The following is a 54540-nucleotide window of genomic DNA, read 5'->3' as shown; positions in this document are numbered from 1 at the left end:
ATCATCCAGACCTTTTGCTCCGTTGTCCGAAAACGAGGCCCCTGAGTAAATGCCACCGACAACCCAGCGCCTTTTGCTTTTTCCCTTTGAGAAATACATCTCACGGCCTAAAACACCATCGCGCAAAGTGGCTACCGAGATAAATAGCCCAGCGTCCCCTTTCCTAAAGCCGCAGAACACAAACTCAAGCGGTTCGTATAAATCACTCATGCTGATCACTCCGAAGAACAGACAAGACCTTCTCAGCTCGCTCCTGGAGGTCTATGAGTTCGGCAGCATCATTACCGCTCAATGACATGTCCCCGCCATAGAGGCGATACTCAACGCTGTCCATCGCCTGGCGAAGCAATCCTAGAAGAGCATTCACGTTTGCCGGTGTTGATAGGGCGACGGCTTCACCTTTCAGCTCACGTCCATTAAATTCCGACCACTCGGCTATGCCTGTCAGTTCGCAACAATTTGAGCAGGACATACTGGCAACATTCTGGGGATCGTCTGGACAGTGTTCATTGATGACAAAGTTCATCTCGTCACTGCCGCACTTTCCACAAATGATGTGTACTTTTTTGCCCATGCTGCTGCCCTTAGTGGAGAGTCTGCTCTTCCACAACAATCATCCCGTCAACCAAGCTGATTGTGGCGGGACCGCAGTTACCCAGCACCTCAGCTTTGACTCCGTTGTTCAACGCGACATAAAGCCGTCTCGCCCCGTTGGTGACGCGGATGCCTTTCTGGTCGAGTTGTTCAAGCATTTCTTCGTAGGTAATTTTTTCGTCCATCAGTTCTCCTCAGCAAGGATCTCGTCGATGAGGTTCTTTGCTATCAATCTGGCATCCAAAGGGACAGCCAGGCTGTCAATTCTGCCTCTTTCATGGGCAACAATGAGTTGCGCCTTCCAAGCTATCCCGGAAAGAGAAGCATCAGGTTCTTTACCTGAGCTTCTCATACATCTTGCGTTTCGGTACGCCGCCAGCCACTCAGGTCTGGTTGAGTTATAACGCCCAAGGCCAGCTTTTCGTTGGAAGCACATTCATCGCGCACCTTTACAGATTCATTTTATGATACTGTAAACAATAAAAAGACACCTTGCAAGACTTTCACATGTGAAAGTTTTCTGGTTTACATCTGCTCGCTTGGATCAAACCCCAAAGCCTTGCACACGTCATCCAGGTCATCGAGCGTGAAGAATCCCAGCGTCAGTTCCCCGGAGCGCTTCGCGGGGTTATAGCGAACTTTGATAGGCCTACCCGTAGCATCGCTCATCAGGGTCTCCAGGCGCTTAATGTCTGCATCCCTGTCCACTTCTTTGCCCTTCGCTATCGCCTCAAATTTATGAACCGGTGTCCTGGTATGCAGGAGATCCCTCAGGAGCTTTTCTCTCTTGCTGAAAGGTAACTTAGCCACGGCCCTCACATGCCCCAGGGTGATCTTGCGTGGATTTCTGAGCCAGAGTGTTAGCTCTTCCTCCGATAGCGTACCGGCGCGTTTCAGGTGTGTAACCGTATAGACCTTCTCAATACCCAGATCCTCTCTGATCTGACTGTTTGAACGCCCCTCTCCGCTTAGGAACGCGACCACATAGGCCTTTTCTGCATCAGTCATGCCTGGATGCTGGTGGTAGTAGTCAATGGCTTCTCTTGCATCGAGCAGTAGGGGTAGGTTGTTCATTCAGGACACCTTTTAGTCACATGACTATATCGAGGCTTATTCTACCCCCTATTTTAGTCACATGACTACTTACTGACATTTCGGCCCCCATCGCCGCCGATTTTTCTTGATTATAGGTTTGAATCTATATAGGATTGCACCTATATTAAGTAAGGAGAAATCATGTGGGTCATCGAGACAACCGACACCTTTGATGAGTGGTTCGATGCTCTGGATGATACCGATAGAGCAAACGTGCTGGCTTCGATGATGGTGCTGCGAGATAGAGGCCCCATGCTGTCGAGGCCATACGCGGATACTGTTAACGGTTCATCCTACAGCAACATGAAAGAGCTTCGGGTCCAAAGCAAAGGAGATCCTATCAGAGCGTTCTTTGCGTTCGATCCAAAGCGTAAGGGGATTCTTCTCTGCGCCGGTAACAAGACCGGGGACGAGAAAAGGTTTTATGAAGTAATGATCCCAATTGCAGACCGTGAGTTTGCGGCGCACTTGGATAAATTGAAGAAGGAGTGACGTTATGGCAAGAACTCTTGACCAAATGCTGGCAACAGAAAAGCCTGAGGTTGTTGCCAAAGCACAGAAAGCGGCCACTGAGATGTTACTGAACATCCACTTGGCAGAGCTTCGTGATCGCATGAACCTTACCCAGGGGGAAATTGCTGCATCTCTGGGTGTGAGACAGCCGACAGTCTCCGAGATGGAAAAACCTGGACGAGATCTCAAGCTGTCGTCCATTAAGCGGTACGTTGAGGCCTCCGGTGGCAAGCTACGCCTCGATGTTGAACTTCCGGACGGCACCCACTACGGCTTTGCCGTTTAACTCGATACGCCCCGTTATGGGGCGTATTACTTCTCTTGCTCTTCTTCCAGCCGTTTTCGGTATATCTCTCCTGCACGTTCCCTGCCATCGTCGGTCAGCCTAAAGGCCAGCTTTAGAGAAGCATTCCGGTACTTGTTCAACAGGCCGTTCTCCACCAGCGTGTGGCATGACGTTCGGAAGTTCGTTCCATGAATACCGCTCTGGCGAGCTGAATTGATCATCTCCAGTATTTTTACACCTGGTACAGGCTCGGCTTTTCCACCGGCCTCAATTGCGTATAGAATGAACAAAACGTCTTTTTGAGTTGACGACAATCTCATCCCTTCCCCTTATTCATGTCTGATATGAATAAGGCTCCCACGAAGGAGCCTTATGTAAACCTTATTCATGTGTCACATGATTAAGATCTAGTTCACGGAGTCTTTCAACCCCTTACCAGCTTTGAACCCAGGAATGTTGGCCGCCGCGATCTGGATGTTCTCTCCAGTCTGGGGATTCCGCCCGGTTCGCGCTGCGCGTTCCTTAACGTGGAAAGTACCAAACCCAGTGAGCGCTACTGTCCCACCCGCTTTAAGCTCCTCTGTCACTGAGTTGATCAGCGCATTTACCGCAGCTTCGGCCTTTGCTTTGCTAATGTCAGCGTCTTCGGCCACTTTCATAATCAGTTCACTTTTGTTCATCGTTATTCCTGTTTGTTTTCTTGGTTACTGTTTACACCTGCATACTCTGGGGTGTGGTTAGTGCTTTCTTCGCCACTCCCAAGGGGGAGTTCTCTCCGATTCCGGTAATGCCCAGAGACCTCGCTTATCGGCTTTGGCTTCGGCCTCCAGCTTGAACAGCTCCGGTGTTTTGGCGTACTGCCGGTACACCCACGCACTCCCAGAACGGACCATTTCGGCATTGACCCATTTGCCATCGACATAAAGGTTGGCGACCAGACGGCCATAACGGTCTTTGTCGATTTGCTCGACTTTAATCATTCGACCAAACACCAGATCGGACAACGCCTGTTTCGCCTTTGAGCCGTAGGGTTGTTTCTTCTCTGGGGTGTCGATTTCCGCCAGCCTTACCCGGTACTGGATTTTGCCGCTCCGGCAATCTTTCCCGGAGTCACAGCTTTGTTCAGTCAGGACCTTGACCGTATCACCGTCAGACACCCCCACAACCTTCGCAGTAAAGGTTTCTGCCCATACCTGAGGGGCCACCACCAGCATGGCTACCAGGAACGCTGAAACCCCCGTATTTTTCACAAAACCTAACCTCATAATCACTCCATCCAAATTACTTTTTTTTCCCAGCCGGTAGAGCCTTGGCCCAACAGAGCCTTGTTTCATCCACCTTGCTGTCTACGATTCGACAGGCATCCCAGTTAAGAGATGACCAGTGAGCAATGGCAGAGGCCAACCAGTACCACGGTGCCGTAAACACCGGCTGGCCCCCTTCCTTCGTTTTAAATACCTGGTATCGCATGTTGATCCTCCTGTTTGGGTGAGGCTTAGGCCTCGTAATAGAAATTTTTTGTGTCCGGATAGGGTTTAAAGCAATGAGCCGTGGCTCTCCCCAGGGAAAGCACTGAAGCCTCAGCTTCCGGCGCTTCCTCAGTGTCTTCACGAAATTCCCCGCCAAGTTGCTTCACCCATTCGGCAGCGAGCTGCACACCTTCATCAAAGGGAACTTTGTTCTTTTGAAGCACATCCAGATAGGAAAGCAGCAAGCAGTGAGGCGTAATGACGGCGGTGTTCCAATCGGTTGCGAGCCGTGTTTCGTCCATATCTGCATACCAGGCATCAACCTGATGTTTCAATCCGATCTCGGCCATCATGCCGTGCTTACCGGCGACCTTTCTGCCTTCCTCTACCACATCAACCGGGGCGTCCCAGTAGAGGACTCCCCCGTCCGCTTCTTGGGTCGCACAGGTTGCACCTTGCGGCCAATGCCTCCGTTCCATAACGAGCTCGCAGAGCGTTTGGTTGCCTACAGGAGCCTTGTAGTCCTCATCGAGATTCACCACGATGGTTTCCGGCTCCTGTTCAACCGGTGGCAGGTATCTGGCGACCAGAGGCATTGTCAAAATCACAGCCCCATCCATGTGAAAGGATGTTGGAGCCTTCACTATTCGGTCCATTACCCAGCACCAAGCATGAAGCAACCGATCCTCTACCTTGTCGTCAGCCTCAATCTCTTGAACGAACTGGTTGAAACGAACCTGACTATCCAGAAACAGGCCTGTGCTCTGACACTTATCGCTGATCGTATGAATGAGCTCCGCCTGCTCCAGAAGCATTTCTCGGGTGACTTCCTCCACATCACCAAATGCGTCAAACAACTTTGTCATGTAGTCACGAATTTGCATGTTCTTCCCCCTCGGCATCGAATTGCTTTGCAAGCTCAGGATCACCGGCCCAGCGAAGGGCGTCTCCCATATGCGTGAAAGCGCGTTTATTGTTATCCTGCTTATTCACCCTGACCGGCGTCTTTTGGTCACGAGGCTGTAGTAGCCAGTACCCGGCCTCTTCCCTGATTAGTTCTGCGGCCACCAGAAAGCCGTTCTTCGTTGCAATGATCATCATCAGCTCCCGTGGTTAAGCCAGTAGGCATAGATAGTGATGGCAAGGCCTCCCGCGAGCACAATGACTGCGGCGGTACGCTGGACCCACTTCGATGCACCAAACCGCGCCAGGTGTCTCCCCAGGAACTGGAAAGGTGCTGTCTTTCCGATAGCGCGAATCACCCAGGAGATTGCCAACAGAAGGATGGCTGTGGCCGGGTATATACCAACCCCTAAGAGATTCATCTCTCCGACCGCGAGCTGATAGATGAATGCCAACAGCATGGCTACCGCAGTCAATACAGCTACAACCTTGGTCCCGTTTCGCCAGTCCCACGCTCGACGTGCGTCACTGGTAAAACTCACCATCGAGACAAGGAACGGCATAAATGGCAGGTTCATGCTGGTGGGTTTATCCATGAATGCGTCAAGACCCACAAACATGGCCGTCATCACCACATAGAACAACAGGGCGGGGACAAGCATGTCGCGTAAAGACCGAACCTGGTTGGCGTTCGCGTTTTGAGTATTCGTCGTCATTGTGTTTGCCCCTTCAACATTCCCCATAGCTGACGGTGAAGATCAGCGATTACCTTGTACGTCCCCTTCACTGCTGGTTGCTCAAGGGTCTTGAGCATCCACAAAGCAATAAACAGGCTGGAAAGCAGTGCCACCACCAACTGGATGTTGTGGCTACTCAAATAGACGGCATAGCCGTTTAGGCAGGCACTCAATAGCAACCAGACCCTGGCCGTCATCAGCCCCCAGCGGTGATAGGTCACGAGCAGGTAGGCTGTTACGACAGAACAGAGTGTCATGGCACCAGAAGTGGCTAGGTAAACGACCCATGTACTGGCCTCGCCAGTGACGTAAGTGCCACCAACGGAGAAGGACAAGCCAAAGATCCAAATTGCTGCATTCCGGAGTAGGGCATCAACAATGATGTAACTAGCAGCGAGATTGATAATTCCGCGTTTTAGCATTACCCCCTCCCGTTATTCTGATACCTGCCCAGCTCAGCTCTGAGCCTATTAATTTCTTCCGTGGCTTCGGCCAACTGCTCCCGATACTTCTTGAACTGCTGATATGAATGCCAGGACTGTCCTTTCGATACTGACTTCGTGATGGCGGCGACCTCATCCGGCGTCAACCGGGTGAGCTGCTCTTCCGGATAGATCAGGATGGTGTTGCTGTCCCAGTCAAAGCCTGCGTGAATAGCTTTCACCCCCACTGTAGGGGTTCCACCAATCCCACCTGGCTGGTGGATGACAAGCCTCAAAGGCGCTGAGGCCTTGTGTGGATGAAGGCTATCGAGAGCCTCTTTTGCTTCTTGTAACTCCATAGATTCACCTCATAGTGAAATCAGGCCCCGGAGAGCCTGACTTTCACATGTGAAAGTTAATTTGCCTTCTGCTGTCTGGCAGAAACCCTCAAGGCCAGCGCCTTTTGCATGTCGGGCTGCTGGAAACGCACCTTGGTCCGATCAGGCCAACTGTCCATTTCATTGCACCGCAGGGTGTCTATGGCCGCATCACGGTAAACCTGATAGAAGTCGGTTCCACCTATGGAGTTAATTGCCATCATGGCGGCAAACATCGGGTTACTGTTCATGACGCTTGTAAGAGTCTCGGGGGTCATTGGGGTGTCGCATGACTTGTTGAGGGCAACCAGCAGGTCATTACCAACCAGGGCACAGGCAGCGCATACCTGTTTGGTATCATCCAAGGCCTTCGCGTATTCGTTGTTTGGCTGAGGGACGCTTGAGCAAGCCGACAGGACAAGCAGCCCCGCCAGAAGGCATCCCAATTTAGTTGTAATCTTGATCATCAGTTCTCACTCCACTTTCACATGTGAAAGTTTTTATTGGTTCGCGGAGTCGTCTTGTTGCGACTCAATCATCATTTTTCGCATCACGGCCATGATGGCTTGCGCCGGTTGAGCGCCGCCGAGAAGCTGGCTCTTGCCGGTATGGTTGTCCACTACAAAAGTGGCTGGTGTCCCGTTGACGCCATAGCTCTTGGCTTTCTGGATGTCAGCTTCAACCTTGTCTTCGTACTTTCCTGAGCCGAGGCACTCCCGGAACGCATCCAGATCAGCACCAACACCAGTGACAACAGAGGCCAGGTCAGCAACACCGCCACCATTCCCCTGGGTATGGTGGAAAATGTCGTTAACGAAGACCCAGAAGCCACGGTTGCCCTTCTGCTCAGCAATACATTCAGCGGCCAGAGCTTCCTTGTGAGCTGCCGGGTTATGGAAATCGAGAGGCATGTGCTTCCACTGCCAATTCACATTGCCTTTGCTGGCATCCACAATTTGTTTGGGTGTGTCGTGGAATCGCTTGCAGAATGGGCACTCCATATCGGAGAACTCCACCAGCGTGAACCGAGCACCAAGGTCCCCGTAGATGTGTTTGCCTTCTTCGACCTTCTCAGGTGCTGCCTCGAACTGGGCATACTTCTGATCGATGTCGGCTTGTTGTTTCTGCGCGACAAACTTGTTGATGCTTTCGGCCACAGCAGCTTCAAACTCTGCCTTGCTTTTGAAGGTGACGCCTTCGGCATCCTTCACCTGGTTGACCGTAGACTTCACGTTGGCGATCTCTTGCGCCAGATCCTTCTCTTTCACGAACTGGTAGATCCCGAACCCGGTTCCTACGAGCCCCAAAAGAATGGCGGCAACAACCCCGAGACGTAGTGATTTGGTACTTTGTTCTGTCATATCAAACTGCTCCTATCAGTAAACTTTCACAGCGCTGAGTTCTTGCACGAAGGAACTGGCTTCGAGCTTCGCTCGTTGGGTCAGTCGCCGGATGATGTCTTCGGTTGGTGTGTAGTCCACCAAGTTGCTCTGGTGGATGACGTCTCGCGCCACGGAGTTCAAACTACCCAGGCCATCAATCAGCCCAATGTCTTTGGCCTGCTCCCCGTTCCAGAGCAATCCAGAAAACACCTCTGGGTCGTCTTTCAGTCGATCACCCCGCCCAGCCTTCACTCGTTCGATGAACTGCTGGTGGGTTTTCGATAGAACGCCCTCCCAGAATTTCTTCATGTCAGAGGTAAGAGGGGAGAATGGGTCGAGAAGCGCTTTGTGCTCTCCGGAAGTGATAGCCCGGCGCTCGATGCCGAGCTTGTCCATCAAGCCGGTGAATCCAAACCCCGAGCTGATGACGCCGATAGAACCGACAAGGCTGGCGCGGTCAGCATAGATTTCATCCGCAGCAGAGGCGATGTAGTAACCGCCAGAGGCACCGATGTCATCAATGATGGCGTAGACCTTTTTCTCCGGATGAAGGGCTCGCTGCGCCTTCACTTCGTCATAAATCCGTCCTGCTTGAACCGGGCTACCGCCAGGGCTGTTTATGCGAAGCACGATAGCTTGTGAGTTCGGGTTGTCGAATGCAGCTTGGATGGACGGGATAAGGTGATCAGCATCGGCCAGAGTGCCAGCAGCAATTTCACCACGGATGTTGATATACGCGGTGTGAGGGGCTCCTGCCTTGGCGCTTTGCCACGGCATCCCACCCGGATTAGATGCCAAAATGATGAAGCCGATCATGAGAAGCACGAAACCAGATGCGCGAAGCACACGCAACATGGTCCGCCAGCGCCGGTCTTTCACCTGCTCTTTATGCAGGGTGAACATGTACTTCTCAATGAGTTCTTTCTCCCAGGGGATCTCTTTGTTTTCTGCCATTAGTTTTTCCTTTTGCATGTTTCGATTATCAGTCCCCAGAACTCTTCATCAGCGCTATCAGCCCGGTCTTTGACTTTCTGGTAAACAAGGTTGGTGTTGAGCTGATGCTCACGACAGAACTGAGCAATGTTGCTGTAGGTCCTGTCCAGATAGGTGAAGGGTTTCCCTTTACCTTTTTTCTTGGCGAGGATGAGCTTCCACTCATCATTGGAGAGTTTGTCTGCGGCCTTCCCGGTGTCCGCAATGCGCCTACGCACCGTTACCGGATCAAGTCCATGTGCTCTGGCTATGCTGGCAACGCAGTTGAACTTCCGACCGTCAATCATGACAGTAGGCAAATCACCAGCGGCAGCCTCCTTGAATCGGAAACCTCTGTAACCTGGTTTGAAGATCCCAGGAGCAAGTTGCTCACGGAACTCGATTGCTTGTTCTGACCTGACAAACTTGCTGTCGATTTTGCCGAGCATGTACTTAGCCCGAGCGATTACCTGGTAAAGCGTCTTCTCCAGGAGCATGGCGTCAGCAGCTCGACTCGGAAGACCTATGTCGTCTTCTTGCTCGATACCCAACATTTCTGCATGGCTGGAGCCTTCTGCATGTCGGAAACAGCCGTCGTACTCAAAAAGAAAGGAGGCCAAACCTCCTCTCAGCTTTGCTTTGAACCGGGTGTTGGCCGCGTTCTCTGGCGCTGGTGCCAGCTCGGACACTTCAAGCCCTAAATTTGCGGCCAACTTCCGCAGGTCTTCCTCTCCAATTCGGCATCCAGGCTGCATAACCTGCGCCAGAGCAGATTCATCAGCACATCCGCGTTCTTTCAGCTCAGCCAAGAGGTAGGGAACTCGTACTACCCCCATAAGCTCAAGCTCCCTGAATCGCGTGGACCACCAGCTCACAGAGTTTCCCGTACACAGGAGCAAGGCAGAGTGAAGCCATCACCATGCCAAAGGCTTTCGATGGAGCCTCTTTGGCGAACTTGGTCAACCACGGCATCATGCCGCACAGAGCAGCAACCATAGCGCCAGCCACCCCCAGGGAAGGGAATGCCATCACTTGGGCCAGAATGAAGAAACACTGGGCGTATGCCGCATGGGTCATCGCCTTCTTATCTGCTGCCGTGAACTCCACGGCATCTACGCTTTTGACTTTTTCCATCACATTGTCCTCATGCAACATCAGGTTTTCCGAAAAATTTCTCATACACTTCGAGGTCGAAGGCCAGCATGGTCTTTGCCGCCTTTTCACTAAGCTGGTGGAGGCTAAGCATCTGAACCTTGTCAGTGCCGGTCACTTGCAGATCCACCGCGAACCACGTCCCACCTTTGGTCACGGCCAGAACTTGCACCGCCCAGGGCTTATCCAGTCGTTCGGGCGGAGTGATCATGTTCGACACTTTGGCGACCGTCGCGGTTGAACCTACCCAGTGCTTGTCGAACGCAATGACGTTCAACGCTTCAAACGCATCCTTCGCAGCTTTAAACCGGCTCCGGACAGCATCTTGTTGCTTCCAAGCCATGAACTGGAGAAGGGTCATTCCACCAGCCATAAGGGTGAGAAAACTCAAGCCATTGGCGGCAGCTACGACCGTCGCTACCAAGGACCCCAACATGACGAAGCGGTTATGTTTAAGCTGGGCCACTATTCACCTCCTATACCAACCAGCGTACAGGACTTTTCAAAAATGCAACCCCGCCTAGCTGCCCAATTCGGGCAACCCTGATTCAATCCAGAACTTTCACATGTGAAACTTTCCGCCACAGGAACAGGAGGTTTTTACCTGACCAGAACGGATGGATTGATAGCGGTGCCACAGCTTGACCACTTCTTTTTCGCTGAGAAGGTTTGTCTTGATGTAACGGACTCTATCCCCGTCCGCTGTCTCAACAACGGTTCGGACATAGCCGTACTTGGCAACGGGTGCCTTGTACTTGTGTGACAGAATTACCCGGTAAACCGAGAGCTGGATAATGTCCGACTCATAGATGTGGTTTACCTGGCGCAGCTTGGTGTCCAAGGGAATGAGAACCCCATTCTTGGTTTGGTACACCTGATCAACCCTGCCGTGCATGGGCACCGGCTGTGTGGTTGATATGTCCTGTTCGGACAAAAACAGAGTGGCCGAGCGCAGCTCATAAGGCATGTTCTCTGATTTCCACCACGCCCAGGTGTCTCCAATGCCGCGTTTGCGCCATTGGTCCACTTTCGCAATGACGAAAGGGGCGATGATCAGGACGAATATCCAGAGAACTGGCTTCATGACTACCTCCGGCCCCTAAACCACTCTGGATGATTGGATACATCCATGCTCTTAACCTGTGATGAGAAGACCAGTAGCTCTTGGGTCGTCAGGACGGTCTCAGGAGCCCGAGCGATGAAAGGTCTCAGCAATTCAGAACCCGCATAGATATTGATGACCATATGCAATCGCTCTGTTGCTCCAGAAACTCTCCGCCAGCTCCGGTAGGTTTCTGTTGATTTGGCATAGCCAACCAAGGCAGGAGCCAGCGTGTCGGACTCCTTCGTATTCAACTTCCCTTTTGCTGCCTTCGATACGAACTCAGCGATCACCGAAGCCAGCATGTCGGAGGTAAGGTGAAGCGGCAGCTTTATCGTGTCGAAGTCAGCCTGCTTGATGGTGAACAGGCGGATGTGATCGTTGCGGTAGTCACGCACATAGATGACATGACTCTCAAATGGGTTGGAGTGGTTAAAGGCATCCATACCCCAGCCTGCGGCCTCAAGATGTGCGTTTGATACTGACTTGTCGTAATCAAATTCCACGCTATTACTCTCCGTCTTGTCGTTCAGGAACTTTCACATGTGAAAGTTTTCCGTCGGTCATGATGTCCAGGACGGCTTTGCCCAGTCTCATCCCTTTATGGTTTTGAACCGGGTCTCCCTTGTAGAAAAGTCCTGGCTCGTTATCGGGATGGAATACCCCGTGAGGAATGTTGTCGTGATCGCCCAGCCACATGCGTAGCCTCAGATCCACCAGCCACCCATCATCCAGGACAACCCAGAAATGCGGTGTCACGATGTCCTTGGTCTGTTCGTTTCGCACAAAGCCATACATGCAGTCATGAGGTACACCCGCTTCATTGAGTAGGTGGCTTACTGCCCATGTCATACCGTCACATTCCATCTGGCAGTCATCCAAGGTCATAAGGACGGCTTCCAGTTCCCGGTGCCACTCCGTCATTTGCTTGGCCGCAGGTTTTACCACCAGCTCGTTTTTGTTTTCTGCCAAGATGATGTCTTCCTCGTCAATATTGCATTCGTCTATCGCTTCCGAACGGATGGATACCGCTTCATCCCAGTCATCGCTCGATCCGAAAATGCTCCAACCCTCAAGACCGTAATTCACCCATACGATGAACCGCTTTATCGTTTTCATGTGCGGCCCCCTTTAACCGTGCAACGTTCCCACATACTCACCCCTTCAAACCGTAACCCCACCAAAAAGCCACTTCTTGATGATTTCCAATCAGCAGCGGCAGGTTGCCCCTGAACTAACCTCACCGAAAAACCACCTTTAGATTGCTTTCTGGTGCTTATCAAGTTCTCCTGAGTGATTAGTCGTTCTGAAAACTTTACTTTTCACAGTATCATTTTATAATACTGTAAATCATAAAAACAACCCAGTAAAGAAAAAAGAGCGACTTATGTTGAGACGAGAAAACCAAGGAGATTTGTTCGATGACCAGGTGGTGTTGCCATCACTGGAGTCGGTTCTTACCGGCATATCTTCCAGTCAGCGTTGTGACGATAGAACAACGTACTTCTCCGCTCCGGATGTGGACCTGAGTTTGTACGATCACATCATTGTTTGCCTGTCTGGAGGCAAAGACTCGATTGCTGCGTACTTGCGGCTGGTGGACATGGGTGTTGATAAGTCAAAGGTGGAGTTCTGGCACCATGATGTTGATGGTCAGGAAGGCAGTTCGTTGATGGATTGGGCCTTCATGCGTGATTACTGTCGTCAGCTCGGGGAAGAACTGGGTATCCCAATGTACTTCTCGTGGCTTGAGGGCGGCTTTGAGGGCGAAATGCTCAAAGACAATGCCTATAGCCACCCCCATCGTGTAGAGACGCCTGAGGGGCTTCTGGTGCTGCCTAGAGACCATAAGCGCTCTAAGCCTGGTACGCGCCTTCGTTTCCCTCAGCAATCGCCATCACTCCAAACAAGGTGGTGCTCATCAGCCTTGAAGATCGATGTTGGCCGCAGAGCTCTTAATAACCAGGAGCGCTTCAAGGGGAAGAAGATCCTTTTCATCACTGGTGAGCGCCGGGAGGAAAGTGCAAACAGATCCAAGTACAACCAGCTTGAGGCTCATGCCTGTGACAGAAGATATGGGAAGACTGCACGGTTAGTTGATGCCTGGAGGCCCGTTCTTCATTGGACTGAGGAGGAGGTATGGGAAGTAATCGAGCGTCACCGCATCCTGGCCCCAGTCCCTTATCGCCTTGGCTGGAGCCGGTCGTCGTGTATGACCTGCATCTACAACTCACAGCGTATCTGGTCCACGATCCGTCACTACTGGCCTGAACGAGCTGGGAAAATTGCTCAGTATGAACAAACCTTTGGTGTGACGGTATCAAGAAAAAAAATCGACGTAATAGATTTAGGTTCTGCTGTTGCGCCGATACAGATTAGTGATGTTGAGGCATTGGAGCAGGTATCCAGAGAAGATTACACGCTCCCGATTTTTGTGCCGGAGGGGCAGAAGTGGGTTCTCCCTGGTGGCGCATTTGGCCGAGAGGCCTGTGGTTCTGATTGATTTGTGCAGAGGTGGCAATGTTGGATTTTGTTTTTTTGGTGTTTTTGGGGTTGGGCATATCTACGGTGCTGGTGCGTCGGTCTTCCCGTAAGGGGATGGATCTTGAGCTGACATGGCTCCAGTCGTTGAAGGTCGTGCTGGTTCGTGGAGCTGTTGCATTGGGCCTGGGTTTTGGCATTGGCAGGCTTGTATTGATGGGGATGCAGTATGGTTTCCTGAGTGAGTCTGTCCTGAGGGAACATGCACTTGTCTCCGTAGCGGTGGTTCTGATCTGTGGGCTTGGTTCGTTCGTTGCGTTTCAGTGGATCATCGGGAGGATCTCTGGAAGATCGATCAGCGTCGTTTCTGTGATCAAAGCTGTGATGTACGAGTCTGGTTACTTTGTGCTGTCGATGCTTATCTTGTTGGTGATACTCGTCCTGTTCGGCCTTGCATACGAGACTTTTTTCTAAAAAAACAGTGTTGATTATTTTTTGTTCAGTGATCAAAAGGATAAATATAAAGATCTTTAGATCTTTGTATAAAGGATTAAAAACGGTTAAAGACAGGTTAGGCGTTCTAAATCACCACTCAACACATTGATATTACTGGTGTTTTCATATTTATTCCGTGCAACAAACCCATAGGTTGCCGTGCAGCGTTCCCATAGGTTGCCGTGCAACGTCCCCACATACCCTTGGATCTTATCCACTGTTATCCACACGGAACCCCTCTTTTTTCCACAAAATCCTTACAAAACAGAGCTTTCGTGCAGCGTTCCCACATATCAGATCTGGTGTTCGTGCAGTATTCCCACATGTCTAAGGTCATACGTGCAGTCGCCCCATATACAATTTTCTGAACGTGCAACGTACCCACATGTCAATTTTGGTCGTTTTTTGCACCGTGCAGCGTACCCACATATGATCGTGCAGCGTTCCCATATACCAAAACCCCGTTTATGCACAGGAAATGTGGATAACTTTTGGCCTCTTTTTGTGTGCGCGTGATCACTTTATGGACTATTAGAGTCATTTTGACTGCTTTTTTAGGTTTGTCCTGATCTGTCAATCTTTGTTCTGCTTCGTCAATCGTGCAGAGTTCCCATATATCGAGAGGTTCAGGACCTGCTTTCGTGCAACGTACCCACATATCAAATCTCATAACGTGCAGGTCCCCCACATCCTCACCCTTTAACTATCAATACCTTACGGGAACCACTCTACGGGAACCACTGGAGCAGCATGGCACTTATCCTTCGTCGTGGCTTACGCTTGCACGATACTGAGACTCAGCTTGCGACTACCGTGCAGCGATCCCATATATAGAGCCCCAGCCCACGCTGCATCTGGGGTCACGTTCGCTCTATCCGTGCAGCTCCCCCATATGCGGAGGCATTCCGTTTCCGGTCCTGCCTGGTGGGCGTACCTTGTGCGCTTTCTTCTGGCATAAAAAAAGGCGCTGACGCGCCTATCTTTCTTTTCCCTGGGGGGTGGGAGATTCTGGTGGCTATCTCCCCTTACGTTGGGGTTCATCAATGATGTCGTGGTCGATCATGCCGTGCTTGATGGCCCGTAGCTCTGTCTGCTGCTTACGCTTGTTGGACGCCATCACCTGCTTCACGAAGTTCTCATGAGGCCTTATGACGTACCGCACGTCGATGACTCTGCGGCCATCCTTGATCTGGTTCGCGTCGTAGTCGCTTATGACCTCTTGTTTGATGAGGGCCTCCAGAGCGAGCTTCATGGCTCTGACGTTCTCCGGCATCCGTGGGCTCAATTCACGAGGGCTCTGGGTCAGGAAGCTGATAAGCGATGGCGTGTACGGCGAATCTGGTGATGCTTGAGTCCAGTAGTGGCTCATTCGCTTGTAGATGTACCGTGCAAGAGGGGAGCGGATTTGCATTCCGATTTTGTAGTTGTACTGACGAAACGACAGATTCATGATCGATTCGTTTACCAGCGGGTTGAACTGCACATAGCACCTGGCGTTCCCGCCTTTCTTGCGAAACTCACCTCTGGTGGTCAGTCCCACCATCGGGAAGAAGCTGGAGCTGATGAAGGCTTCACCGTCATCACTGATACATTCGAGTGTTGCGCCACGACAAACCTGGATTGCTTCCTTGATTTCGTTCAGGTTGTACCCGTGACCCATCTTCGAGAGCTCTTTCTGGAGTTCGTACAGAGTGAACATGACTCCAGCCTTGCCCTCGATGATATGGCCTTTCCCGTTCACTGCGAGCTTGCGTAGAGCATCCTCAAGGATTTCCTCTCGCTGTCCCGCGTAGATCAGCACGGTTCTTCCGTCATCCTTCTCGATGATGGCTGGCTTCACCTTCACCGTGAAATGCTGGCCTCTGATGGTGCATTGTCGTGTCACTACAGCGTTGGATAAATCTTCATGCTCACGCTTTTGGTCCCAAATGTACTTCGGCAGCGCATCGTAGATCTCGATGGTGTTGGAGTAGTCGTCTTTCTTGGCCGGAGATTCAATGATCTCAAACAGGCTCATTTGCGGTGAGTCTTTGATTACGTCGAGTTTCTCCAGGTCTTTGTCTTTGGTTCTCTTGCTCATGATTGTTCCGTCGATACTTTCTAGCTGGTGGTCCATGCCGCCAGCATTGTCAATGCTCCCGCTGCTACCGTCGCTGAAAACACTAGCTGGTAGATGCGACGCTTAGCCCCCGCAGTGCCGCTCATAAAACGCAGGGCTGCCGCTTCATATCGGAAATGAGCGAACTCACCCCGAAGGGTGCTATCTGTCCCCTGTGGCGATTGTGGGCGCTTTGACAGGGCAGGGCGAGGATGGCTGGCGACTTTCTTGATCATCGCTTCACATTTCCCCAGTTTCGCCAATTCAGTGGCCGCTACAGATGCTGTCATGTTGTCACACCTCGTCGCTATGTGTCTTGTTTAGCTGGCGCTCGTACTCGTTTAGCGCCCGGCGAATTTTTGCTAAGGCAGTGGCGCGTTGTCTTAACACGGCATACCTGGTTTCAACTTGCTGGATCAACTCTTGTGCCCAGACAGGCTCTTTCTTGAAGTGCGACATGCTGTAGGCATGACCGCGACCCTTCTTGATATGTGTCGATAGAACCCTTTTCTTTTGTCCGGGAACTTGTTCGACAAATCTGTTGCGATACCACTCTGCAACGAGTGATACGCCTAGAATGCGAACCCGTGTACCGACACGCCCTTGTTCGTCCTCTGACGCTTCTTCACGCGCTGATTTGTGCGCGTTCCAGTACATGTCCGCTTCCTGCTGCGCCTCGACAGCAAGAACCGCTAAGGCGTGATCCAGTTTGCTCCGTACCTCTGCAACAAACTCTCGTCCCTCTGCCTCTAGCAGATCCTCTGTTATCTCGGATCGTTCTTCTTCGAGCTTCGGATCTAGCAGATCTAGCCATCGCTCTGTTGGTAGACTCACCTCAATACCCTCCCAATTCCTATCCAATTCCTATCCACATAACTATCTATCTGGAATTTAAAGCTGATTATTCCAATACTGGAATCTAGTTCTGTCACTAGGCTAACCCATCTTTGGAATTTGTCAAATTTCCCTCTATCTATCTGGAATCTTGATGCTCTTATTCTTTCACAGCCTCTTTACATATGAATCTATATTTAAAGATTCCAGATATATTGGATATGGCATCAAAGATTCCAAATGCCTCTTTACCACCGTCTCTCGATGCTGGAGGGCAAGCGGTTCTCGATGCGAGGGTAAGGTCTGTTTATCTGAGCCTATCCGTGCAGCGTTCCCATAGGTTCCCTTACTCAACGATCAAAAAGCCACCGAAAAGCAACCTATATGCCCCTTTTGGGCAATTACACAGGCCATCTGTCCCCGCTTTTAGCCTTATTCTCTATCCAACACGCGGCAAGCAATCGAAAAGCAATCTAAAAGCAATCTTTGGAGGATTTCATGAGTCAATTTGTTCTGGGTTTGGATATTGGTTACTCCAACCTGAAAATGGCAATGGGGTATAAAGGTGAGGAAGCTCGCACAGTCGTCATGCCGGTGGGGGCAGGTCCATTGGAACTGATGCCACAACAGTTAACTGGCGGTGCAGGGACCTGCATTCAGGTTGTGATTGATGGAGAGAAATGGGTTGCAGGCGTCGAGCCTGACCGATTGCAAGGATGGGAGCGTGAGCTTCACGGCGACTATCCTTCGACCAATCCATACAAGGCTCTTTTCTACGCTGCACTCCTGATGTCCGAGCAGAAGGAGATCGATGTGCTGGTGACTGGCCTGCCTGTTAGTCAGTACATGGACGTAGAGCGCAGAGAGGCGTTGAAATCTCGGCTTGAGGGTGAACACCAGATCACGCCAAAACGATCGGTAGCGGTTAAGTCTGTCGTGGTTGTACCTCAACCTGCCGGTGCTTACATGGATGTTGTAAGTTCAACCAAAGATGAAGACCTCCTGGAGATTATCCAGGGAGGAAAAACCGTTGTAATTGACCCTGGGTTCTTTTCTGTAGACTGGGTAGCTCTTGAAGAGGGAGAGGTCCGCTATCACTCATCTGGCACCAGCCTCAAGGCGATGTCGGTGTTGCTACAGGAAACGGACCGGCTAATTCAGGAAGACCACGGCGGTGCCCCTGGCATCGAAAAGATCGAGAAAGCTATTCGTGCCGGTAAGGCCGAAATCTTCCTCTACGGTGAAAAGGTATCGATCAAAGACTACTTCAAGAAAGCCTCAACCAAAGTCGCTCAAAACGCCTTGATCCCTATGCGGAAGTCAATGCGTGAGGACGGGATGGATGCTGACGTAGTTCTGCTGGCTGGCGGCGGTGCCGAGGCTTACCAAGATGCGGCCAAGGAGCTTTTCCCTAAGAGCAGGATCGTACTGCCCAACGAATCCGTGGCATCCAATGCCAGGGGCTTCTGGTTCTGCGGCTGATAGATAGGAGGTCGTTGTGGCTGGTAGCAAATGGGATGGAAAAATATCTAATCTGAACATATCGGAGCAAGCCTTTCCGGAGCTCTATCGTGAACTGTCCCAGATGCAGCATAAGGCGCGTAGTGATCGGCTCCGCGCCCTTGCTCTATTGGGTCTTTATTCTCTTCGATTTTCTGGCAACATTGGGTCTTTTGAGCAACAGAGTTCAGAGAGTCAACCTGCACAGCATCAAAATTCGCCAGTGCAGACTGACGCAAAACTGAACTCTCAACGTGATTCACTTAAAGGAAAACTGATGGGCTCCGTATGACATGAAAGACCACGAGGAGTTCTCTACGCTATCAGCGGCTGAACGTAGAGAGTTAATAATCGCAGAGTTAAAGCGTAAAAGCCGCATTCGCACCCTGTTGCGAGGACTCCCGTTAGATGAAGTTCGGGAGATCATTGACAGAATGAAGGGCGTTCTCAATGAACTGGAGGAAGAGTACAAAAAGCGAGAAGAAGAAGAAAAAGAAAAGCGAGCTCAGGCTGAGCGAATAATGAGCGACATGGAATCCTGCGGTGTGGACATCGGCTTGCTCAACGAAATGTTCACGAGCAGATCAGAACCTGATAATGCTAAATATTCAAAAGACGGAGTTTCGTGGAGTGGGCAAGGACGTCGCCCGGATGCTTTCAAGGGGTTGGGAGCTGTCGAGCTGGAGCGCTACCGTATCCCACAGAAGAAGTAAAAAAATGAGCGCCGCAAAGTTTGGGCGCTCATCTTCTGGTCCGAAATGTCATAGTCTACTCAAGCACACTCTTTCTCCCCACCACCATGCCTTCCTTGTTCTTTGCAGAACGGACATTCAACGCAGGTTCTTTGATTAACAGAGGTGAAGTACGTACACTTGCAGTTGTCGCACACCTCCAGCATTGCGTCCCCACTTCTCAGCTCCGAAGCAAGACACCAGGCATCAGTAATATCAAACGGAGCCCACCGAGCACCTTTCATTCCGGGCACTTCTTTGCGGATTGCGTGATACATTCTAAATGCCTTGTTCAAGGCTTTGATGTTCACAGACCGCAACACGGCTTCTCCACCAATGTTGAAGTAGAGCTGCATTAGAAGAGAGGCCTGTATCTTGGATGTGTGACTATGAATCAGTGTCGCACCACCCCGGAAAGTTCTGGATTTTCGTTCCAGAGTATATCCGTCCCTCTCCAGATCCTGGTAAAGCCGTCTGACCTGTTTGTAGGTCAGACCAGTCTCGATCATGATGATTTTTGTGATGTACCCAGCAAGGGCCATGTGTCGAGCTGTAACCCAGCGACCCAATGTACCAGAGTTGCCAATGTTCATCTCCACCTCCCACGTCCCTGTAGAGACTGTTGCAGTTTTTTCAATACCGGGTGTGTTAACTCTTCCCGGCTGTCATCGAGAATTTCTTCAATGATGCTCGGAGCAAAACGAAGCGTAAAATGCGTAACCGTTGTTCCAGACATGTGGCGCAACTGGCTGTCTGTTGCCTTAGCCACCAGCTCCGCAAGCTCTCTCGAAACCCCGAAAACTTCCTTTGCCATCTCCGGGTCTCTCGATGCGACGCGGTTAAATAGCAACCAGTAGGCAGCATCAAATTCATCAACACTATGGTTGATAAAAACTACAGGGTCGTAGTCGCCAGAGAGTCGCGTGATGATGTTCTGCTCTGCTGTTTCGAGTTTGAAAGAGATCAACACGCCAGAGGCCAGAGCTTCCAATTGGGAAGGTGTTGCCAGTGACAGCTTTTGAACGGTGTCCATGCCCAAAGAAAATTGTGAGGCCGCATCATCTGGACGTTCTTTTGCCAGAGTGGATAGCAGGTTCCACAATGTCAGATCGAACTCGTAGACGTTTCTATCAGCTTCTTCTTGATCGAGGTTGACGGCTCTTGCATCCCACGCACCAATAATATCCAGTTCCAACATTCCGCCCCCCTCACAAATCACGAAGGTTGCGATAGATAGCCAAGACTCGGCTACCATAGTTTCTGGCTCGGATTTCGTCTTCCCAGGCGTGATAGCGGCCAACGCCAAGCTCCAAGTCATTTGGAGATGACTGAATGGCTTCTGATAGCACCTCTGCCCCAACCATGACGTTGGTCTCTGGGTCGAGAAGATCTGCTGGAGAAGAAACTCTATGACCATTCCACCGGATGCTCACTTGCATAAACCCGACATCAATGGCACGACCGTACTGCTGCTGAAACTCAGCGAGCTTAGCCTTTGCCTGATCTTCCGACTTAGCATAGAAAGGAAGCCCAGGAACGCGAAGCGTCCAAGGCCAAGGACTTATAGAGCCATTACCTCTCCCTGATGCAGATTCGGCCAATGCGACCGAATACACTAGAAGAGGGTCGAGGTTATATGCTTTCGCTGCTTTGTCGAAGATGGTTCCGCTCAGGTCAATAGCATTCGCTGTTGATGAAAGGAGAGCCGCAGACAGAACTAGCGCCTTGGCTTTGTTCTTCATCAGCTTGCCTCCTTATGTCTGAGGGGTATTTCGTGTTCTTCGTCGTACCGCTCCGGCCAAATCTCAGACGGCTTCACACCCAAAGCTGTAGCTATCTCATGTTCCCAGCGTGGACTGGGCTTATAGAGTGCCGTAGACACCACCTGCCGAGATGTTTTGTGTTTTCTGCCCAATGCGGCCAGAGAAAGCCCCTGGATCTTGAGTTTGTACTTGATCCACTCACGTTTCTTCTCTGGGTCGCTTGGGATGTCTATCAATTGGCATTTATCCATTGTTTGCCACCCTTTAAACTGCGTTGTTAGCCATACAAAAAGTGCGTTATTCGATGAACGCTTTTAGAGTTCTTCTATTGTCACAAACTGACACATTTTGCGCCTTTACAAGCCCAAATAATGATGCTGTCAACAATAAAAAACCTTTAAAAACATACACTTAACTTTGTACCGACGGAACAAAGTTACAATACTTTTAGTAATCAATGGGATACGGATATTTTTGCGATAGTAATGGAAAGTGCGCCAAAAGAATGGCGGAAATAGCGCACGGGGAGTGCGGTATTTTGTGATATTAAATAGCGTTTAGGTATAAGTGATTTTAGGGATACAGCGAGGGCTGAAATTGCGAATACAGCAGGAGCTGAGGAGGGCAGGGAAGGCAAAGGCGCATCCCGACCACACAAGGATGATGGTGTTTACAGAAAGAGATATTTGAGAAAGAGAACTCTGCGGTGTTGCAGATGGGGACCAAAGCGTTAGCAATGGCCTATTCCATAGTGTATGCGATTTGTTTGACATGTTCAACTATGTAATGCTTTGTCAATAAACGCCTTGTTCCGTAAGGGCAAACTTTCACATGTGAAAGTTTGAGGGCAAATTCTAATCGAAGAAGTTGCCAATGGAATGGTTGTTTAGCAAAAAATAGTCAAACTTTCACAGTTGCATTTTTTGATGCCGTGGTAAACTGGAGGTAAAGAGTAAGGGGGTTGATATGAAACATGTGGTCAATATTCTTCTGCTGGGAATGGTGCTTCTGGGAATAGCCATGATGGCTGACACACCTTGGGGACTTGGTGTGGCGCTGGCTCCCTTCGGCGTTTGGGGTGCTCGTTTCCTATTTCTGGTTCACAAAAGCCTTTGGGCTGCTGTTATCTTTTGGGGAGGGATCGCTTACTTCCAGTGGCAAGTTGCTTTGGTTGTCGGGGCTCTGTTTGGACTAACGTGCTTTATCCGCGTTGCGCGGTCAGCATATAAAGAGGCACCACCTACCCGGCGCAGAAAAAAACAAACTGGTGGGTTTCAAGATTCCTATGATTTTGACCAGCGCTTCCATATTGGAGCTGGAGACGAATAAGGGGGCCTGCTGGCCCCCTTATTATTTGGTTGGTCTTTTAGAACCTTTGATTTGCTATGTTGTACCCCCTGACGGCAGTCAAATAGCTACCTGAACGGTCTCCAGCTTCCGTCGAGTTCTGCAATACGTTTACCAGCTTGTCCGTAAACTCTTCGTTTTGCTGAGAAAGAACAGGCTGACCTCCTTGCATCATCGGTGAGCCATCCGGGTTACGTTCTGCATACTCCATTTTCAGATTCTGAACAGCCTGGTTCATGCGACCTTCGTTTGTGTCAAACGATTCGGCATAAACAGCGGCTTGGGATTCAGTCAGCCCATAACGGCTTTGAGCGATAGACTGCATCGTTTCTTTGAACTCATCACCGTACTGGTTCATAAACTGCTGCGCGGCTCCACCACCAGCTTCTGCGGCAGAGGATAGCGCTGCTGCATAGAACGCGCCGCGTTCCTCAATGCTCATCCCTTTAGCGGCTTCCGATAGATCAGATTTACCAGTTAACCACTCCTTCGCTGCATCATAGCCGCTTGCAGCAGCTCCCATGACGTTGCGGCCAAGTTTAGCCATACCGACCATCGCATCACCGGCCCAGCCAAACTCCTCTTGCACGGCCTGGTCGCCGCGTTGAGTGGCCGCGATGAATTGGTCGCGTTGTTCAGGTGTCATCGTTCTCATTTGATCCATCGCTCTTGAGAACGCATCAGCGCCAGCTTGACCACCAGCAATGAGAGCTCCACCTGCTTGTTCAGCTCTGCGGCCCATCCAATCACTGGAGTTGTCCCACGCTCCCCACGCCGAAGCGCTCCAAGACATTTCCGGAAGCGAGTTCATAAGGTTATCTTGGGCTTTTTTCAGTTCAGGAGCAGATACATTTCGCTCTGTTTGCTGTGCTTGGTTATGAAGAGCTGACGTACCGGCTGCATGTTCATTTTGAACAAGGGGGCTATTCGTTGGTAACTGCCCAGCTTCTGATGCCGGATTAGTTCCAGCCATCCCAGCCACATTCTCCCGGAATCCGGTTGGGATGTTAGGTCCACTGCCTACAGCCCCTTGAACCTGACCTGGTAGGCCTTGAACATTCGGGCCTTCAATGCCGTTATTTCCGTAAGCATCACCACTAAATGCTCCGTTGCGACCGGACGCGGTATTGATCGCCTGTAGTGCGGCTTGATACCCGCCAAGCTCCTTACCCTGTTCGTAATTTTTGGAGTTGGTCATTGCTGTCATTCGCGCTGCTGCCTGGGCCACTTGAGGAGACATTCCGTAGGCTTGGTATCTTTGCTGTAGTGAAGCCGCCTCGTCTTTAACCGATTGCGGCGCGGCATTTCGGAAATAGTCATTCAGTTGGTTCATGGCCGCAGGGGTTTGTGCTACTGCACCACCGAGAGTTTTAAAGTCGGTATTAGTCATGGAGCCCATTTGGTTTTGGAGCTGACTCATTGTTGTGAAGGTGTCCGATGCAGACACCAGTTCAGAAGCGGACTTGGATAGGTTCTGGGATAAGCTATCGCCCCAGGTTTGCTTGAATGACTCGCTTCCAGAACGGCTGAAACCCTGCGCTAATTGATTTGTCAACGCCTGGCTATCGGTTTGCGAATAGCTCACACCCTTCATGAACTGGGACACATCACTCGCTGACCAGCTTGAAGAGTCTTGAGTTGATGACTCTGTTGCTCCCTTCGCTTGCGCTTTGATGTCCAGGACATCACTGCCGCCGCCTGATTCGCCATTACCACCAGCAGGAACTAGGGCTGTACTGTTTGATTTCACACCAGCAGCGGCCTTCATTGCTGCCCTGGCCTTGCCAACCATAGGCATAAGCATGGACGCAGCTTCGTCAACATCGAGTGTGCCCATAGCCTGCATGGCAAAAGCACCTTTGACAGCATCAGAGTGGCTATCATCCACCTGGAACTTATCCATGAAGTTCTTGGCTTGCTGGTTGATCAATTGGCTTTGAGCTGTGTTTTGCGACGAAACGTTGCGCCCGACATTGGAGAGTCTTGAATAGGCTTGATCCTGACTTACTCCATCAGAAAAACCTCGACCAAGAGTGCTTTGGAAAGCCTCCGATTTCTGACTTTGTAATGCCTGTGCGGAGCTCACGCCTGATGCCAAGGTGGAGCCAAGCGAGAAGGTACTGATCATGCTTTCTGCGCCGTTTGCAATCGCACCACTGAACTGGTTGTGATTGTACGCTGGCTGACTTTGCATAACCGGACCTTGCTTGAGTAGATCTGGCGTTTGCATCTTTTCGTCAACGTGGTCAGAACCACTTATTCTCGATGCCAAGCTGGTGAAGGCGTAGGTGCTACCTGTGACGATAAACAGGGAAATCACCGGAGTGGCCGCAGCCAACATGCCGCCGGTTGCAATCCAGTGTTGCAGAACATCTCCAGTTGAGGAAAGAGCGTACATGGAGTTGAGACCACCAGCACTGAGGCTAGACATCTCATTTGACGCGGCGGTATGAACAAACAGGTTTATAATTGAGAGGACTGGCATCCATAGCTGAATCCAGAGGATGGTTTGTACATATTTCCCGGCTAACTGGAGGCCGAAGCTGCCCATCACGATAATAAAAGCAATGATCGGGGTTATAGCATAAATAAAGCCTTCAAAGAACGTCAGCATTGGTCGGACGACGGTCATGAACATCGACTGCTCTGCGGCCCACTGTGTGTTCCGTTGCTGAATAGCCTGGTTGACCATCAATGCAGAGCCATAATCCTGGAGGTCCTGATAACGTCCTGCTGCGGCTTCATAATAGAGGGGCTCCAGAACGGCGGCTTTCAGATAGTCGATTGATGACGTAGTTGTGGCACCCATCGCTTGAAGCGAATCGGTCAGCTTCGTTAGAGCGTTGTCTCCAGTTGACGTGTCAATACCCAGTAGGCTGTTAAGAGCATCAACAACAACCGGGCTGCTTAGGTTGGCGGTTGCAGTGCTAATAGCCACCCATCCGTCAGTACATGTGTAGTCAGCGCCGTCAGGGTTTGCTGTAGACAAATACAACCTAGTTCCGTAGAGCTGTGAGTTGAATCGCAAAGCTGAGTCAGTTGAACGGTTCATCAACTCATCAAGGGACATTAGGTTGAGATCGACTTTGGTTAACGTGCATTCCCGAATGTAATTGTTCCAGGAACGCCTCACGTCAACATAGCCGCCTCCATTTGCTGAGTTAAGCGCAGTAAAAACTCCTGTGTCATAGGCTCGCCGTCTGACGTCATTCAACAGTTTCAGTGTTTCGGAAAAGTGGCTTTCCGTGACATTGGGTACGATTACCCCATATCCAGTTTCAAACAAATTGGTGATGGTGTATCCCACGTTGGATATGACACCTCCAGCAAAGCCTACCCCAATAGGGACATTGGCGACGACTCGAACCTGCCCTGTATAAGCGTCCTCGATAGTCACAGTTGTGGTTGGGCCGAAGAAACAGGCATATAGAATCCAACCTACCAGCACTTGCTGGAGGTTGATTTGCTTTGCGCCCTGAAAGACGGACTGAATACAGATCATCAAGACCCCAAGAAGCAGGCCAATACTGACCATCTTCTCGAAATCCCCGGTGCCGGTGATCATTGATACTGCAATCAGGATTTGCTCCAGAAAAGCAGAGTCACCGATAGAGTGGATTGAAAAAGATCCCATTCCAATAGCTCCTTAGTTCGTGCTAGGAGGATTGGACAAAGTTGCCAGCATGTATTTTTGCTTGCGGATGTTGTCCAGTAGGTTGTTGTATTTCTCAATTTGGCTTGCCAGATCGCCGTATTGAGAGGACAGGATTGTGTATTCAGCACGGATTTGCTGTTGCGATTGCGCGAGAAGCTCTAGTGCCTCTTTCTTGTAGGGTGATTTGCTGTTAGCCATCGCAATGCGAGCTGCGCGGAAGAACTCTTCCGAGAAGCTATACATCATGGTCAGGGCTATCGCTCCTGATGACTCTGTTGCGAACAGGTTAGCGCCGTCCTGTGAAAGGACAGACAAGTTACGAACAATGGTGCCAATCCCTCCGGGGAGGTTAGAAACAAAGGCCTTTTCTGGGTCGGTTAAGGTTCCAGAGTTCGTTGCGTATTTGTAGATCACACCAGGTGTAGAGCTTGTTCCTAACAGCATATCGGTGATCTGGTTCTTGATACCTTTGAGCACGACAGTTTTATTGCTGGAGCCAGCACTCAGGCAGTTGGTCGTATCAGAATCACAGGAATAGATCTCAACAGAACCGCCTGAAATCAGGTCTGACAAGGTGATCTTGTTACCTGGTAGGGTCGTCAGAGGGGTTGTTTTCGCACCAGTGCCGGTTGAGTTCGGGTCGTTTACCAGATCACCAATGATGACTGTGCCGGTTAAAGACATGATCGCTTCAAGAAGGGTGTTATCCCCGTACTGGAACCAGGTGTTGGCGTTGTTGCTCTTGAGTTGCTTCCAGACGATGTTGCCAATCATCTTGTTGTATTCGTCAGGTTTGTTGGCTTTCAGTTCTTCCAGAGGACTCTTGCCGCTGGTTTCCTGCTTGGACCCGAAGAAGTCTTCATACAGGCCGGAAGTTGTCGCGGTTATAGAAGCATCAGTTTTGTGTTTAAGGTCCATGCCGCTGGTTAGGTCGTTCACGAAACCTTGAGCGAGCTGGCAGGAGTTGCCCAGATGTTGGTTGAGCGCTTGCACTTTCTTCTGGAAGTTCTCTATCCACTTCGCTCCGTCCGGGAAAACGTTATCGAGCGCAAGCTGGAAGGCATAGCCCTTGGCGTTGGCTGCTACAGCCCGAAGGAGTTGGACAATTTGATCCGCGTTAATGAAGGAAAGCGAACCGCCGAACAGATCTACACCACCGCAACCAGCTTTCCATGATGGAGGGGCAAAGCTCACCAGGTTCTCGTCGAAGATTCGTGTCTTTGCAGTGAACCGGCCACCAGCTAAAACGCCACGTCGTTGGCTTTCATAAACCCCAGGTGGTGTTGTGTTGCTCATTTCATTGAAGAGTTTGTCCATCTGTGATTGGAGGCCGTTAGCGGCTATCGCCCCTGTCGGTGCCATGACGAGACTGGCCGCCACACTCAGGGCAAGCAGGCTCCTTTTTAATGTCTTGTGCGTGACCATCTTAGTTCTCCTGTAATTTGTCCCGGATGTACTTCATGAGTTGTTCCGGTGGCACAAAGTTGTCTTTATCACCGCTCGCTTGAGATAGCTGTTTGAGGTCAGAGCCCAGCTCTGGTGAGGCCAAGCGTTCGGCTATGTTGTTTTCCAGGTTGAGTACCGGACGTGTACGGTTAAACTCTTCGTCTGTGACCCAACCATTGCGTTTTGCTGCGACCAAAATCCTGTGATTCAGCTCAGGAAGAGACATTGGCCCTTGTCCTATAGGAGCGAACTGACCGTCTGGAGATGCGAGGTAAACAGCAGGGAAAGTTACGATACCAAGTTGTTTGGCATGGCCTTCATCGGTTTTGTAATGGGGGAAAAGCCCACTGGGGAGTGGTTTGCCGTCCATAGATACAGGAATGATCGAGAATCCTTCTCCTTGTTCCAACATCTTGATGAGCGGTGCTTGCAAGTCACTGTAGTCATCGTCGGACTTGTAGAAGAAGAATATCCCTACGCGTTCGGCTACGCTTTTGAGTAGCATGTTTTTGGCGTTACCAGCGTCACGATCAACTTGTTGTGAGGCAAACGTGGCAGCAGGACGTCGAGTAATTTCATCCAAGAAAGGATCACCTACGACCGCCAGCTCTGTAGCATCGGAAAATTGTTCAGAGCGATCTATCGCAAATCGTTGCAAGTAGAGAAACGTCCTGACGTTTTCAACGGTAGGATTGTTCCAAGCAAGGTCTTTGTACTTGGGTAAGTTTTCCCGGAACCATTCCGCTGAGAACATTTCTGGGCCGCTCGGAAGCGGAGCAGCAGGCTTAGGCTGTGTAGGCTTCGCTTCTGCCACAGGCTTTGGTTTGGGCTTTTCGGGTTTTTTCTCTGGTTCTTTGGGCTCTTCCTTGTACCAGAACCAACCCTCTTCCTTTCGCTCATAAAAACCAGGTCTTGTGCCATCTTGAGCCCAAGCCTGGTGTGATGCCCCCAGCGTGAGCGCTGCAAGGAGCAGTAAATTCAAAGGTGATTTTTTCATAGTCTCACGCACGTATTTTCCCATGCTCGATATGGTAGAGGTGGGAGGCGTGAAATTAGGCAGGTGTAAGCGCCCATTTAGGGCGCTTAGAGCGTTTTATTTGTCAACTTTCACATGTGAAAGAATTGACCAAACTATTTGGTCGTGTCCTCTTCAACTTCTGTCGCTTCTGCGGCCATCTTCATCTGCTTCTCGACCATGCGTTTTTGGGTGATGTAGCGGATAACCATCTCGACAGCGCTGTTCAACGCAAGGATTCGCATCGCTCTGGTGGATGCAACGTAGAGCAGGTTTATTTCATCGTCACGGGCCATTGGGTCGAGCTCTGGGTCCAGGACATCCGGAAAGTCGTCATAGAGCTGAACAAAGTCCCACTCCAACCCTTTGCACCGATGAGCTGTTGAGACCGTAATGTCAGCCCCAAACTCTTCTTTGACTGTATTGCGTCGTAGAGTGGTGAGTCGTTCAGGGATTTCATCGTAGCTGTTGATGATCTTGACAGCCCTCATCATCTCAGGGTCTTTGGTCGCCTTCGCTACTTCTTGATACTCGAAGTAGTCTTCATACTCATCAAGCAGTTTCTTATTCTTTACCCGGTCTGGCTCTGCCATCGAAAACCAGTACAAATCCTGGAGCTCATTGATCTGGTAAGCGTCGATTCCACCGACCCAGAATACCTGCGCTCCGGATTCGGTCGCAGAGAGCGCCGTCTCTATAACCCCCATGACGGTTCGGTGAAGTATTGCGCGGTGGCCCACGTCACCTGGTAAAAACATGAGTACCTGATCTGCTGGTCCCCGGCCAACAACAGGTCGTGTTTCACCTTTGAGTTCAAGAAGGGCGTTTGCCACCAGCGAAACGTTGGGGCCAAAGCGGAAGCTATGAGTGAGATAGAGTTGGTCGGCGTTCATGAGCTCTTTGCTATCAAGGGCGTTGTTTGCGCCTCTGAACCTATAGATCTGCTGGTGGCGATCTCCAACCAGGATTACCTTGCAGTTCTGCTGTAGGACGATGCTACTTGTTACGGGGTTAGCGTCTTGTGCTTCATCAAAAAGAATGGTGGTGTACCGGCGAGACAGATTCGGCATCCCGAGCTGATACTGTTTGAGGTAGCAATCGTGTACGGTCGGGAACGGATCTTGAACGTTTGTCATCCGTTTCCATATGAGCTCAGCACCTTCGACCACCTGGATTTGGTATCTCTCCTGTTTGGACGTAAGCACTTTACCCGTATCGGCGCGAGCAAAATGCGTATAAAGAATCCGCATGTCTGCACTACACATAAAGGCGTTGAGCGTATCGAGAATATCTTTGGCAAACGTCCAGTTCTTGGTATTCACCGCTTGGGCAATATCGGTGAGCCTTAGGTTGCCGGAGAGTTTGTGCTGGTAGCCCCTTCCTATAGTGGCGTAGGCAAGCTGGTGGGACGTTTTGCAGTCTACGTTTGCAGGAAACTTTTCTCTTGCCTCGTCGCGGATAGCCCTGTTGTATGCCAAGTAGAGGATACGTGAATCGAGGTTGTTGTGGGCGTACTTCACCAGTGTCGTGGTTTTACCCGTTCCAGCGTAGGCCTTAACGACAAGGCGAGGCCCTTTGTACTGAGTGATCAGTGATTGTTCTGGTGTGTCAGGAGGAAGTTGTTTCATGAGGCCCCCTACGACAAACACATCTGGAGAGTGATGCGCTTCTTTTGTGTCGAGAGGAACGTACTGATCCGCTTTTCTTCTCGGGGGAGGGATACTTCACAATCCAGATCTGTCCACCAGTCTGGGGCTTTACCTTGAGCCACCTCCGTAACCCAACTATGGAGACGGTGTAACCAGCGATAGTCGCCAATAGATGAGGTGGCTAGTGTCATAGCCTCCTCAATCTTGGTTTGAAGAGCCGCAGCTCTGTGTCGCCACTCTTCTGAATATTTAGCCTTTCGCGCCATCAGTTTTCCTCTTTCTTTTTCCCTCCCTTACCAGCTTTAGCGAGCTCTTGCTCCAACCCAGAAATTTTGGTCAGTGCATCATTGAGTCTTTGTTCGAGGCTCTTGGCCTGCTGGTCTTTTTCCTGCAACTGACCAGCCATCATGCCTTTGTCTTGAACAAGAGCGCGAGCTTCTGCTTCGGCGCTGGATAATTTGGCGTCCAGCTTTTCTACCTCTCCAGATAGGCGCTGGCACTCTCGTTCAGCGGATTCGCCATGAGCTTTGGCTGTGGCAAGGGAGTCCTGTGATTGGGCCAGTTTGGCCTGTACATTTTCGAGCTGCTCTTTCAACGATGTTTTTTGTTCCTGAGCGGCCCGGAGCTTTTCTGTCTGCTCTATACTCTTGCCTTTTTGCTCCTCCAACTCACCCTCTGTAGTTGCCAATTTTTGGCTCAAAGAGCGATTTTCGCTTTTAGCTTGCTCCAGGTGATCCTGTGCTCGGGTCAGATCTGCGGCTTTCGCCTCCAGCTTGCCCTCCAACTCAACGATCCGCTTTTCCAGCTTATCAATGTCAGCCAGTGAGCGTTCTAGCTCCGCAGACTTGAGGGATAGCGAGTTTTCTGCCTTACCAAGGGCCGCATCGAGCTCTGATTTTTTGTTGGTGAGAGCTTCAAGTTGTTCCTCCAGTAGCTCAGCCCGTTCGGTGGCATCATTTGCCATGTCCACGGCTTGCTGCATATCTTCCTGGTACTCAATTTCTTTCTGTCGTAGCAGTTCACGCTCGCGCTCAAGCTGTTCATCGGCGCTTGCTTTGGCTACCGTATAGATCTTCTGTAGGAAGAGCTCAGCATCGCTCATAACCGATTCTGGAAGGACTACCTCTACCAGCTCTTCATCGAGGGAGTGTTCCTCTGACCACTGTTTGAGATACGTTGAAATGGTGGTAAAGCTCCCCTTGCCAATGATGTCTCTGATAGCGATGACCGTTGGGCGTTTACCGGCGTCCTTGAGCTTTTGGGCCGCAGCCGCTACATCGTCAAACTCAACCAATTTTCTTGCCATGAGAACGTTCCTTTTAATTTGTAATGTTTACGATAATTACGATAATTACGATAATTACGATAATACGGTAATTATCATAATTATATATCATGCTGCTGTCGATTGGAATTGTTTGTGTGGGACAAAGCCCTTCCGGCTGCGGAAAAGCCTTGTTACGCGGTCACGCTGATTCATCCAGGGAAGGATTCGATAGTGACTCCACCGAAGGTGCCAAGGATTTCCGATGCCGCTTTATCAGATCGAGTTTTGCGTTGTTCTGAGGCGTCAAAGTTACGAAGCAATTTGAGCTGAACATCCTTATCCTGGAGCACGATCAGGGGCATTGGCGCGGTAACGGTTTTGAGTACCCCTGCGGCCATGACGTTTGCCACCGGTTGAACCTTTACTTCCCTTCGCTCCCGGAGATAAGGCTCCGGGGTGCTGGCGATCTTCTGGATAAGCTGCTCCAGGGGAAGTTGATAGTCTGGCCCAGATCGCTCCAGCTCCTCTCTGATGCGTTGCAAAAGCTCCTCTTTTACGGGCTTCTTCAAGGAGTCCTTCCGTTGCCAGGTGAAGCGGATAGAGTCGATGTCGCCATTGGTATAGCACCGAATTTGTCTGTAAAGGTGGAGAGTCATGACACCAGGGCAGTCCGCTCGAAGTGCTTCAAACCTCTCTTGCCTGGTGGGGTACGTCGAGATAATGAACTCCTCGATACCAGCTTTGGCCGCGTTGATGCGTTCAACCGTCGCCGCAATTTCGTCAGCTACACCAATCCTGGAAGGGGAGAACCAGAGTACCCCCACGGTGCGCCTGGCAGACTTCTGCGAATAGTCTGGGTTGATGTGAAGATCTCTGTAGCTGTGCGCTGCCAGCTCAAGAGCTTCGCGCCCAGTTTGTTCAGTTACGACAATCTTGTTGACGGGCTCGTTCTCCATTCCTTTTCCGGTAGGAGGGATGGCCGCAACTTTTGCGTACCGTGGCGGTAGTCGTTTGATAAGAGAGGACAGGTTCGTTAAGTCGCGGCACATGGCCGAGAATTGTTCTGATATGAAGTTTTTAGCCATGCTGCCGCCTATGTGTGGGTTTGTTCTAACAGTTCATTGGTTACATAGTAGACAGATTTAGACCATCATGCAACGAGGGGGAGGGGCAAGAATACGCCTCCGCTTCGCGTCGGCGGGTGCCCTGTTTGACCTTCGTGTGTGAGATTAGATTGAGAAAGAGAGAGAAAAAGAGAGAAAAAGAGAGAAAGAAGAAAAGCGCGGGGCAAGCCAGAAATGTGGCTGAGGGGGACTGCTGGGGTGGGGCTGGCACCCTCTATACCCCACTTTGCATGATGGTCTAACTTTGTGGTTATAGGACGACTTTTAGAGTGCCTAGATTTGCTCGATTAGGACAAATTTCGGTCCATCCACGCTGATTGGCGTAGCAGCGCGATGGCATCAGAAGGGGTAACTTTCCATGCGTTGGAAAGCTGGCGAACTGCGAAGACTGCGAGCTCCATTCGGTCGTCATCATTGATGAAATTCTGGAGCTGGTTTCCTCGCTCACTAAGGATGATCGCAACACCGGCCTTGCCGTTGTTGTAAACCGCAAAGCTCTTATTCTTCGCGTCGCCGTGATAGGAACCCTCAGCCTTGCTACGCAAACCAAAGAGAACGCTGCAAAACGCCGTCAGTTCGCCGCGAGTGAGCTGCACCGTGATCTTGCTTTTCCAGTCTGGGCTGGACCCCGATGCCCTGATCGGCGCAATCTCGATGCTGACCGTAGGATATTCACCTCTGGTTAGCGTGTGTTGCACATTCAGGCCGGTGCGTTTCGCGGGGTCCTTCTGCCAGTCTGAGAAAAATTTGAGACTTTCGCCGTAGGATTGTTCTGTCATTCCAAATTACCTTTGCTTTGAAGCTCCTGGAGCTGGACCACGAGGTCACGTTGGACTTTGGCTATCTCTGTCACCAAGTCGGCGGTGGCAATAGCGTCGGTCGCTGCTGAATGGGCTCGACCTTTCCAGCTCACACCTGCCTCGCAGGTGGCATCCGCAAGTGAGATTGTGCCGTGCCGGTTGGTTGAGCCAAAGGCATCAGCCGCCAGCTTCATCGCGCACAGACAGTTCTGCTCTTGCCACCAAGAGAGTTGGTCTCCAAATGCACTGGCTGTTTGCCTCAACATCCTACTGTCGAAACTGGAGTTAAATATCACCAGATGACGGCCCGACAAAAGCCGGGCGAGAGCTGGCGCAACTTGAGTCCACGTAGGCTCATTCGACAGCTCAGTCTCGGTGATGCCATGAACACCCATTGCCTGAGGGTCTATTTCCACGGTTGGCCGTAATCTGGTGCAGAGGAGAACCGCGCCTCTGATGTCAGTAACAGCCAGCTCGATCACCTGGTCTCTTTCACCAAGTCCGGTCGTCTCGGTATCGAGAACCAGAGGTTCCAGAGCGACCCACCTTTGTGCCATGACAGAGGCCTTTGCCAGGTTGCTACGCATTCTTGCCTTGACCGAAAGGATGGATTGCGCCCTTATTTGCTTTTGTGATGCCGGTGAACAACCCCTTCTCCGCATTGGTTGGCAATCTGCTATCCGGTACACTCCAAATTGGCCACCATACCCGTTTTTGTAGAACGAAACTGGCTCTACTCCTGGCTTAGGCTTCATCCTAAATTCGTCCCTGAGCCGTCCTTTTGAAAAGCACCTATCGGCTTTCATGGCTTCGGCTCTGGCAAGTTCGAGTTCTTCATCATTCATGCTGTTAATCCGCTATATCGAGGCGTTGGCTCGCTCTCTTCAAACGCTCATCGCCGCGTCTGTCATATTTCTGGGTAGTTGCAATGCTTGAGTGGCCCATTGCGTCCTTCACGGTCACAATATCCTCACCGTTATCCAGCATCGAGGAGGCAAAGGTGCGTCGCAGGTCATGGGGCGCAAACATCTCCAGACCGGCTTCAACTCTTCTGGTCTCCAAGATGTGGTAGATGGCCTGATCCGACATCCGCTCTCCAGTCACATCATCAAACCGCCTGATCCTCGGGAATAAAGGCCCTTCATGCGTTCCTCGAACCTCTTCAACCCACTTATCCAGTCTTTTCCATGCGCCACCAGGCACATACGCCATTCTCTCTTTGTTGCCCTTGCCAAGAACCTTGAGAGCGCGGTCCTTGTAGATCATGCTTCCCATGTCCAGCGCAACGATTTCCGAGCGGCGCAAGCCACACCCGAGGAGCACCCCGAGAATGGCCGCATCCCGAAGCCCTTTGGCGCTTGAATCACTTTCACATGTGAAAAAGAGGCTGCGAATCTCATGGCGTTCAAGTGCCCGCCCTTTAGGAAGTCGAGATCCACGTACTGAACGGACTTGCTTAATGTGCTGGAAGCTATCCGTATCAATTTGCTTCATCGTCCAGGCTTCAAGAGCCACCCCTTTGAGCGCTGACAGGTAGGTGTTGATCGTTGCCGGAGCCTTCCCTGCATCCCCCAGCATTTCCAGCACCGCCAATATGTGGTGCCGCCTCATTGAGCTCCATGCACAGTCACGAAGGTTCTGAAACCCGATCATCTTGGCGACAATGTTGAGGAATGAGCTCATGGTCTGCCTGCTTCGCTTTGACCCGAGGCTCACCAGATAGGCGACGGCGGGGTTGTCCTGGATGTTCCGGAGCGAGCTCGATGACGGCAACAGTTCACCGCGAATGCTTTGTTCTGCCGGAACATTTACTTTCGCATGTGAAACTAGCTCTTCCTTGTCATTGTTTGTGTCGTGCAAAGTTACCTCCTAAGCCCGACCGCAACGAGAAGAAAATCCCATATTTTGAGGTGAAGAGGTAGTTCCTCCTCCATATGTTGCGTTTCGTAGCTTTGCATCAGTGGTTCAAACTTGGTTGGATTGCACAGCAATTCGTAAACTGTTCGGTTGGGCTTGGTGATCGGCTTATTCGGAGTGAATCCATGTTTGTTCTGGAGGTACAGCGCTACCGCGCCACTTCTGGATTCTCCGTAATAGCAATGAACGAAGATCTGATCGATACCGCTACCAACCAATCCATCCAGGAAGGTGGACAGCTTTTCAGCCTGGGATGAGTCAATGTAAGAGGCGTAATTCATCCGGAACGCTGCCTTCATCGTGTGGATGGTGTTCTCAGAATAGCCGCCGTCATAGAAGCTATCGCGGTACAACTGCCCCCACTGTCCGAGAGCGGCAGGGGACTTGTCTGGGTCAGTTATGGAGATCATGGCCGCACCGGGAACCGGCTCCAGTCTTTCGGCCTCCGCTTGACTAATGAAAAAGACTTTTTTGCTAAGCATGTCCCATCATCCCCTTACAAGGATGTGTTGCGAGTAGCTCACGCGCCTGACTTTGCCCCTCTTGAGTATCTACAGGAGCGGTCGTATACACACCTCCATGCCGCAAGTCCACAATACTGGTCCGACAGCAAGAACCTACGTTCTGAACTTTATTGTCCGAATCCAAACCAGCAAAAGTATGGCACGGTCCAGGGAATGGTTTCCTGCAAATAGAGCAGCGCTCAAAGTTCTTATCGAGGATTCTCTTTAAAACTTTCTCAAATTTGTTTTTGTTTAACATCGAGTTCTCCACACAAAGTTACTGGCCGAGCATCCCAGCCAAGGTGGTCTGCTGGCCTTCGCTACAAGGTGCAAATCCGGCAAAAGCACCGGCATTAACCTTGAGCTCATCAAAGCGTCCATCGGTGTCCCGGTAGTACACCTTACGTTTTCCAATTCCACCTTCGAGGTTTGCGGCCAACCAGGCGATCACTGCATCAGCATCGTTCGTAACTGATGCTCCCTGATCCAGATCGATAAGTACCAGGTGGGTGTCCGTCTGGAGTGCCACTTCAAAGGTCGCTCTTACATCAAAAATCACTGGTCGCGCTCCTTGTAAAAAGTGGGCATTCAGCACCACCTATCCTATTCCAAAAACTCTACTTTTTCAAAGATACATTTTAATAAGTAGAACAACAGCAAGAAGAACTTAAATTTATTTACCGTAATTATCATAATTACGGTAATACGGTAATACGGTAATTTTACAGATTTAGATGGAATGGTATAAGATGTCTCGCTGGAACATACTTGCTGAAAAAACGCTTAACAACGATAGTGAAAACATCATGTACAGGTGCGAGAGATAATATGTATAAGAGCCTTGAAGATCTGATGGCGGGTATTTACGAGATGGCAGCGCCAGATGGCATCATCTGTAACGAGGTTTCCAAATTCCTTGCGGCCAACCAGGTCAAGCCGGAAGACATAAGCTCTGGGATCTGGTTTTTCCTGTGGCTGAAATCAGCTCCCAAGGATGCGAAGCCAATCCAAAAAGAAATCCCCGGATTTGGAGTTGTTCTCAACATGCCGACTTATGGCGGAACGCTCAACGAAGCAATCACAGGGTTGATCGAGAACGAGTGCCGTCAAATAGAGCTCGCTGAGGGACATCCGAGCCTTGAGGCTTGGGTTGAATCAGTATTAGCCGGTCGAGATGACGGAGAGGAAAATGAAGCTGCGGCCAATATCGTGGATCTGCTTAATGGGTGTCACGACCTACTGGATACAGCAATAATCAATTACCTTTTTAAGGTGGGAAAAATCAACGAGCAAGAGATTTTGTCGCTCATCTATTATGGAGAGCTATGTGACCACTCTCTTGTCGGTACGCCTTTTTCAACGTTACATATCCCGAGTGAAAATAACGTCCACGAACGTAACATCATCCCCATTAAAAAAGGAGCCAGTTAGGCTCCTTTTTGTTACTCAGGGTTTGCTTTGAGAAACAACTTCATTCCAAGTATGCAGCACCTTCGATAGGTGCTGATGCTTTCTGGTGAAGTCCTTATCATCCAAGAGTGCTTTAAATGGCGCGTTCAGGTCACTGCATGTGACGTTCTTGCCGATCACAGACAGGGTATCCTGGAGTGATCCACCAGCAGCATCAAGCCCCATTCTATCGACGGTCTCACTACTCACCATTGCCTGGACAACATTGGTGAATGCCTTTGAGTTGAGCTGCTCAACGCTCAGGGCTGTATTGCATTTCTGCTCAACCGCTTGCTTGTACTAGATGGTGTACTTTGCAGTGATAGGTGACATGGTGTTCATCGCAAGTATGTATGCGTCTACCTCACTGGTCGGTAATGTCGCGGCGTAGACTGACGAGCATGATGCGGCTGCGGCCATTATCAAAGTTATTACCTTCTTATTCTTCATTTCTCTGAAATCCCCCTTTAAAATATGGAGCTACAACTCATTTGTACCAATCATAATACTATTGATTTCCAAAAGTATCTCTCTCTACTGACTCTATGATGGCTCGCCTTCCAAACACTTGGCCGCTGGCGTCGGTTAGCTAGACTAACACCAGCGTATTCAATGAATAACTAGCCAAAAACCTTTATCAATTCTTTAATTGTTCTGGCAGACTCCATTTCCTCCATAATCTTTTCAATTCCGACGCCGGAATCCAAATTACTTCTGTACTTTTTAGCCAAATCACAAAGTTCAGATTTTAACTCCTTGCAATCCAGATTAGAGATAAGAACAGCATTGAAATTAGCCTTAAACAGTCGAGAACCATACATCACAATTTCTACAGGCCAGTACCAGAATGGACTTAGCGGCTTGTAGCTCGCAACCTCGTCTATTTTGTAGTGACGACCTTCCGAATCATAAATGTCCATCAGCTCAAAATAACCGTTCCTCAAAGACTGAATAGTACATTTCCCGAACTCGGATTCTGATGCCACTACGAAGAGCGACCTTTTCTTGCTGCTCACAAGCAGCGCTGGAAATTCAATTTGCACAACCGCATCCCTCATCATTTATTGAATCAGCTAAACCACCACTAACAGGAGAGGCTTGAGCTACTTTTGCCCATTCAGGCGTCCCGTGCCACCAACGACCAAATGCGCTATATGGGGTAGGTCCATTGCCGTGAATGTTTTGGTGAATATCTCTTGGAATGGACTTCAAGTTCCAAGGATGGTTTTTTATTGAGTCAGGAACATATTTGCCAAACTTGCCATTTCTCTGAATAGCCCAATGGTGAAGCTCATTACCTCGTGGAACCCCTTGAACTTTCCTTACTCTGGGTGAGACATTGCTCCATTTTTGGCTTAATTTGAACCACGATTTACCGGAGCTGGCATGTCTGAAAACTCCTGACGCCCAGCCGCCACCTATAGCCCCAATCGCTCCGGCGATTCCAACTTTTGACCAACTAACACATTTCCAACTCCCATTATTTTCGATTAGTTGGCTAAGTAGCTCCAACCCAGCTCCAATACCTGCACCAACAAACGCAAATTCACCCGTCGGGTCGGTATTGGACATAGGGTTTCCATGCACATACCCGTAGGTGTTTACTCCATCGATCAGGCCAAGAGGGTCGCTGGTAATGTACCGCCCGGTCGCTGGGTCGTAGTAACGCCGCCAGTTGTAGTGGAACCCGGTCTCCGCGTCGTAATACTGTCCTGGGAATCGCAGGTTGAAGGTTGGCCCCTGGATGATGATGCTGGCCTTACCGAACGGGCTGTAGCTCGCCTTCCAAACGACTTGGCCGCTGACGTCGGTCAGTGCCTTCGGGGTGCCCAGGTGATCGACGTGGACTTGGTAGGTCTGTCCTGACTGAACAAAGCCCAAGGGTGTCCCATCGAGCCAGATGTACTCCGCCAGCACGTCTCCAGTGGCCGCGTCCAGCTCCTCGATGAGGTTTCCTGCCAGGTCGTAAACCAGCAGCCGGGTATGCCCGTTTAGGGTCTTGGTTACACGCTGATCCAGATGGTTGTATGTGTAGCTTACAGTCACTCCCGCGACCGTTGCGGCCACCAGCCGGTTCTGGCTGTCATAGGTGAAGGTATCCGCCCCCTGCTTCGTCAGGTTGCCATTGGCGTCATAGCTTCTGGAGGTTTGCCCGGCCTTCACCAACCAGTTGTTCATGTAGTTGATGGTGTAGCTTTGGCTCAGGCCATCGGTCGTGATCGAGGTCCTGTTGCCGGTGGCGTCATAGCCATAGCCCAAAACGCCATAGATCCCCTCAGCAGAGGTGATGCGGCCAACCGCGTCATAACCGAGTGACTGATTGACTGATGAGCTGAGATTGTCGTCTATGGCTGAAATCAACGAGTCTGGCGTGTACCGATAGACCAGCGAATGCACCCTAGCAGCGTCGATGCCGGTGACACGGTAATCGAGATCCAGAGTGCGGCTTTCTGAAATGCCGTTCCCTCTGACCATACTGGTGACGGGGCCAAAGGGCGCTCGCTCAATCTGGCTTGCCAGGTTTGTTGTGGTGCCTGCTTGTGTCGTTGTCACCTCGATGACGTCACCGGCTGAGTCACGGGTGTAGGAGACCTCACGGCCACTGGGATACGTGATCTTCGTGACGAGGCCTGCACCATCGTATTGGTACTGGGTAGTCAGGCTCTGCCCGTGGGTTTCCCAGGTTTCGTAAGCCAGCCATCCTTCGGGGGTGTAGCCAAATCTCCGGACACCGTTGCCATCATCGACTGAGGTCAAGCGGCCTATGCCGTATGGTGAGGTTGCTTCGTCGTACCCGTACAGAATTGGCGATTCGCCAGCGACATCGCTGGAGGTTTCGATGATCCGGTTCAGCGCGTCATAGCTGTAGCTTGTGGTTTGCCCCTTGGCCGTTTTGCGCGTTGCCACGTTACCGGCTTCGTCATAGGTAATGTCGGTGGTGCCGGTGTCCGGGCTCCGGACCTGGGTCACTTCGCCAAAGCCGTTGTAGCTGTAGTAGGTCAGGCGCGAACGAGGGTCGGAGACACGGTAAACATCGCCGGTATCCTTGTAGAGCACCTGCGTGACCTTCCCGAGGGGATCGGTCGTTTGTGTCCGGTGATGGAAGCCGTCGTACTTGTAGGAGTGTGTGTTACCAGAGGGACTGGTCTCCTGTATCAGGTTTGCCACCACATCGTAGGAAAACGATGACTGATTGCTATAGGCGTCGGAGACACTGGAGAGCCAGCCGATTTCGTTGAAGATCCGGCGCTCTATCCAACGGGTCTGGCCCAGCGCATCGAGCAGTCGCTCTTCTACTGGGTTCCCGAGGTCATTGAGCTCAAGCTCGCGCCGGTTGCCCTGTGCATCTGTTTCCGCCACCAGCCGATGTGCAGCGTCGTACTCATAGCTGACGGTTGCACCATTTGGCTTGGTCAGCGAACTCAGGAGGCCCACAGCATCATAGTTGTAGACCGTGGTTCCTTCTGGCCCAGTGGAGCTGACAAGTCTTCCTCTGGCGTCATAGGTGAGGGTTTGGGTTACACCATTGACACCCTGAATGGTCCCGGCGCGACCGTTCGCGTCGTAGTCACCAAACTGCGTCACCTGCCCCAGCGCGTTCGTTGTCCGGATCAGGTTGCCCTGGTCATCGTAGTCAAATGTCGTAACATCGCTGACGTCGGTGCGCGGACCATCAACCGAGGCCAACAGGCTCGGCTTTCCTGTACCAACAGGGGCATAGGTGTAGGTCCATGTCCGGGAAGCGCCCGAGCTGCGATCAGTGACCTTGCGGCTTATCACCCGGAGATGAGTGTCGTAGGTGAGCTCAGTGATCCTGGTTGGTTCTGTGATTTTTGCCGGGAGCGACTTGGAAGGAAGCCAGTCGGTCGTAACCTTACCCCCGTCCTGGTCTATCTGGGTGGTTTCCAATCCCCGGTCGTTATGGGTGAACGTGCGCTTCTGCCCAGCGCGGTCAGTAATGCTGGAGACGAGGCCTTTGCTGTCGTAGACGTAGGTTTCCTTGCCGCCCACAAAGCCGGTACACGGCGCACCCTCAACCACATCAGGCTTGAGCATCCCATTGTGGCGACTGTAGGTGTATCGCTGAACGTGGCCGAGGGCATTGGTGACAGAGACGCTTCCGTCAGCGTTGTAGCTTACCTGAGTTTTCTCTGCGCCCCCGGCGTGTTCGCTTAGAACCGCTCTCCCCTGAGTATCATATCCCCATGTGGCGAAACGGTTGCCGTTCTCGTCCACCAGCCCAGAGAGCAAACCCGGTGCATTCGGGTCATCGTAGAGATAGCTGCGGCTCGTATTGTCCTGGTAGATCACTTCCGCCAGCTTGCCAGCGCTGTTGTACTGGTACTGAATACTGCCACCAGCAGGATCGGTGACACTGACCATGCGGCCATCTTGATACTGGAACTGGATGGTGCGGCCAAAGCCGTCAGTGATCGAGGATAGCTCTCCGTTCAGATAGCTCAGGGTGATGTGATTGCCGTTGGGCTTCTCGATGCCGGTCAGTCGTCCGGTTTCATCATAGGCCTCGACTACCCCGTCAGATTGAGTGTAGCGCCAGCCGGTAGCATCCTTCGTCAAGGTATCATCGGTTTTCCATGTTGGCACCCAGACAGAGGACGAGTTGTAGAACGCGAGTTGTTGCCCTTCTGGCCGGTGCAGGACAACCATGTTCTCACCGTACTTCGAGGCGTTGACCTCGACGCTCCGCGAGTAGGTATGCCGCCAGCCGCCGAGCTCTTCATCAGGAAGGTGGCTATTGTAGTATCTGGTGAATGTGAAAGGGTCGGAGCCTCCGCTTTGATAATCCAGTTCAGCCTGGAACTTGTTGCCGGTGCCAAGATGGATAGGGTTCCCTACACACATGGTCGTTGTTGGTAAGCCGAGATCCCTGTCCAGGAACGGTGTTTTATCCATCTCACCCGGCAGAACATAGGTTGAGCGCCAGTAGACCGTAGCTGGGTCGCCAGTGCAGGTAGTGGGGTCATAATCGCCAGTAGCACCTAGATACTTAAAACAGATCCTGGAGACATAACGGCCATCACCATAACTGGCAACCGGATAAAGCGCATCCCCAACTGGCGTTCCCTTCCCTTGCTCCTCACCAGAGCGATAATTCTTCATGAAGGAATGCGCGTCTATGATGGTGTTGAAGCGCATTTTGTCTACTTCGGTGCTCACGGCTACAACCCGCCATTGTGCAAAAGCAACGCATGGCAAAGTTGCGAGCACCACAACGGCCAATGACCGCAGGTTTCGCATCAGTAAAAGGGAAGGTCTCGATCTCATTTACAGCTCCAGTTTTTATGCTGGAGCTATTTTCAGGTGGGAGAGTCGTTATCAACGACTGCGTTATTGCCCTTTTAGGGTATGAATACGTGATTTGGAGAGGTTGTGTATTCAGAACAAATGAGAAGCAGGTTACTCATTTCGCTCAAACACTGTGACAAGAACACGTTTTTGGTTGTCGTCGTTGATCACCATCAGGTACTTGAACTTGGAATCTCTATGGCCCCAGACTTCCACGTTATCTACGCGGCCATACTTTCTGGCTTTATGGCGAGCCACTTTCTCGTCAAAGGGCTGAACCTGTAACTCTGGATGCTGGAGGCGGCCAACAAGTGAGGCCCACGGTTTTTTAGGGTCTCCAGAGGTTATCCGGGCCTGATACTGATCGATGGCATGTTGAGTAACCAGGACGGGGCCAATGGCAGGTGTAGATATTTCGTCATGGGTCTGGGTATAGGCTTGCTTGTCCACATCGAGGAGCTCAATGTTGCCCTCTCCCGGCTCATCCATAAACTCCATGCTCTGCGAGACTTCAATAGTAGCGCCCTTTAAACGCCCAGTGAGGCAAGCCGCAAACTTGAAAGCAAAAGCCTTGGTGGATTTGCCCAGCGCCAGCTTCTTGATTGCACCTTTGGATACCACCAGCTTGTAACCAGCACCAGCACCTGGCTCTCTGCAAAAAACCTGTTTGTCCAGCGCCAGATAGCGAATGGCTACGAGCTCAGCCAAAAGATCCGCTTCTTCGTGGTCAAAATCAATATGGACATCAAGGATGCCTTTCCGTTTTGTACCAACGCGCCAGAATACAAGGGCTGAATTATTTGAAGTTTTCTTCGAGACGGTAGTCAATGTCATCATGGTCTATTTCTCCATTGTCGGGATAATGGTCGGCATCGCCGCCAGCCCCCCTATTCGTTTGGGTTCATTTAGATGCTATCACGGGTTTTAAAAATGCAACCCCTAGTGTCACTCTATTTATGGTCCCATGTATTTTTATAAGCTCGGGCTAGGCGTTTCTCGATCACTTCTGACAAACTGCAACCATCGACTTCTGACAACCGCTTCAAAATCCTGTGGGCTTTATCGCTTATAGTTATGCTTTTACCAACACCATATCCCCTTCTGCGACGTTGCCTAATTGATGTCCCGAGTTTATTGATTTGCTCTGCTGTCAGGTATTTATTAATCCATTCAGTGAGTTCTGATGGTGATCGCCCTATGCTGTTCAGGCTGTCCACGGCTTCAAGTTTCTTATCGAATGGGACGTCACGCCAGAAAGCTGGGCGCGAAGCAGCTCTGAGGAGATAGATCGCCGTAGCCTGAGCATCTTCATTGGATACTTTCAAAAAATCACCTTTTCCGTTACATGTCACACTTACCTTATCGTGACATGTAACACCTCAAACTGCAAGTATAAAAAAAGGCCAGCTATTGCTGGCCTTTACGTTCATTGTCGCAGTTACTCTTTAGGCGTTGTGATGCTTTTTTTCCTTCTGTTTCTCATGGTAGAGATACAGACTGCCGCCAGTGACGACAGTGAAAAAAATGAGCAACCCCAACATGCCTAATGTGAAAGCGTCCATTTGACCCCCTTAGGAATTGCTGACCTTGGTTAAGATTATACCATAGATCCACAGGATAACCCCAATGACCAACACCAAACCGGCTTCTTTGACGGTTATAGTGTCCCCAGATACAGCCAATCCTACAAGGGGTCGTCTCAGAAAACGGAATCTATGGTCACTCCCGTTTTTGCAACACCGATTTTGACGACAAGTTGGCTTGCTTGAATCTATCCGGCGTCTGAATGGGATTTTATTCCCGCGCCTCGATGAGTTCCGCGCCTGATGAACCTCCAGAAAATATACGGCTTCAATGAGCCTTTCCGTTTTACAGGTTCCTCAACAGGCCGGTGGGCCGTTAGTATCATCAATATCAGTATTCGCAAAACCAGATCAGTAATTCTTTAAACCGGTGTATTTCTGCCGTTATGCTACATAAGTTTGCTGTCGTGCCGTTAGGGCCCAGGCTATTCTGGCCAGCTTGTTTGCCAGAGCACAAGTGACGACAAAGTTGCTTTTCCGGCACAGTAAATCCCTGACCCAATCGGCCAATTTGCCAGACTGGTGTTCCAGTTTTTGTATGAATACCCTGGCACACTGAACCAACAAAGTTCGGATCTTTTTATTACCTCGCTTACTAATTCCCAGCAATGTCGTCCTACCTCCCGTGCTGTACTGCCGAGGTACAAGCCCTGTTGCCGCCGCAAAGTCACGGCTGCTGGCGTACTGCTTCCCGTCGCCAATCTCAGTTGAAATAGTACTCGCTGTCAGTGTTCCGACGCAGGGAATGCTCAGCAAGCGCTGTCCAACCTCATCTTCGTCCAACTTTCGTTTCAACTGGGATTCCAGATCTTTAATCTGCTCAACAAGATAGTGATAATGCTGTTGTAATTTCAGCAATAACTGGCTGAGGTAAAGAGGCAAACTATTATCCTCAAGAATGGTACTCAGTCGGCTAATAACGGCAGCTCCTCGGGGAACGCTAATGCCAAATTCCAGCAGAAAAGCATGCATTTGATTGGTTGTTTTCACCTTATCCTGAACCAGGGATTCACGGACACGATGCAGAGCCCGCATTGCCTGCTGAGATTCCGTTCTGGGCTGCACAAAACGCATAGACGGACGCGATGCAGCTTCACAAATAGCTTCGGCGTCGACAAAGTCGTTTTTATTGCTTTTAACGAACGGGCGGACAAATTGTGGTGATATCAGCTTTGGGGAATGCCCCAACTCTTCCAACTTGCGTGCCATAAAGTGAGAACCGCCACAGGCTTCCATTGCGATGGTTGTAGCGGGGCATGTCGCCAAAAATTCGATCAACTTTGGCCGGGTAAATTTTTTACGGTAAACAGCCTTCCCGCGACGATCCTGGCAATGAATATGGAAAGAGTTTTTACCCAGATCGATACCAATGAGCGCAATGTTTTCCATGATAGTTCTCCGAATGAAAGCCTGTCCTCAGCATAGTACCGGGAAGGAGGGAGTGACCATCTCATTAAATAAAGCACGCTAAGGCGTAACTACCCTCGGCTACACCGCGTCGGCACCACGCGGCTCTTTCTCCCCTTGCAGCGAAGCAATCAGCGGGCAAGAAACGTTCCCTTGCCGCGCATGGCAGGCGAACACAAGTTCGGATAGCACGGTTTCCATGCGCGCCAGGTCGGTCATTTTTTCGCGCACGTCCTGAAGCTTGTGCTCGGCCAGGCTGCTGGCTTCCTCGCAGTGGGTGCCGTCATCCAGCCTCAGCAGCTCTGCGATCTCGTCGAGGCTGAATCCGAGCCGCTGGGCTGATTTCACGAAGCGCACCCGCGTCACATCCGCCTCGCCATAGCGGCGGATGCTGCCATAGGGCTTGTCCGGCTCCGGCAACAAGCCCTTGCGCTGATAGAACCGGATTGTTTCCACGTTGACCCCGGCCGCCTTGGCGAAAACGCCAATAGTCAGATTCTCCAAATTTTTTTCCATATCGCTTGACTCCGTACATTGGTACGGAAGTAAGCTTAAGCTATCCAATCCAGATTTGAAAGGACAAGCGTATGTCTGAACCTCAAAACGGGCGCGGGGCGCTCTTCACTGGCGGGCTAGCCGCCATCCTCGCCTCGGCTTGCTGCCTGGGGCCGCTGGTTCTGATCGCCCTGGGGTTCAGCGGCGCTTGGATCGGCAACTTGACGGTGTTGGAACCTTATCGCCCGATCTTCATCGGCGCGGCGTTGGTGGCGCTGTTTTTCGCCTGGCGGCGCATCTACCGACCGGCGCAAGCCTGCAAACCAGGGGATGTGTGTGCGATTCCCCAAGTGCGCGCTACTTACAAGCTCATTTTCTGGGTCGTGGCCGCGCTGGTTCTGGTCGCGCTCGGATTTCCCTACGTCATGCCATTTTTCTATTAATCACAGGAGTTCATCATGAAAAAACTGTTTGCCTCTCTCGCCATCGCTGCCGTTGTTGCCCCCGTGTGGGCCGCCACCCAGACCGTCACGCTGTCCGTACCGGGCATGACCTGCTCCGCTTGTCCGATCACCGTTAAGAAGGCGATTTCCAAGGTCGAAGGCGTCAGCAAAGTTAACGTGACCTTCGAGACACGCGAAGCGGTTGTCACCTTCGATGATGCCAAGACCAGCGTGCAGAAGCTGACCAAGGCCACCGAAGACGCGGGCTATCCGTCCAGCGTCAAGAAGTGAGGCACTGAAAACGGCAGCGCAGCACATCTGACGCCCTTGTCTGCTACCACAAACGAAAAAGGATCTGTCGCATGACCCATCTAAAAATCACCGGCATGACCTGCGACTCGTGCGCGGCGCACGTCAAGGAAGCGCTGGAAAAAGTACCCGGCGTCCAATCTGCCATAGTGTCCTATGCCAAGGGCGCGGCCCAGCTCGCCCTTGATCCAGGCACAGCGCCGGACGCACTGACCGCCGCCGTGGCTGGCCTGGGCTACAAAGCGATGCTCGCCGATGCCCCGCCGACCGACAACCGCACTGGGCTGTTCGACAAGGTGCGCGGCTGGATGGGTGCCGCCGACAAGGGCAGCGGCGGCGAGCGCCCGTTGCAAGTCGCCGTGATCGGCAGCGGTGGAGCCGCGATGGCGGCAGCACTGAAGGCCGTCGAGCAAGGCGCGCAGGTCACGCTGATTGAGCGCGGCACCATCGGCGGCACCTGCGTCAACGTCGGTTGTGTGCCGTCCAAGATCATGATCCGCGCCGCCCACATCGCCCATCTGCGCCGGGAAAGCCCATTCGACGGCGGCATGCCACCCACACCGCCGACGATCTTGCGCGAGCGGCTGCTGGCCCAGCAGCAGGCCCGTGTCGAAGAACTCCGTCATGCCAAGTACGAAGGCATCCTGGACGGCAATTCAGCCATCACCGTTCTGCACGGTGAAGCGCGTTTCAAGGACGACCAGAGCCTTATCGTTAGTTTGAACGAGGGTGGTGAGCGCGTCGTGATGTTCGACCGCTGCCTGGTCGCCACGGGTGCCAGTCCGGCCATGCCGCCGATTCCGGGCCTGAAAGAGTCACCCTACTGGACTTCGACCGAGGCCTTGGTCAGCGACACCATTCCCGAACGCCTAGCCGTGATCGGCTCGTCGGTGGTCGCGCTGGAACTGGCGCAAGCCTTCGCCCGGCTGGGCAGCCAGGTCACGATCCTAGCTCGCAACACGCTGTTCTTCCGCGACGACCCGTCCATCGGCGAGGCCGTCACAGCGGCCTTCCGTGCCGAAGGGATCAAGGTACTGGAACACACGCAAGCCAGCCAGGTCGCGCATGTGAACGGCGAATTCGTGCTGACCACGGGACACGGTGAAGTACGTGCCGACAAGCTGCTGGTCGCTACCGGACGGACACCGAACACGCGCAGCCTGGCACTCGACGCGGCGGGAGTCACCGTCAATGCGCAGGGTGCCATCGTCATCGACAAGGGCATGCGCACCAGCACGCCACACATTTACGCGGCCGGCGACTGCACGGACCAGCCACAATTCGTCTATGTGGCGGCAGCGGCCGGCACCCGTGCCGCGATCAACATGACCGGAGGGGATGCTGCCATCAATCTAACCGCGATGCCGGCCGTGGTGTTCACCGATCCGCAAGTAGCAACCGTGGGCTACAGCGAAGCGGAAGCGCATCACGACGGGATCGAAACCGACAGTCGCACGCTCACGCTCGACAACGTGCCGCGTGCGCTTGCCAACTTCGACACACGCGGCTTTATCAAGCTGGTCATCGAGGAAGGTAGCGGACGGCTCATCGGCGTGCAGGTCGTCGCCCCGGAAGCCGGCGAATTGATCCAGACGGCTGTTCTCGCCATTCGCAACCGCATGACGGTGCAGGAACTGGCCGACCAGTTGTTCCCCTACCTGACGATGGTCGAGGGGCTGAAGCTCGCGGCGCAGACCTTCACCAAGGATGTCAAACAATTGTCCTGCTGCGCAGGATGAAAGGAGATGGAACCATGAAGCTCGCCCCATATATTTTAGAACGTCTCACTTCGGTCAATCGTACCAATGGTACTGCGGATCTCTTGGTCCCGCTACTGCGGGAACTCGCCAAGGGGCGTCCGGTTTCACGAACGACACTTGCCGGGATTCTCGACTGGCCCGCTGAGCGAGTGGCCGCCGTACTCGAACAGGCCACCAGTACCGAATATGACAAAGATGGGAACATCATCGGCTACGGCCTCACCTTGCGCGAGACTTCGTATGTCTTTGAAATTGACGACCGCCGTCTGTATGCCTGGTGCGCGCTGGACACCTTGATATTTCCGGCGCTGATCGGCCGTACAGCTCGCGTCTCATCGCATTGCGCTGCAACCGGAGCACCCGTTTCACTCACGGTTTCACCCAGCGAGATACAGGCTGTCGAACCTGCCGGCATGGCGGTGTCCTTGGTATTGCCGCAGGAAGCAGCCGACGTTCGTCAGTCCTTCTGTTGCCATGTACATTTCTTTGCATCTGTCCCGACGGCGGAAGACTGGGCCTCCAAGCATCAAGGATTGGAAGGATTGGCGATCGTCAGTGTCCACGAGGCTTTCGGCTTGGGCCAGGAGTTTAATCGACATCTGTTGCAGACCATGTCATCTAGGACACCGTGATCGGATATCGACCCAATGTTCTACGGCACCGGCATCGGATTCGCAGCGCGCGGATTGAACTCGGCGAAACGGTATATGCATTGCCGTGAACCGACCAAAAGGAGGTGTTCGATGAACGCCTACACGGTGTCCCGGCTGGCCCTTGATGCCGGGGTGAGCGTGCATATCGTGCGCGACTACCTGCTGCGCGGATTGCTGCGGCCAGTCGCCTGCACCACGGGTGGCTACGGCCTGTTCGATGACGCCGCCTTGCAGCGACTGTGCTTCGTGCGGGCCGCCTTCGAGGCGGGCATCGGCCTCGGCGCATTGGCGCGGCTGTGCCGGGCGCTGGATGCGGCGAACTGCGATGAAACTGCCGCGCAGCTTGCTGTGCTGCGTCAGTTCGTCGAACGCCGGCGCGAAGCGTTGGCCAATCTGGAAGTGCAGTTGGCCGCCATGCCGACCGCGCCGGCACAGCATGCGGAGAGTTTGCCATGAACAGCCCCGAGCGCATGCCGGCCGAGACACACAAGCCGTTCACCGGCTACCTGTGGGGTGCGCTGGCGGTGCTCACCTGTCCCTGTCATTTGCCGATTCTCGCCATTGTGCTGGCCGGCACGACGGCCGGCGCGTTCATCGGCGAGCACTGGGGTATTGCAGCCCTCACGCTGACCGGCTTGTTTGTCCTGTCTGTGACGCGGCTGCTGCGGGCCTTCAGAGGTCGATCATGAGCGCTTCCCAGCCAATTGAATGGACAGTGGCGCAACTGGCGCAGGCGGTCGAGCGCGGGCAGCTTGAGCTGCACTACCAGCCGATTGTCGATTTGCGCAGTGAGCAGATTGTCGGCGCGGAAGCCCTGTTGCGCTGGCGTCATCCGACGCTCGGACTGTTGCCGCCGGGCCAGTTCCTGCCCGTGATCGAATCGTCCGGCCTGATGCCGGAAATCGGCGCATGGGTGCTGGGCGCAGCCTGCCGTCAAATGCGCGACTGGCGGGTGCTGGCATGGCAACCGTTCCGGCTGGCCGTCAATGTTTCGGCGAGCCAAGTGGGGCCAGATTTCGACAAGTGGGTAAAGGGCGTGCTGGCCGATGCCGGGTTGCCCGCCGCGTATCTTGAAATTGAGCTGACCGAATCGGTTGCGTTCGGTGATCCGGCGATCTTCCCCGCCCTGGAAGCTTTGCGACAGATCGGTGTGCGCTTCGCCGCCGACGACTTCGGCACCGGCTATTCCTGCCTGCAACACCTGAAATGCTGCCCCATCAGCACGCTCAAGATCGACCAATCGTTTGTCGCCGGACTCGCCAACGACCACCGCGACCAGACCATCGTGCGCACCGTGATTCAGCTTGCGCATGGGCTTGGCATGGAAGTAGTGGCCGAAGGCGTGGAAACATCGGCGAGTCTTGATTTGTTGCGACAAGCGGACTGCGACACAGGACAAGGCTTCCTGTTCGCCAAGCCGATGCCGGCGGCGGCATTCGCCGTCTTCGTCAGTCAATGGAGGGGTGCCACCATGAATGCAAATGATCCGACTGCCACCAGTTGCTGCGTGTGCTGCAAGGAAATCCCGCTCGATGCCGCCTTCACCCCGGAAGGCGCGGAATACGTCGAGCACTTCTGCGGGCTGGAGTGCTATCAGCGCTTCCAGGCGCGCGCCAAGACCGGGAGCGAAACCGATGCCGATCCGAACGCCTGCGACTCATCACTGTCAGACTGAGGCATACCCTAACTGGATGTCAGGCAAGGCCGCACCGCGCCGTCAGAATAGAGTCCGCTTTCACATTCTTTGACACATGCTTGCCAAGGTCATAGATTTCAGCCTGACAAATTCAAGGCTTCGGGCGCAATGGAACCAAAAACCAACGTAAGCCCTACCGCCCATCCAGCCTATGGAGGCATCTTGCAGGGACAACGCATCGGTTACGTCCGAGTCAGCAGTTATGACCAGAACCCGGAACGCCAACTTGAGCAGGTCGAGATCGGCAAGCTGTTCACCGACAAGGCCTCAGGCAAGGACACCCAGCGCCCGCAACTGGAGGCTATGCTCGGATTCGTCCGCGAAGGCGATACCGTGGTGGTGCACAGCATGGATCGCCTGGCGCGCAACCTCGACGATCTGCGCCGTCTGGTGCAAAAGCTGACCAAGCGCGGTGTACGCATCGAGTTCTTGAAGGAGGGGTTGGTGTTCACCGGCGAGGACTCTCCCATGGCCAACCTCATGTTGTCGGTCATGGGTGCCTTTGCCGAGTTCGAGCGCGCCCTGATCCGCGAGCGGCAGCGCGAGGGCATCGCCCTGGCCAAGCAGCGCGGTGCCTACCGGGGCCGCAAGAAAGCCCTCTCCGACGAGCAAGCCATCACGTTGCGGCAGCGGGCCGCTGCGGGCGAGCCGAAGGCTCAGCTCGCCCGCGAGTTCGGCATCAGCCGTGAAACCCTCTACCAGTACCTTCGCACGGACGACTGAACCATGCCGCGTCGCTCGATTCTCTCGGCCACTGAGCGAGACACCTTGCTTGCGCTGCCAGAAAGCCAGGATGACCTGATCCGCTACTACACCTTCAACGACTCCGACCTGTCGCTGATCCGCCAGCGGCGCGGCGACGCCAACCGCCTGGGCTTTGCGGTGCAGCTCTGCCTGCTGCGCTACCCCGGCTACGCACTGGGTACTGACAGTGAGCTGCCCGAGCCGGTCATCCAGTGGGTGGCCAAGCAAGTTCAGGCCGACCCGGCGAGCTGGGCGAAGTACGGCGAACGCGACGTGACTCGCCGCGAGCACGCCCAGGAACTGCGCACCTACCTACAACTGGCCCCGTTCGGCCTGTCCGACTTCCGCGCCCTGGTGCGCGAGCTGACCGAGTTGGCCCAGCAGACCGATAAGGGTTTGCTGCTGGCCGGCCAGGCGCTGGAGAGTCTGCGGCAGAAGCGGCGCATCCTGCCGGCGCTGAGCGTGATTGACCGGGCCTGCTCGGAAGCCATTGCGCGGGCCAATCGCCGGGTCTACCGCGCCCTCGTCGAACCACTCACGGACTCGCATCGGGCCAAGCTGGACGAGCTGTTGAAGCTCAAGGCCGGCAGCAGCATCACCTGGTTGACCTGGTTGCGGCAGGCCCCACTAAAACCGAACTCCCGGCACATGCTCGAACACATCGAGCGGCTGAAGACATTTCAGCTGGTGGATTTGCCCGAAGCTCTGGGCCGGCACATCCACCAGAACCGCCTGCTCAAGCTGGCCCGCGAGGGTGGGCAGATGACGCCCAAAGACCTCGGTAAGTTTGAGCCGCAGCGGCGCTACGCGACCCTGGCCGCCGTGGTGCTGGAGAGTACGGCGACCGTGATTGATGAGCTGGTCGATCTGCACGACCGCATCCTGGTCAAGCTGTTTAGCAGCGCCAAGAACAAGCATCAGCAGCAGTTCCAGAAGCAAGGCAAGGCGATCAACGACAAGGTGCGCCTGTACTCCAAGATCGGCCAGGCCCTGCTGGAGGCCAAGGAAAGCGGCAGCGATCCCTACGCCGCCATCGAGGCGGTGATTCCCTGGGACGAGTTCACCGAGAGCGTCAGCGAGGCCGAGCTGCTGGCCCGGCCGGAGGGCTTCGACCATCTGCACCTGGTTGGCGAGAACTTCGCCACCCTGCGCCGCTATACGCCGGCCTTGTTGGAGGTGCTGGAACTGCGCGCCGCCCCGGCTGCGCAAGGCGTGCTGGCGGCCGTGCAGGCCCTGCGCGAGATGAACGCCGACAACCTGCGCAAGGTGCCGGCCGATGCGCCCACCGCCTTCATCAAGCCGCGCTGGAAGCCGCTAGTGATAACCCCGGAAGGCCTCGACCGGCGCTTTTACGAAATCTGCGCCCTGTCCGAGCTGAAGAACGCGCTGCGATCCGGCGACATCTGGGTCAAGGGCTCGCGGCAGTTCCGCGACTTTGACGACTACCTGCTGCCGGCAGAGAGGTTCGCCGCGCTCAAGCATGCGCAGGCTCTGCCCCTGGCGATCAACCCGAACAGCAACCAGTACCTGGAAGAGCGCTTGCAGCTGCTGGACGAGCAGCTGGCCACCGTCACCCGCCTGGCCAAGGACAACGAGCTGCCCGATGCCATCCTCACCGAGTCGGGGCTGAAGATCACCCCACTGGATTCCGCGGTGCCCAATACCGCGCAGGCGCTGATCGACCAGACCAGCCAGTTGCTGCCGCGCATCAAGATCACCGAACTGCTGATGGACGTGGACGACTGGACGGGCTTCAGCCGCCACTTCACCCACCTGAAGGACGGTGCCGAGGCCAAAGACCGGACATTGCTGCTGTCAGCGATCCTGGGCGATGCGATCAACCTCGGGCTGACCAAGATGGCCGAGTCGAGCCCCGGCCTGACCTACGCCAAGCTATCCTGGCTGCAAGCCTGGCACATCCGAGACGAAACCTACTCGGCGGCCCTAGCCGAGCTGGTCAACCACCAGTACCGTCATACCTTCGCCGCTCACTGGGGCGACGGAACGACCTCTTCTTCCGATGGCCAGCGCTTCCGGGCGGGCGGTCGGGGTGAAAGCACCGGGCACGTCAACCCGAAGTACGGCAGCGAGCCGGGGCGGCTGTTCTACACCCATATTTCCGACCAGTACGCACCGTTCAGCACCCGCGTGGTGAATGTCGGCGTGCGCGATTCCACCTATGTGCTTGACGGCTTGCTGTACCACGAGTCCGACCTACGGATTGAGGAGCACTACACCGACACGGCTGGCTTCACCGATCACGTCTTCGCCCTGATGCACCTGCTGGGCTTCCGCTTCGCACCGCGCATCCGCGACCTCGGCGAAACCAAGCTGTATGTTCCGAATAGCGTCCAGGACTACCCGACATTGCGCCCAATGGTTGGCGGCACCCTGAACATCAAGCATGTCCGCGCCCACTGGGACGACATCCTGCGCCTGGCCAGCTCGATCAAGCAGGGCACCGTCACTGCCTCGCTGATGCTGCGCAAGCTCGGCAGCTACCCGCGCCAGAACGGTCTGGCCGTGGCCTTGCGCGAACTGGGCCGGATTGAGCGCACACTGTTCATCCTCGACTGGCTGCAAAGCGTAGAGCTACGTCGCCGCGTGCATGCCGGACTGAACAAGGGCGAGGCGCGCAACTCCCTGGCCAGGGCGGTGTTCTTCAACCGCCTCGGCGAAATCAGGGATCGGAGCTTCGAGCAGCAGCGCTACCGGGCCAGCGGTCTCAACCTGGTGACGGCCGCCATCGTGCTGTGGAACACGGTGTACTTGGAACGCGCCACCCAGGCGATGAGCGAAGCGGGGAAGTCGGTGGATAGCGAGCTGCTGCAATACCTGTCGCCGCTGGGGTGGGAGCACATCAACCTGACCGGCGATTATGTCTGGCGGCAGAGCCGCAGGCTGGAGGACGGGAAGTTTCGGCCGCTAAGGCTGCCCGGAAAACCTTAACGTACGATTTTTAATGAGATGGTCACTCCCTCCTTCCCAGTACTATGCTGAGGACAGGCTTTCATTCGGAGAACCATCATGGAAAACATTGCGCTTATTGGTATCGATCTGGGTAA

66 protein-coding genes (1 of these 66 only partly in view) are annotated in these 54540 nt (G+C 52.7%); 18 read left to right on the top strand and 48 right to left on the bottom strand.

What is annotated here, in order from left to right; genetic code table 11:
- The 4 genes from R7093_RS22100 to R7093_RS22085 all read right to left on the bottom strand — a co-directional run.
- Nucleotides 1-210 carry the 5' portion of a hypothetical protein gene (locus tag R7093_RS22100; protein ID WP_001281821.1) on the bottom strand. 261 nt of this gene lie to the left of the window's left edge, so 210 of the gene's 471 nt are visible here — the first part of the coding sequence; it begins with the start codon at nucleotides 208-210; its stop codon lies off the left edge, out of view.
- Nucleotides 203-574, bottom strand: coding sequence for a hypothetical protein (locus tag R7093_RS22095; RefSeq protein ID WP_000516916.1), 372 nt, complete (start codon nucleotides 572-574; stop codon nucleotides 203-205). Before R7093_RS22095 ends, R7093_RS22100 begins: the two co-directional genes overlap by 8 nt.
- A 10-nt stretch (nucleotides 575-584) precedes the next feature.
- Nucleotides 585-779 carry a hypothetical protein gene (locus R7093_RS22090; RefSeq protein ID WP_000343597.1) on the bottom strand — a complete coding sequence of 65 codons (195 nt, stop codon included), beginning with the start codon at nucleotides 777-779 and terminating at the stop codon, nucleotides 585-587.
- A gap of 340 nt (nucleotides 780-1119) precedes the next feature.
- Nucleotides 1120-1668, bottom strand: a complete 549-nt coding sequence (locus R7093_RS22085) for a transcriptional regulator (RefSeq protein WP_001061574.1) — start codon at nucleotides 1666-1668, stop codon at nucleotides 1120-1122.
- Between the two features lie 162 nt (nucleotides 1669-1830).
- Here R7093_RS22085 and R7093_RS22080 point away from each other — a divergent pair, with 162 nt between their 5' ends.
- Nucleotides 1831-2181: a type II toxin-antitoxin system RelE/ParE family toxin gene (locus tag R7093_RS22080; protein WP_000270043.1), complete on the top strand. Its 351-nt coding sequence runs from the start codon at nucleotides 1831-1833 to the stop codon at nucleotides 2179-2181.
- Nucleotides 2182-2185: 4 nt separating this feature from the next.
- Nucleotides 2186-2488: an XRE family transcriptional regulator gene (locus tag R7093_RS22075; protein WP_000124640.1), complete on the top strand. Its 303-nt coding sequence runs from the start codon at nucleotides 2186-2188 to the stop codon at nucleotides 2486-2488.
- A 26-nt stretch (nucleotides 2489-2514) separates the two neighbouring features.
- Here the strand turns inward: R7093_RS22075 and R7093_RS22070 are convergent, their stop codons facing one another.
- The 17 genes from R7093_RS22070 to R7093_RS21990 all read right to left on the bottom strand — a co-directional run bounded on the left by R7093_RS22070 (nucleotide 2515) and on the right by R7093_RS21990 (nucleotide 12123).
- The gene (locus R7093_RS22070; protein ID WP_001239997.1) at nucleotides 2515-2808 is read right to left on the bottom strand and encodes a chromosome segregation protein ParM; all 294 of its coding nucleotides are present in this window, start codon (nucleotides 2806-2808) and stop codon (nucleotides 2515-2517) included.
- 87 nt (nucleotides 2809-2895) lie between these two features.
- Nucleotides 2896-3168, bottom strand: coding sequence for an HU family DNA-binding protein (locus R7093_RS22065; protein WP_001043047.1), 273 nt, complete (start codon nucleotides 3166-3168; stop codon nucleotides 2896-2898).
- Nucleotides 3169-3225: 57 nt separating this feature from the next.
- Complete coding sequence (locus R7093_RS22060) at nucleotides 3226-3753, bottom strand: thermonuclease family protein (protein ID WP_001236377.1); 528 nt, start codon at nucleotides 3751-3753, stop codon at nucleotides 3226-3228.
- A gap of 230 nt (nucleotides 3754-3983) precedes the next feature.
- Nucleotides 3984-4841 (bottom strand): hypothetical protein, encoded by an 858-nt coding sequence (locus R7093_RS22055; protein ID WP_001167032.1) that lies wholly within the window; start codon nucleotides 4839-4841, stop codon nucleotides 3984-3986.
- Entirely contained in the window at nucleotides 4828-5058 is a 231-nt protein-coding gene (locus R7093_RS22050) for a hypothetical protein (RefSeq protein WP_000972663.1), read from the bottom strand. Before R7093_RS22050 ends, R7093_RS22055 begins: the two co-directional genes overlap by 14 nt.
- Nucleotides 5058-5576, bottom strand: a complete 519-nt coding sequence (locus R7093_RS22045; protein WP_000210756.1) for a nitrite reductase — start codon at nucleotides 5574-5576, stop codon at nucleotides 5058-5060. Before R7093_RS22045 ends, R7093_RS22050 begins: the two co-directional genes overlap by 1 nt.
- Entirely contained in the window at nucleotides 5573-6019 is a 447-nt protein-coding gene (locus tag R7093_RS22040; RefSeq protein ID WP_000919345.1) for a Fe3+-siderophore ABC transporter permease, read from the bottom strand. Before R7093_RS22040 ends, R7093_RS22045 begins: the two co-directional genes overlap by 4 nt.
- The gene (locus tag R7093_RS22035) at nucleotides 6019-6378 is read right to left on the bottom strand and encodes a hypothetical protein (RefSeq protein WP_000422768.1); all 360 of its coding nucleotides are present in this window, start codon (nucleotides 6376-6378) and stop codon (nucleotides 6019-6021) included. The genes R7093_RS22040 and R7093_RS22035 overlap by 1 nt, the downstream gene beginning before the upstream one ends.
- A gap of 56 nt (nucleotides 6379-6434) precedes the next feature.
- Complete coding sequence (locus R7093_RS22030) at nucleotides 6435-6863, bottom strand: hypothetical protein (RefSeq protein WP_000591074.1); 429 nt, start codon at nucleotides 6861-6863, stop codon at nucleotides 6435-6437.
- Between the two features lie 33 nt (nucleotides 6864-6896).
- Nucleotides 6897-7757, bottom strand: coding sequence for a DsbA family protein (locus tag R7093_RS22025; protein WP_000139698.1), 861 nt, complete (start codon nucleotides 7755-7757; stop codon nucleotides 6897-6899).
- A gap of 15 nt (nucleotides 7758-7772) precedes the next feature.
- Complete coding sequence (locus R7093_RS22020) at nucleotides 7773-8732, bottom strand: S49 family peptidase (RefSeq protein ID WP_000829616.1); 960 nt, start codon at nucleotides 8730-8732, stop codon at nucleotides 7773-7775.
- Nucleotides 8732-9586 (bottom strand): hypothetical protein, encoded by an 855-nt coding sequence (locus R7093_RS22015; RefSeq protein WP_000539392.1) that lies wholly within the window; start codon nucleotides 9584-9586, stop codon nucleotides 8732-8734. Before R7093_RS22015 ends, R7093_RS22020 begins: the two co-directional genes overlap by 1 nt.
- 4 nt (nucleotides 9587-9590) lie before the next feature.
- Nucleotides 9591-9884, bottom strand: a complete 294-nt coding sequence (locus R7093_RS22010; RefSeq protein WP_001370730.1) for a hypothetical protein — start codon at nucleotides 9882-9884, stop codon at nucleotides 9591-9593.
- A gap of 10 nt (nucleotides 9885-9894) precedes the next feature.
- Nucleotides 9895-10368, bottom strand: a complete 474-nt coding sequence (locus R7093_RS22005; protein WP_000057877.1) for a hypothetical protein — start codon at nucleotides 10366-10368, stop codon at nucleotides 9895-9897.
- 96 nt (nucleotides 10369-10464) lie between these two features.
- On the bottom strand, nucleotides 10465-10986 hold the full coding sequence (locus tag R7093_RS22000; RefSeq protein WP_000805800.1) for a hypothetical protein: 522 nt from the start codon (nucleotides 10984-10986) through the stop codon (nucleotides 10465-10467).
- Nucleotides 10987-10988: 2 nt separating this feature from the next.
- The gene (locus R7093_RS21995) at nucleotides 10989-11510 is read right to left on the bottom strand and encodes a hypothetical protein (protein WP_000393785.1); all 522 of its coding nucleotides are present in this window, start codon (nucleotides 11508-11510) and stop codon (nucleotides 10989-10991) included.
- Nucleotides 11511-11514: 4 nt separating this feature from the next.
- Entirely contained in the window at nucleotides 11515-12123 is a 609-nt protein-coding gene (locus tag R7093_RS21990; protein ID WP_000849071.1) for a hypothetical protein, read from the bottom strand.
- A 268-nt stretch (nucleotides 12124-12391) separates the two neighbouring features.
- Here R7093_RS21990 and R7093_RS21985 point away from each other — a divergent pair, with 268 nt between their 5' ends.
- Nucleotides 12392-13507 (top strand): phosphoadenosine phosphosulfate reductase family protein, encoded by a 1116-nt coding sequence (locus R7093_RS21985; protein WP_000946102.1) that lies wholly within the window; start codon nucleotides 12392-12394, stop codon nucleotides 13505-13507.
- Between the two features lie 17 nt (nucleotides 13508-13524).
- Nucleotides 13525-13959 carry a hypothetical protein gene (locus R7093_RS21980; RefSeq protein ID WP_000883925.1) on the top strand — a complete coding sequence of 145 codons (435 nt, stop codon included), beginning with the start codon at nucleotides 13525-13527 and terminating at the stop codon, nucleotides 13957-13959.
- A gap of 1036 nt (nucleotides 13960-14995) precedes the next feature.
- Here the strand turns inward: R7093_RS21980 and R7093_RS21975 are convergent.
- The 3 genes from R7093_RS21975 to mobI are packed head-to-tail and all read right to left on the bottom strand — an operon-like array spanning nucleotide 14996 to nucleotide 16912.
- A complete protein-coding gene (locus R7093_RS21975; protein WP_000044787.1) occupies nucleotides 14996-16060 on the bottom strand; it encodes a RepB family plasmid replication initiator protein in 1065 nt (354 codons plus the stop codon).
- A 20-nt stretch (nucleotides 16061-16080) separates the two neighbouring features.
- Nucleotides 16081-16368, bottom strand: coding sequence for a hypothetical protein (locus R7093_RS21970; RefSeq protein WP_000127321.1), 288 nt, complete (start codon nucleotides 16366-16368; stop codon nucleotides 16081-16083).
- Between the two features lie 4 nt (nucleotides 16369-16372).
- Nucleotides 16373-16912 carry a conjugative transfer protein MobI(A/C) gene (gene mobI, locus R7093_RS21965; RefSeq protein ID WP_001447712.1) on the bottom strand — a complete coding sequence of 180 codons (540 nt, stop codon included), beginning with the start codon at nucleotides 16910-16912 and terminating at the stop codon, nucleotides 16373-16375.
- Between the two features lie 498 nt (nucleotides 16913-17410).
- On the opposite strand from mobI, the gene R7093_RS21960 reads away from it, so the two are divergent.
- The 3 genes from R7093_RS21960 to R7093_RS21950 are packed head-to-tail and all read left to right on the top strand — an operon-like array spanning nucleotide 17411 to nucleotide 19125.
- On the top strand, nucleotides 17411-18394 hold the full coding sequence (locus R7093_RS21960) for a ParM/StbA family protein (protein ID WP_000077458.1): 984 nt from the start codon (nucleotides 17411-17413) through the stop codon (nucleotides 18392-18394).
- A gap of 16 nt (nucleotides 18395-18410) precedes the next feature.
- Entirely contained in the window at nucleotides 18411-18704 is a 294-nt protein-coding gene (locus R7093_RS21955; protein ID WP_000919078.1) for a hypothetical protein, read from the top strand.
- A gap of 1 nt (nucleotide 18705) precedes the next feature.
- On the top strand, nucleotides 18706-19125 hold the full coding sequence (locus R7093_RS21950; RefSeq protein WP_000651490.1) for an H-NS family nucleoid-associated regulatory protein: 420 nt from the start codon (nucleotides 18706-18708) through the stop codon (nucleotides 19123-19125).
- Between the two features lie 59 nt (nucleotides 19126-19184).
- Here the strand turns inward: R7093_RS21950 and R7093_RS21945 are convergent, their stop codons facing one another.
- From R7093_RS21945 to R7093_RS21930, 4 genes are read right to left on the bottom strand one after another with little or no spacing between them, the layout of a single operon-like run.
- The gene (locus R7093_RS21945; RefSeq protein ID WP_001020646.1) at nucleotides 19185-19736 is read right to left on the bottom strand and encodes a FlhC family transcriptional regulator; all 552 of its coding nucleotides are present in this window, start codon (nucleotides 19734-19736) and stop codon (nucleotides 19185-19187) included.
- Nucleotides 19733-20398: a hypothetical protein gene (locus tag R7093_RS21940; protein WP_002210562.1), complete on the bottom strand. Its 666-nt coding sequence runs from the start codon at nucleotides 20396-20398 to the stop codon at nucleotides 19733-19735. Before R7093_RS21940 ends, R7093_RS21945 begins: the two co-directional genes overlap by 4 nt.
- Nucleotides 20352-20885 (bottom strand): transglycosylase SLT domain-containing protein, encoded by a 534-nt coding sequence (locus tag R7093_RS21935; protein ID WP_000790610.1) that lies wholly within the window; start codon nucleotides 20883-20885, stop codon nucleotides 20352-20354. Before R7093_RS21935 ends, R7093_RS21940 begins: the two co-directional genes overlap by 47 nt.
- Nucleotides 20885-21157, bottom strand: a complete 273-nt coding sequence (locus tag R7093_RS21930) for a transcriptional regulator (protein ID WP_000356489.1) — start codon at nucleotides 21155-21157, stop codon at nucleotides 20885-20887. Before R7093_RS21930 ends, R7093_RS21935 begins: the two co-directional genes overlap by 1 nt.
- 715 nt (nucleotides 21158-21872) lie before the next feature.
- Here R7093_RS21930 and R7093_RS21925 point away from each other — a divergent pair.
- Nucleotides 21873-22235 carry a hypothetical protein gene (locus R7093_RS21925; protein WP_000683483.1) on the top strand — a complete coding sequence of 121 codons (363 nt, stop codon included), beginning with the start codon at nucleotides 21873-21875 and terminating at the stop codon, nucleotides 22233-22235.
- A gap of 37 nt (nucleotides 22236-22272) precedes the next feature.
- Here the strand turns inward: R7093_RS21925 and R7093_RS21920 are convergent, their stop codons facing one another.
- The 12 genes from R7093_RS21920 to R7093_RS21865 all read right to left on the bottom strand — a co-directional run bounded on the left by R7093_RS21920 (nucleotide 22273) and on the right by R7093_RS21865 (nucleotide 36188).
- Nucleotides 22273-25887 (bottom strand): conjugal transfer protein TraG N-terminal domain-containing protein, encoded by a 3615-nt coding sequence (locus R7093_RS21920; protein ID WP_000534551.1) that lies wholly within the window; start codon nucleotides 25885-25887, stop codon nucleotides 22273-22275.
- Nucleotides 25888-25899: 12 nt separating this feature from the next.
- Nucleotides 25900-27333: a conjugal transfer protein TraH gene (locus tag R7093_RS21915; protein ID WP_000256129.1), complete on the bottom strand. Its 1434-nt coding sequence runs from the start codon at nucleotides 27331-27333 to the stop codon at nucleotides 25900-25902.
- A 1-nt stretch (nucleotide 27334) separates the two neighbouring features.
- Entirely contained in the window at nucleotides 27335-28351 is a 1017-nt protein-coding gene (gene traF / locus R7093_RS21910; RefSeq protein WP_000749520.1) for a conjugal transfer protein TraF, read from the bottom strand.
- A gap of 134 nt (nucleotides 28352-28485) precedes the next feature.
- Complete coding sequence (locus R7093_RS21905; protein ID WP_000811656.1) at nucleotides 28486-29997, bottom strand: UvrD-helicase domain-containing protein; 1512 nt, start codon at nucleotides 29995-29997, stop codon at nucleotides 28486-28488.
- Between the two features lie 8 nt (nucleotides 29998-30005).
- Nucleotides 30006-30284 (bottom strand): hypothetical protein, encoded by a 279-nt coding sequence (locus R7093_RS21900; RefSeq protein ID WP_000101263.1) that lies wholly within the window; start codon nucleotides 30282-30284, stop codon nucleotides 30006-30008.
- Nucleotides 30284-31324: a DNA-binding protein gene (locus tag R7093_RS21895; protein WP_000101568.1), complete on the bottom strand. Its 1041-nt coding sequence runs from the start codon at nucleotides 31322-31324 to the stop codon at nucleotides 30284-30286. Before R7093_RS21895 ends, R7093_RS21900 begins: the two co-directional genes overlap by 1 nt.
- Before the next feature lie 170 nt (nucleotides 31325-31494).
- Nucleotides 31495-32370 (bottom strand): DNA replication terminus site-binding protein, encoded by an 876-nt coding sequence (locus R7093_RS21890; RefSeq protein WP_001097010.1) that lies wholly within the window; start codon nucleotides 32368-32370, stop codon nucleotides 31495-31497.
- Nucleotides 32371-32696: 326 nt separating this feature from the next.
- Nucleotides 32697-33188 carry a hypothetical protein gene (locus R7093_RS21885; RefSeq protein ID WP_000139717.1) on the bottom strand — a complete coding sequence of 164 codons (492 nt, stop codon included), beginning with the start codon at nucleotides 33186-33188 and terminating at the stop codon, nucleotides 32697-32699.
- Nucleotides 33185-34054, bottom strand: coding sequence for a 3'-5' exonuclease (locus R7093_RS21880; protein ID WP_000997323.1), 870 nt, complete (start codon nucleotides 34052-34054; stop codon nucleotides 33185-33187). The genes R7093_RS21885 and R7093_RS21880 overlap by 4 nt, the downstream gene beginning before the upstream one ends.
- 4 nt (nucleotides 34055-34058) lie before the next feature.
- The gene (locus R7093_RS21875) at nucleotides 34059-35069 is read right to left on the bottom strand and encodes a tyrosine-type recombinase/integrase (protein ID WP_000543934.1); all 1011 of its coding nucleotides are present in this window, start codon (nucleotides 35067-35069) and stop codon (nucleotides 34059-34061) included.
- Nucleotides 35070-35071: 2 nt separating this feature from the next.
- On the bottom strand, nucleotides 35072-35608 hold the full coding sequence (locus R7093_RS21870) for a hypothetical protein (protein ID WP_000949433.1): 537 nt from the start codon (nucleotides 35606-35608) through the stop codon (nucleotides 35072-35074).
- A gap of 298 nt (nucleotides 35609-35906) precedes the next feature.
- Complete coding sequence (locus tag R7093_RS21865; protein ID WP_000575657.1) at nucleotides 35907-36188, bottom strand: hypothetical protein; 282 nt, start codon at nucleotides 36186-36188, stop codon at nucleotides 35907-35909.
- A 209-nt stretch (nucleotides 36189-36397) separates the two neighbouring features.
- Here R7093_RS21865 and R7093_RS21860 point away from each other — a divergent pair, with 209 nt between their 5' ends.
- On the top strand, nucleotides 36398-37060 hold the full coding sequence (locus tag R7093_RS21860) for a hypothetical protein (protein ID WP_015063586.1): 663 nt from the start codon (nucleotides 36398-36400) through the stop codon (nucleotides 37058-37060).
- Nucleotides 37061-37075: 15 nt separating this feature from the next.
- On the opposite strand, the gene R7093_RS28680 is transcribed toward R7093_RS21860, so the two are convergent.
- The 8 genes from R7093_RS28680 to R7093_RS21815 all read right to left on the bottom strand — a co-directional run bounded on the left by R7093_RS28680 (nucleotide 37076) and on the right by R7093_RS21815 (nucleotide 45891).
- Nucleotides 37076-37291: a hypothetical protein gene (locus R7093_RS28680; RefSeq protein ID WP_000254804.1), complete on the bottom strand. Its 216-nt coding sequence runs from the start codon at nucleotides 37289-37291 to the stop codon at nucleotides 37076-37078.
- Between the two features lie 87 nt (nucleotides 37292-37378).
- Nucleotides 37379-37528, bottom strand: a complete 150-nt coding sequence (locus tag R7093_RS28675; RefSeq protein WP_001326395.1) for a hypothetical protein — start codon at nucleotides 37526-37528, stop codon at nucleotides 37379-37381.
- Nucleotides 37529-37698: 170 nt separating this feature from the next.
- A complete protein-coding gene (locus tag R7093_RS21850) occupies nucleotides 37699-38121 on the bottom strand; it encodes a hypothetical protein (RefSeq protein WP_001165345.1) in 423 nt (140 codons plus the stop codon).
- Nucleotides 38111-42364, bottom strand: a complete 4254-nt coding sequence (locus R7093_RS21845; protein WP_001257735.1) for an RHS repeat-associated core domain-containing protein — start codon at nucleotides 42362-42364, stop codon at nucleotides 38111-38113. The genes R7093_RS21850 and R7093_RS21845 overlap by 11 nt, the downstream gene beginning before the upstream one ends.
- A gap of 132 nt (nucleotides 42365-42496) precedes the next feature.
- Nucleotides 42497-43222 carry a hypothetical protein gene (locus R7093_RS21840; protein WP_000988731.1) on the bottom strand — a complete coding sequence of 242 codons (726 nt, stop codon included), beginning with the start codon at nucleotides 43220-43222 and terminating at the stop codon, nucleotides 42497-42499.
- Between the two features lie 113 nt (nucleotides 43223-43335).
- The gene (locus R7093_RS21835) at nucleotides 43336-43710 is read right to left on the bottom strand and encodes a hypothetical protein (RefSeq protein ID WP_000868820.1); all 375 of its coding nucleotides are present in this window, start codon (nucleotides 43708-43710) and stop codon (nucleotides 43336-43338) included.
- Nucleotides 43711-44352: 642 nt separating this feature from the next.
- Entirely contained in the window at nucleotides 44353-45357 is a 1005-nt protein-coding gene (locus R7093_RS21820) for an IS110-like element IS4321 family transposase (RefSeq protein WP_000427623.1), read from the bottom strand.
- A 99-nt stretch (nucleotides 45358-45456) separates the two neighbouring features.
- A complete protein-coding gene (locus R7093_RS21815; RefSeq protein ID WP_000414383.1) occupies nucleotides 45457-45891 on the bottom strand; it encodes a mercury resistance transcriptional regulator MerR in 435 nt (144 codons plus the stop codon).
- A 71-nt stretch (nucleotides 45892-45962) separates the two neighbouring features.
- Between R7093_RS21815 and R7093_RS21810 the strand changes: the two genes are divergently transcribed.
- The 9 genes from R7093_RS21810 to R7093_RS21765 all read left to right on the top strand — a co-directional run bounded on the left by R7093_RS21810 (nucleotide 45963) and on the right by R7093_RS21765 (nucleotide 54424).
- Nucleotides 45963-46313: a mercuric transport protein MerT gene (locus tag R7093_RS21810; RefSeq protein WP_001294666.1), complete on the top strand. Its 351-nt coding sequence runs from the start codon at nucleotides 45963-45965 to the stop codon at nucleotides 46311-46313.
- Between the two features lie 15 nt (nucleotides 46314-46328).
- Entirely contained in the window at nucleotides 46329-46604 is a 276-nt protein-coding gene (merP, locus tag R7093_RS21805; RefSeq protein ID WP_000732290.1) for a mercury resistance system periplasmic binding protein MerP, read from the top strand.
- 71 nt (nucleotides 46605-46675) lie between these two features.
- Nucleotides 46676-48361 (top strand): mercury(II) reductase, encoded by a 1686-nt coding sequence (merA, locus tag R7093_RS21800; RefSeq protein WP_000149288.1) that lies wholly within the window; start codon nucleotides 46676-46678, stop codon nucleotides 48359-48361.
- A gap of 14 nt (nucleotides 48362-48375) precedes the next feature.
- Entirely contained in the window at nucleotides 48376-49014 is a 639-nt protein-coding gene (gene merB / locus R7093_RS21795) for an organomercurial lyase MerB (RefSeq protein WP_000761850.1), read from the top strand.
- Nucleotides 49015-49125: 111 nt separating this feature from the next.
- Nucleotides 49126-49491 carry a mercury resistance co-regulator MerD gene (merD, locus tag R7093_RS21790; protein WP_000995361.1) on the top strand — a complete coding sequence of 122 codons (366 nt, stop codon included), beginning with the start codon at nucleotides 49126-49128 and terminating at the stop codon, nucleotides 49489-49491.
- Nucleotides 49488-49724: a broad-spectrum mercury transporter MerE gene (merE, locus tag R7093_RS21785; protein WP_001087810.1), complete on the top strand. Its 237-nt coding sequence runs from the start codon at nucleotides 49488-49490 to the stop codon at nucleotides 49722-49724. The genes merD and merE overlap by 4 nt, the downstream gene beginning before the upstream one ends.
- Nucleotides 49721-50710, top strand: coding sequence for a DUF3330 domain-containing protein (locus R7093_RS21780; protein WP_001276635.1), 990 nt, complete (start codon nucleotides 49721-49723; stop codon nucleotides 50708-50710). The genes merE and R7093_RS21780 overlap by 4 nt, the downstream gene beginning before the upstream one ends.
- A gap of 183 nt (nucleotides 50711-50893) precedes the next feature.
- Nucleotides 50894-51454, top strand: a complete 561-nt coding sequence (locus R7093_RS21770; RefSeq protein ID WP_034064682.1) for a recombinase family protein — start codon at nucleotides 50894-50896, stop codon at nucleotides 51452-51454.
- A 3-nt stretch (nucleotides 51455-51457) separates the two neighbouring features.
- Entirely contained in the window at nucleotides 51458-54424 is a 2967-nt protein-coding gene (locus R7093_RS21765; RefSeq protein ID WP_034064681.1) for a Tn3 family transposase, read from the top strand.
- The last annotated feature ends 116 nt before the right edge of the window (nucleotides 54425-54540 follow it).

The organism is Vibrio sp. 1580 (genome assembly GCF_033340055.1).
This window is presented reverse-complemented; position numbering and strand designations above follow the sequence as displayed.

What these genes read in the sequence shown, in the direction of transcription:
- R7093_RS22095 (WP_000516916.1), bottom strand. Translation starts at nt 574, where the DNA reads ATGGGCAAAAAAGTACACATCATTTGTGGAAAGTGCGGCAGTGACGAG.
- R7093_RS22090 (WP_000343597.1), bottom strand. Translation starts at nt 779, where the DNA reads ATGGACGAAAAAATTACCTACGAAGAAATGCTTGAACAACTCGACCAG.
- R7093_RS22085 (WP_001061574.1), bottom strand. Translation starts at nt 1,668, where the DNA reads ATGAACAACCTACCCCTACTGCTCGATGCAAGAGAAGCCATTGACTAC.
- R7093_RS22080 (WP_000270043.1), top strand. Translation starts at nt 1,831, where the DNA reads ATGTGGGTCATCGAGACAACCGACACCTTTGATGAGTGGTTCGATGCT.
- R7093_RS22075 (WP_000124640.1), top strand. Translation starts at nt 2,186, where the DNA reads ATGGCAAGAACTCTTGACCAAATGCTGGCAACAGAAAAGCCTGAGGTT.
- R7093_RS22070 (WP_001239997.1), bottom strand. Translation starts at nt 2,808, where the DNA reads ATGAGATTGTCGTCAACTCAAAAAGACGTTTTGTTCATTCTATACGCA.
- R7093_RS22065 (WP_001043047.1), bottom strand. Translation starts at nt 3,168, where the DNA reads ATGAACAAAAGTGAACTGATTATGAAAGTGGCCGAAGACGCTGACATT.
- R7093_RS22060 (WP_001236377.1), bottom strand. Translation starts at nt 3,753, where the DNA reads ATGAGGTTAGGTTTTGTGAAAAATACGGGGGTTTCAGCGTTCCTGGTA.
- R7093_RS22055 (WP_001167032.1), bottom strand. Translation starts at nt 4,841, where the DNA reads ATGCAAATTCGTGACTACATGACAAAGTTGTTTGACGCATTTGGTGAT.
- R7093_RS22050 (WP_000972663.1), bottom strand. Translation starts at nt 5,058, where the DNA reads ATGATGATCATTGCAACGAAGAACGGCTTTCTGGTGGCCGCAGAACTA.
- R7093_RS22045 (WP_000210756.1), bottom strand. Translation starts at nt 5,576, where the DNA reads ATGACGACGAATACTCAAAACGCGAACGCCAACCAGGTTCGGTCTTTA.
- R7093_RS22040 (WP_000919345.1), bottom strand. Translation starts at nt 6,019, where the DNA reads ATGCTAAAACGCGGAATTATCAATCTCGCTGCTAGTTACATCATTGTT.
- R7093_RS22035 (WP_000422768.1), bottom strand. Translation starts at nt 6,378, where the DNA reads ATGGAGTTACAAGAAGCAAAAGAGGCTCTCGATAGCCTTCATCCACAC.
- R7093_RS22030 (WP_000591074.1), bottom strand. Translation starts at nt 6,863, where the DNA reads ATGATCAAGATTACAACTAAATTGGGATGCCTTCTGGCGGGGCTGCTT.
- R7093_RS22025 (WP_000139698.1), bottom strand. Translation starts at nt 7,757, where the DNA reads ATGACAGAACAAAGTACCAAATCACTACGTCTCGGGGTTGTTGCCGCC.
- R7093_RS22020 (WP_000829616.1), bottom strand. Translation starts at nt 8,732, where the DNA reads ATGGCAGAAAACAAAGAGATCCCCTGGGAGAAAGAACTCATTGAGAAG.
- R7093_RS22015 (WP_000539392.1), bottom strand. Translation starts at nt 9,586, where the DNA reads ATGGGGGTAGTACGAGTTCCCTACCTCTTGGCTGAGCTGAAAGAACGC.
- R7093_RS22010 (WP_001370730.1), bottom strand. Translation starts at nt 9,884, where the DNA reads ATGGAAAAAGTCAAAAGCGTAGATGCCGTGGAGTTCACGGCAGCAGAT.
- R7093_RS22000 (WP_000805800.1), bottom strand. Translation starts at nt 10,986, where the DNA reads ATGAAGCCAGTTCTCTGGATATTCGTCCTGATCATCGCCCCTTTCGTC.
- R7093_RS21990 (WP_000849071.1), bottom strand. Translation starts at nt 12,123, where the DNA reads ATGAAAACGATAAAGCGGTTCATCGTATGGGTGAATTACGGTCTTGAG.
- R7093_RS21985 (WP_000946102.1), top strand. Translation starts at nt 12,392, where the DNA reads ATGTTGAGACGAGAAAACCAAGGAGATTTGTTCGATGACCAGGTGGTG.
- R7093_RS21980 (WP_000883925.1), top strand. Translation starts at nt 13,525, where the DNA reads ATGTTGGATTTTGTTTTTTTGGTGTTTTTGGGGTTGGGCATATCTACG.
- R7093_RS21975 (WP_000044787.1), bottom strand. Translation starts at nt 16,060, where the DNA reads ATGAGCAAGAGAACCAAAGACAAAGACCTGGAGAAACTCGACGTAATC.
- R7093_RS21970 (WP_000127321.1), bottom strand. Translation starts at nt 16,368, where the DNA reads ATGACAGCATCTGTAGCGGCCACTGAATTGGCGAAACTGGGGAAATGT.
- R7093_RS21960 (WP_000077458.1), top strand. Translation starts at nt 17,411, where the DNA reads ATGAGTCAATTTGTTCTGGGTTTGGATATTGGTTACTCCAACCTGAAA.
- R7093_RS21950 (WP_000651490.1), top strand. Translation starts at nt 18,706, where the DNA reads ATGAAAGACCACGAGGAGTTCTCTACGCTATCAGCGGCTGAACGTAGA.
- R7093_RS21945 (WP_001020646.1), bottom strand. Translation starts at nt 19,736, where the DNA reads ATGAACATTGGCAACTCTGGTACATTGGGTCGCTGGGTTACAGCTCGA.
- R7093_RS21940 (WP_002210562.1), bottom strand. Translation starts at nt 20,398, where the DNA reads ATGGTAGCCGAGTCTTGGCTATCTATCGCAACCTTCGTGATTTGTGAG.
- R7093_RS21935 (WP_000790610.1), bottom strand. Translation starts at nt 20,885, where the DNA reads ATGAAGAACAAAGCCAAGGCGCTAGTTCTGTCTGCGGCTCTCCTTTCA.
- R7093_RS21930 (WP_000356489.1), bottom strand. Translation starts at nt 21,157, where the DNA reads ATGGATAAATGCCAATTGATAGACATCCCAAGCGACCCAGAGAAGAAA.
- R7093_RS21925 (WP_000683483.1), top strand. Translation starts at nt 21,873, where the DNA reads ATGAAACATGTGGTCAATATTCTTCTGCTGGGAATGGTGCTTCTGGGA.
- R7093_RS21920 (WP_000534551.1), bottom strand. Translation starts at nt 25,887, where the DNA reads ATGGGATCTTTTTCAATCCACTCTATCGGTGACTCTGCTTTTCTGGAG.
- R7093_RS21915 (WP_000256129.1), bottom strand. Translation starts at nt 27,333, where the DNA reads ATGGTCACGCACAAGACATTAAAAAGGAGCCTGCTTGCCCTGAGTGTG.
- traF (WP_000749520.1), bottom strand. Translation starts at nt 28,351, where the DNA reads ATGAAAAAATCACCTTTGAATTTACTGCTCCTTGCAGCGCTCACGCTG.
- R7093_RS21905 (WP_000811656.1), bottom strand. Translation starts at nt 29,997, where the DNA reads ATGAAACAACTTCCTCCTGACACACCAGAACAATCACTGATCACTCAG.
- R7093_RS21900 (WP_000101263.1), bottom strand. Translation starts at nt 30,284, where the DNA reads ATGGCGCGAAAGGCTAAATATTCAGAAGAGTGGCGACACAGAGCTGCG.
- R7093_RS21895 (WP_000101568.1), bottom strand. Translation starts at nt 31,324, where the DNA reads ATGGCAAGAAAATTGGTTGAGTTTGACGATGTAGCGGCTGCGGCCCAA.
- R7093_RS21890 (WP_001097010.1), bottom strand. Translation starts at nt 32,370, where the DNA reads ATGGCTAAAAACTTCATATCAGAACAATTCTCGGCCATGTGCCGCGAC.
- R7093_RS21885 (WP_000139717.1), bottom strand. Translation starts at nt 33,188, where the DNA reads ATGACAGAACAATCCTACGGCGAAAGTCTCAAATTTTTCTCAGACTGG.
- R7093_RS21880 (WP_000997323.1), bottom strand. Translation starts at nt 34,054, where the DNA reads ATGAATGATGAAGAACTCGAACTTGCCAGAGCCGAAGCCATGAAAGCC.
- R7093_RS21870 (WP_000949433.1), bottom strand. Translation starts at nt 35,608, where the DNA reads ATGCTTAGCAAAAAAGTCTTTTTCATTAGTCAAGCGGAGGCCGAAAGA.
- R7093_RS28680 (WP_000254804.1), bottom strand. Translation starts at nt 37,291, where the DNA reads ATGGTGAGTAGTGAGACCGTCGATAGAATGGGGCTTGATGCTGCTGGT.
- R7093_RS28675 (WP_001326395.1), bottom strand. Translation starts at nt 37,528, where the DNA reads ATGAAGAATAAGAAGGTAATAACTTTGATAATGGCCGCAGCCGCATCA.
- R7093_RS21845 (WP_001257735.1), bottom strand. Translation starts at nt 42,364, where the DNA reads ATGAGATCGAGACCTTCCCTTTTACTGATGCGAAACCTGCGGTCATTG.
- R7093_RS21840 (WP_000988731.1), bottom strand. Translation starts at nt 43,222, where the DNA reads ATGATGACATTGACTACCGTCTCGAAGAAAACTTCAAATAATTCAGCC.
- R7093_RS21820 (WP_000427623.1), bottom strand. Translation starts at nt 45,357, where the DNA reads ATGGAAAACATTGCGCTCATTGGTATCGATCTGGGTAAAAACTCTTTC.
- R7093_RS21815 (WP_000414383.1), bottom strand. Translation starts at nt 45,891, where the DNA reads ATGGAAAAAAATTTGGAGAATCTGACTATTGGCGTTTTCGCCAAGGCG.
- R7093_RS21810 (WP_001294666.1), top strand. Translation starts at nt 45,963, where the DNA reads ATGTCTGAACCTCAAAACGGGCGCGGGGCGCTCTTCACTGGCGGGCTA.
- merP (WP_000732290.1), top strand. Translation starts at nt 46,329, where the DNA reads ATGAAAAAACTGTTTGCCTCTCTCGCCATCGCTGCCGTTGTTGCCCCC.
- merA (WP_000149288.1), top strand. Translation starts at nt 46,676, where the DNA reads ATGACCCATCTAAAAATCACCGGCATGACCTGCGACTCGTGCGCGGCG.
- merB (WP_000761850.1), top strand. Translation starts at nt 48,376, where the DNA reads ATGAAGCTCGCCCCATATATTTTAGAACGTCTCACTTCGGTCAATCGT.
- merD (WP_000995361.1), top strand. Translation starts at nt 49,126, where the DNA reads ATGAACGCCTACACGGTGTCCCGGCTGGCCCTTGATGCCGGGGTGAGC.
- merE (WP_001087810.1), top strand. Translation starts at nt 49,488, where the DNA reads ATGAACAGCCCCGAGCGCATGCCGGCCGAGACACACAAGCCGTTCACC.
- R7093_RS21780 (WP_001276635.1), top strand. Translation starts at nt 49,721, where the DNA reads ATGAGCGCTTCCCAGCCAATTGAATGGACAGTGGCGCAACTGGCGCAG.
- R7093_RS21765 (WP_034064681.1), top strand. Translation starts at nt 51,458, where the DNA reads ATGCCGCGTCGCTCGATTCTCTCGGCCACTGAGCGAGACACCTTGCTT.